This window comes from Secundilactobacillus odoratitofui DSM 19909 = JCM 15043, from assembly GCF_001434895.1.
Lineage (GTDB): Bacteria > Bacillota > Bacilli > Lactobacillales > Lactobacillaceae > Secundilactobacillus > Secundilactobacillus odoratitofui.
The window spans coordinates 101,267-158,937 of sequence record NZ_AZEE01000029.1; the positions used below are offsets into that span (position 1 = coordinate 101,267).

General features: G+C 43.4%; 47 protein-coding genes and 1 pseudogene (1 of these 48 cut by a window edge). 11 read left to right on the top strand and 37 right to left on the bottom strand.

What is annotated here, in order from left to right:
* Positions 1-178 precede the first annotated feature (178 nt).
* The 6 genes from FD04_RS08600 to FD04_RS08625 all read right to left on the bottom strand — a co-directional run bounded on the left by FD04_RS08600 (position 179) and on the right by FD04_RS08625 (position 5,816).
* The gene (locus FD04_RS08600; protein WP_056948305.1) at positions 179-1,123 is read right to left on the bottom strand and encodes an ABC transporter substrate-binding protein; all 945 of its coding nucleotides are present in this window, start codon (positions 1,121-1,123) and stop codon (positions 179-181) included.
* Between the two features lie 24 nt (positions 1,124-1,147).
* Positions 1,148-2,134: a FecCD family ABC transporter permease gene (locus FD04_RS08605; protein ID WP_056948307.1), complete on the bottom strand. Its 987-nt coding sequence runs from the start codon at positions 2,132-2,134 to the stop codon at positions 1,148-1,150.
* Positions 2,131-3,111 carry a FecCD family ABC transporter permease gene (locus FD04_RS08610; RefSeq protein WP_056948309.1) on the bottom strand — a complete coding sequence of 327 codons (981 nt, stop codon included), beginning with the start codon at positions 3,109-3,111 and terminating at the stop codon, positions 2,131-2,133. The genes FD04_RS08605 and FD04_RS08610 overlap by 4 nt, the downstream gene beginning before the upstream one ends.
* The gene (locus FD04_RS08615; protein WP_235805678.1) at positions 3,108-3,905 is read right to left on the bottom strand and encodes an ABC transporter ATP-binding protein; all 798 of its coding nucleotides are present in this window, start codon (positions 3,903-3,905) and stop codon (positions 3,108-3,110) included. The genes FD04_RS08610 and FD04_RS08615 overlap by 4 nt, the downstream gene beginning before the upstream one ends.
* A gap of 285 nt (positions 3,906-4,190) precedes the next feature.
* Positions 4,191-5,534, bottom strand: a complete 1,344-nt coding sequence (locus tag FD04_RS08620; RefSeq protein WP_056948310.1) for a PFL family protein — start codon at positions 5,532-5,534, stop codon at positions 4,191-4,193.
* Between the two features lie 12 nt (positions 5,535-5,546).
* Positions 5,547-5,816, bottom strand: coding sequence for an ACT domain-containing protein (locus FD04_RS08625; protein ID WP_056948313.1), 270 nt, complete (start codon positions 5,814-5,816; stop codon positions 5,547-5,549).
* 244 nt (positions 5,817-6,060) lie between these two features.
* Between FD04_RS08625 and FD04_RS08630 the strand changes: the two genes are divergently transcribed.
* Positions 6,061-6,486 carry a pyridoxamine 5'-phosphate oxidase family protein gene (locus FD04_RS08630; RefSeq protein ID WP_056948316.1) on the top strand — a complete coding sequence of 142 codons (426 nt, stop codon included), beginning with the start codon at positions 6,061-6,063 and terminating at the stop codon, positions 6,484-6,486.
* 502 nt (positions 6,487-6,988) lie between these two features.
* On the opposite strand, the gene FD04_RS08635 is transcribed toward FD04_RS08630, so the two are convergent.
* The 4 genes from FD04_RS08635 to argC all read right to left on the bottom strand — a co-directional run bounded on the left by FD04_RS08635 (position 6,989) and on the right by argC (position 11,393).
* Entirely contained in the window at positions 6,989-8,128 is a 1,140-nt protein-coding gene (locus tag FD04_RS08635) for an acetylornithine transaminase (protein WP_082603189.1), read from the bottom strand.
* Positions 8,128-8,871, bottom strand: coding sequence for an acetylglutamate kinase (gene argB, locus FD04_RS08640; protein WP_054700375.1), 744 nt, complete (start codon positions 8,869-8,871; stop codon positions 8,128-8,130). The genes FD04_RS08635 and argB overlap by 1 nt, the downstream gene beginning before the upstream one ends.
* Positions 8,872-9,137: 266 nt before the next feature.
* A complete protein-coding gene (gene argJ / locus FD04_RS08645; protein ID WP_056948318.1) occupies positions 9,138-10,340 on the bottom strand; it encodes a bifunctional glutamate N-acetyltransferase/amino-acid acetyltransferase ArgJ in 1,203 nt (400 codons plus the stop codon).
* A 15-nt stretch (positions 10,341-10,355) separates the two neighbouring features.
* Complete coding sequence (argC, locus tag FD04_RS08650; RefSeq protein WP_054700373.1) at positions 10,356-11,393, bottom strand: N-acetyl-gamma-glutamyl-phosphate reductase; 1,038 nt, start codon at positions 11,391-11,393, stop codon at positions 10,356-10,358.
* 340 nt (positions 11,394-11,733) lie between these two features.
* On the opposite strand from argC, the gene FD04_RS08655 reads away from it, so the two are divergent.
* Together FD04_RS08655 and FD04_RS08660 are read left to right on the top strand one after the other, a co-directional pair.
* Positions 11,734-12,582 (top strand): helix-turn-helix domain-containing protein, encoded by an 849-nt coding sequence (locus FD04_RS08655; protein ID WP_082603190.1) that lies wholly within the window; start codon positions 11,734-11,736, stop codon positions 12,580-12,582.
* A 169-nt stretch (positions 12,583-12,751) separates the two neighbouring features.
* Positions 12,752-13,408, top strand: coding sequence for a hypothetical protein (locus tag FD04_RS08660; RefSeq protein WP_056948320.1), 657 nt, complete (start codon positions 12,752-12,754; stop codon positions 13,406-13,408).
* 170 nt (positions 13,409-13,578) lie between these two features.
* Here FD04_RS08660 and FD04_RS08665 read toward each other — a convergent pair whose 3' ends face one another.
* The 7 genes from FD04_RS08665 to FD04_RS08695 form a co-directional block, all read right to left on the bottom strand.
* Positions 13,579-14,040, bottom strand: coding sequence for a universal stress protein (locus FD04_RS08665; protein WP_054700370.1), 462 nt, complete (start codon positions 14,038-14,040; stop codon positions 13,579-13,581).
* Positions 14,041-14,167: 127 nt separating this feature from the next.
* The gene (locus FD04_RS08670; RefSeq protein WP_056948322.1) at positions 14,168-14,827 is read right to left on the bottom strand and encodes a hypothetical protein; all 660 of its coding nucleotides are present in this window, start codon (positions 14,825-14,827) and stop codon (positions 14,168-14,170) included.
* Positions 14,828-14,843: 16 nt separating this feature from the next.
* The gene (locus tag FD04_RS08675) at positions 14,844-15,944 is read right to left on the bottom strand and encodes a GH25 family lysozyme (RefSeq protein WP_235805679.1); all 1,101 of its coding nucleotides are present in this window, start codon (positions 15,942-15,944) and stop codon (positions 14,844-14,846) included.
* A gap of 40 nt (positions 15,945-15,984) precedes the next feature.
* Positions 15,985-16,722, bottom strand: a complete 738-nt coding sequence (locus FD04_RS08680; RefSeq protein WP_056948326.1) for a C40 family peptidase — start codon at positions 16,720-16,722, stop codon at positions 15,985-15,987.
* Positions 16,723-17,168: 446 nt separating this feature from the next.
* Positions 17,169-19,436 carry a beta-L-arabinofuranosidase domain-containing protein gene (locus FD04_RS08685; protein ID WP_162255758.1) on the bottom strand — a complete coding sequence of 756 codons (2,268 nt, stop codon included), beginning with the start codon at positions 19,434-19,436 and terminating at the stop codon, positions 17,169-17,171.
* 48 nt (positions 19,437-19,484) lie between these two features.
* The gene (locus tag FD04_RS08690; protein ID WP_338055714.1) at positions 19,485-21,095 is read right to left on the bottom strand and encodes a peptide ABC transporter substrate-binding protein; all 1,611 of its coding nucleotides are present in this window, start codon (positions 21,093-21,095) and stop codon (positions 19,485-19,487) included.
* A 37-nt stretch (positions 21,096-21,132) separates the two neighbouring features.
* Entirely contained in the window at positions 21,133-22,206 is a 1,074-nt protein-coding gene (locus FD04_RS08695; RefSeq protein ID WP_082603191.1) for a M24 family metallopeptidase, read from the bottom strand.
* Positions 22,207-22,415: 209 nt separating this feature from the next.
* On the opposite strand from FD04_RS08695, the gene FD04_RS08700 reads away from it, so the two are divergent.
* Positions 22,416-23,597: an MDR family MFS transporter gene (locus tag FD04_RS08700; protein WP_056948333.1), complete on the top strand. Its 1,182-nt coding sequence runs from the start codon at positions 22,416-22,418 to the stop codon at positions 23,595-23,597.
* Positions 23,598-23,867: 270 nt separating this feature from the next.
* Here the strand turns inward: FD04_RS08700 and FD04_RS08705 are convergent, their stop codons facing one another.
* The 8 genes from FD04_RS08705 to FD04_RS12350 all read right to left on the bottom strand — a co-directional run bounded on the left by FD04_RS08705 (position 23,868) and on the right by FD04_RS12350 (position 34,088).
* On the bottom strand, positions 23,868-24,371 hold the full coding sequence (locus tag FD04_RS08705; RefSeq protein ID WP_054700353.1) for a hypothetical protein: 504 nt from the start codon (positions 24,369-24,371) through the stop codon (positions 23,868-23,870).
* Positions 24,372-24,405: 34 nt separating this feature from the next.
* On the bottom strand, positions 24,406-25,311 hold the full coding sequence (locus FD04_RS08710; protein ID WP_056948335.1) for a hypothetical protein: 906 nt from the start codon (positions 25,309-25,311) through the stop codon (positions 24,406-24,408).
* Positions 25,312-25,358: 47 nt separating this feature from the next.
* Positions 25,359-25,796, bottom strand: a complete 438-nt coding sequence (locus tag FD04_RS08715; protein WP_054700347.1) for a hypothetical protein — start codon at positions 25,794-25,796, stop codon at positions 25,359-25,361.
* A 416-nt stretch (positions 25,797-26,212) separates the two neighbouring features.
* On the bottom strand, positions 26,213-27,631 hold the full coding sequence (arcD, locus tag FD04_RS08720) for an arginine-ornithine antiporter (protein ID WP_056948337.1): 1,419 nt from the start codon (positions 27,629-27,631) through the stop codon (positions 26,213-26,215).
* Between the two features lie 960 nt (positions 27,632-28,591).
* A complete protein-coding gene (locus FD04_RS08730; RefSeq protein WP_054700343.1) occupies positions 28,592-30,244 on the bottom strand; it encodes a peptide ABC transporter substrate-binding protein in 1,653 nt (550 codons plus the stop codon).
* The gene (locus tag FD04_RS08735) at positions 30,234-31,166 is read right to left on the bottom strand and encodes a proline iminopeptidase-family hydrolase (RefSeq protein ID WP_056948339.1); all 933 of its coding nucleotides are present in this window, start codon (positions 31,164-31,166) and stop codon (positions 30,234-30,236) included. Before FD04_RS08735 ends, FD04_RS08730 begins: the two co-directional genes overlap by 11 nt.
* 449 nt (positions 31,167-31,615) lie before the next feature.
* Positions 31,616-32,587 carry an N-acetylmuramoyl-L-alanine amidase gene (locus FD04_RS08740; RefSeq protein WP_056948341.1) on the bottom strand — a complete coding sequence of 324 codons (972 nt, stop codon included), beginning with the start codon at positions 32,585-32,587 and terminating at the stop codon, positions 31,616-31,618.
* Positions 32,580-34,088, bottom strand: coding sequence for a C39 family peptidase (locus FD04_RS12350; RefSeq protein ID WP_202813168.1), 1,509 nt, complete (start codon positions 34,086-34,088; stop codon positions 32,580-32,582). The genes FD04_RS08740 and FD04_RS12350 overlap by 8 nt, the downstream gene beginning before the upstream one ends.
* A 1,384-nt stretch (positions 34,089-35,472) precedes the next feature.
* Between FD04_RS12350 and FD04_RS08750 the strand changes: the two genes are divergently transcribed.
* On the top strand, positions 35,473-36,288 hold the full coding sequence (locus tag FD04_RS08750) for a 2-keto-4-pentenoate hydratase (RefSeq protein WP_054700338.1): 816 nt from the start codon (positions 35,473-35,475) through the stop codon (positions 36,286-36,288).
* Between the two features lie 183 nt (positions 36,289-36,471).
* Here FD04_RS08750 and FD04_RS08755 read toward each other — a convergent pair whose 3' ends face one another.
* Entirely contained in the window at positions 36,472-37,641 is a 1,170-nt protein-coding gene (locus tag FD04_RS08755; RefSeq protein ID WP_056948343.1) for a pyridoxal phosphate-dependent aminotransferase, read from the bottom strand.
* 233 nt (positions 37,642-37,874) lie between these two features.
* On the opposite strand from FD04_RS08755, the gene FD04_RS08760 reads away from it, so the two are divergent.
* Together FD04_RS08760 and FD04_RS08765 are read left to right on the top strand one after the other, a co-directional pair.
* Complete coding sequence (locus tag FD04_RS08760) at positions 37,875-39,314, top strand: amino acid ABC transporter substrate-binding protein/permease (protein WP_056948345.1); 1,440 nt, start codon at positions 37,875-37,877, stop codon at positions 39,312-39,314.
* Positions 39,311-40,048, top strand: a complete 738-nt coding sequence (locus FD04_RS08765; protein ID WP_056948347.1) for an amino acid ABC transporter ATP-binding protein — start codon at positions 39,311-39,313, stop codon at positions 40,046-40,048. Before FD04_RS08760 ends, FD04_RS08765 begins: the two co-directional genes overlap by 4 nt.
* Positions 40,049-40,403: 355 nt before the next feature.
* Here FD04_RS08765 and FD04_RS08770 read toward each other — a convergent pair whose 3' ends face one another.
* A complete protein-coding gene (locus FD04_RS08770) occupies positions 40,404-40,766 on the bottom strand; it encodes an iron-sulfur cluster biosynthesis family protein (protein WP_054700336.1) in 363 nt (120 codons plus the stop codon).
* 179 nt (positions 40,767-40,945) lie between these two features.
* Here FD04_RS08770 and FD04_RS08775 point away from each other — a divergent pair, with 179 nt between their 5' ends.
* Positions 40,946-41,791 carry a prephenate dehydratase gene (locus FD04_RS08775; RefSeq protein WP_056948349.1) on the top strand — a complete coding sequence of 282 codons (846 nt, stop codon included), beginning with the start codon at positions 40,946-40,948 and terminating at the stop codon, positions 41,789-41,791.
* On the opposite strand, the gene FD04_RS08780 is transcribed toward FD04_RS08775, so the two are convergent.
* Positions 41,779-42,771 carry a ketopantoate reductase family protein gene (locus tag FD04_RS08780; protein ID WP_054700335.1) on the bottom strand — a complete coding sequence of 331 codons (993 nt, stop codon included), beginning with the start codon at positions 42,769-42,771 and terminating at the stop codon, positions 41,779-41,781. The two genes, FD04_RS08775 and FD04_RS08780, sit on opposite strands and share 13 nt — an antisense overlap.
* A gap of 383 nt (positions 42,772-43,154) precedes the next feature.
* Positions 43,155-44,099 (bottom strand): magnesium transporter CorA family protein, encoded by a 945-nt coding sequence (locus FD04_RS08785; RefSeq protein ID WP_054700333.1) that lies wholly within the window; start codon positions 44,097-44,099, stop codon positions 43,155-43,157.
* A gap of 490 nt (positions 44,100-44,589) precedes the next feature.
* Here FD04_RS08785 and FD04_RS08790 point away from each other — a divergent pair, with 490 nt between their 5' ends.
* The gene (locus tag FD04_RS08790; RefSeq protein ID WP_054700331.1) at positions 44,590-45,948 is read left to right on the top strand and encodes an amino acid permease; all 1,359 of its coding nucleotides are present in this window, start codon (positions 44,590-44,592) and stop codon (positions 45,946-45,948) included.
* A gap of 255 nt (positions 45,949-46,203) precedes the next feature.
* Here the strand turns inward: FD04_RS08790 and FD04_RS08795 are convergent, their stop codons facing one another.
* Positions 46,204-46,869, bottom strand: a complete 666-nt coding sequence (locus tag FD04_RS08795) for an EAL domain-containing protein (protein WP_054700329.1) — start codon at positions 46,867-46,869, stop codon at positions 46,204-46,206.
* A gap of 135 nt (positions 46,870-47,004) precedes the next feature.
* On the opposite strand from FD04_RS08795, the pseudogene FD04_RS08800 reads away from it, so the two are divergent.
* A pseudogene (locus FD04_RS08800) lies at positions 47,005-48,405 on the top strand (FAD-dependent oxidoreductase).
* 55 nt (positions 48,406-48,460) lie between these two features.
* Here FD04_RS08800 and FD04_RS08805 read toward each other — a convergent pair.
* From FD04_RS08805 to FD04_RS08835, 7 genes are all read right to left on the bottom strand, one after another.
* On the bottom strand, positions 48,461-49,318 hold the full coding sequence (locus FD04_RS08805) for a hypothetical protein (RefSeq protein ID WP_054700327.1): 858 nt from the start codon (positions 49,316-49,318) through the stop codon (positions 48,461-48,463).
* Entirely contained in the window at positions 49,311-51,413 is a 2,103-nt protein-coding gene (locus FD04_RS08810) for a cellulose biosynthesis cyclic di-GMP-binding regulatory protein BcsB (protein ID WP_056948351.1), read from the bottom strand. The genes FD04_RS08805 and FD04_RS08810 overlap by 8 nt, the downstream gene beginning before the upstream one ends.
* A complete protein-coding gene (locus FD04_RS08815) occupies positions 51,358-52,605 on the bottom strand; it encodes a glycosyltransferase family 2 protein (protein WP_056948353.1) in 1,248 nt (415 codons plus the stop codon). The genes FD04_RS08810 and FD04_RS08815 overlap by 56 nt, the downstream gene beginning before the upstream one ends.
* Positions 52,606-54,207 carry a hypothetical protein gene (locus FD04_RS08820; protein ID WP_056948355.1) on the bottom strand — a complete coding sequence of 534 codons (1,602 nt, stop codon included), beginning with the start codon at positions 54,205-54,207 and terminating at the stop codon, positions 52,606-52,608.
* The gene (gene wsfD / locus FD04_RS08825; RefSeq protein ID WP_056948357.1) at positions 54,204-55,601 is read right to left on the bottom strand and encodes a glycan biosynthesis hexose transferase WsfD; all 1,398 of its coding nucleotides are present in this window, start codon (positions 55,599-55,601) and stop codon (positions 54,204-54,206) included. The genes FD04_RS08820 and wsfD overlap by 4 nt, the downstream gene beginning before the upstream one ends.
* A gap of 311 nt (positions 55,602-55,912) precedes the next feature.
* Complete coding sequence (locus FD04_RS08830) at positions 55,913-56,614, bottom strand: VIT1/CCC1 transporter family protein (RefSeq protein ID WP_056948359.1); 702 nt, start codon at positions 56,612-56,614, stop codon at positions 55,913-55,915.
* A gap of 16 nt (positions 56,615-56,630) precedes the next feature.
* Positions 56,631-57,311, bottom strand: a complete 681-nt coding sequence (locus tag FD04_RS08835; RefSeq protein WP_056948361.1) for a VIT1/CCC1 transporter family protein — start codon at positions 57,309-57,311, stop codon at positions 56,631-56,633.
* Positions 57,312-57,353: 42 nt separating this feature from the next.
* Here FD04_RS08835 and FD04_RS08840 point away from each other — a divergent pair, with 42 nt between their 5' ends.
* Positions 57,354-57,671 carry the 5' portion of a hypothetical protein gene (locus FD04_RS08840; protein ID WP_054700312.1) on the top strand. The gene runs 162 nt beyond the window's last position, so the window shows 318 of its 480 coding nt (coding positions 1-318); its start codon is at positions 57,354-57,356; its stop codon lies beyond the right edge, outside the window.

The window sequence follows — 57,671 nt, forward strand, 5'->3', positions numbered from 1 at the left end:
ACCTGCCAATCAGTCTGCTGGCGGCCGAAGGCGGACCTCTCCGCACATCGCCACAGCATGAAAAACACCAAAGTAAAAGTAGAACGATTGCCAGATAACTAGCAATCGTCCTACTTTTATGGGTTATTATCCTTGTGTGAAACTAGCACATACAAGTTAGCTTCAATGCGTAAACCATTTACTTGGCTTTGATCATTGCATCCGTAATCAGCTTCATCTGTTGATAAACGGCTGTCGGGTCAAAGTAATACATCTTATTAAACGGCAGCGATATGACATGCCCCGCTTTTACTGCAGGTAAACTTTTCCAAATTGGGTTAGACTGCAGATCTTTCACCGCCTGATTGCCCTTAGTCGTGGCCGTTGTATTCGTAAAGAACAACCAATCAGCGGCGTATTTATTGAGTGATTCCAAAGAAATTTGTTGGTAACCAACACCATCGCTAATTTTTTGAATCCGATTTGGCAGTTTAAAACCGAGCCCGGTTGTCAACGCCTGACCGCCACGGCCCCAAGTACTCCCATCTACGAACAGTTTGCCATTTTGCATATCATACATACCAACAGTTGTGTTTAACGGGTTAATTCCCGCCGCCTTTAGCCGGCTGGCCTGCTGTTTGGCCTCCCGACTAAATTTTTGATTCCAAGCCTTCGCCTGTTTTTGACGGTTCAAAATTTGGCCAAATTTCGTTGCGGTTTGATTAATATCACCCGTAGTGCCATAGGCGACGTAAACAACGGGTGCGATTTTTTTGAGTGCTTTAACGTCCGATTCATTACTCGTCACAATCAGATCCGGTTTTAATTTTAAGACCGCCTCAGGCTTTAAAGTCAGGCCTAAGTTTTTAATGTGCTGAGTTTGCTGTTTGGTGAGATATGGACTCGCTAAATCCGTTGACGTTGCACCGACCACGTGACCACCCAGTGATAGCACATCTCCCGTGTAAACGTTGGTCACGATACGCGTCGGCTTCGTTGGTACTTTTACTTTACCCGCGCTTGTCGTTACAACGCGTGTCGCTGCTTTGGACTGACTGGGTTGCGATTTTCCACAACCAGCAAGAAAAAGTCCCACCGCCATTGTAATCATCATTAAACTCAATAATTGCTTGTTAAATTTCATATGCCATTTCCTTCCTAAGTAAGGTTAAGCTTCCCGTTGCCAGCTAAATAATTGAATAATAAAGTAAGGCATTGTCACAACGGCAACAATCAAGCCAACTGGCAACGCCACTTTGCCAAAGGCGTTATTGGCCACGACATCCGCTAACATCATCAAACTGGTCCCCAGTAACCAACTGACTGGCAAAAGTAAATTCACGCGCTCGCCAACTAACCGTTTGGCAATGTTAGGCGCCATTAAGCCAACGAAACTCATCGCACCGCCCACTGCTACGGCAACGGTAGCTAACCCAACCGCCACTAGTAGCAACCATTGTTGACCGCGTTTGACATTGACACCAATTCCGCGTGCCATCGTCTCGCCCAATGTCAGTGTGCCCAGTGTTGGGAGCAATGCCATCACCAATAGCAGCAGAAGCAAACTCGCTAATCCATTGATCATTAAATAACCTAAATCCAAGTTCCAAAAACTGCCACTCAGCCAAATCAGAGCCTTATCGAAACTAAATTGGTTCAGTCGCAATTCTAAAATCAAAATTAGCCCGTTCATAATAGCGGTTAAAGCGACACCACCCAACAGCACTTGAATTGGCGACCCATTTCGATTAGCGAGCTTCACTAACCCGCAACTAATCAACGCACCAATCAGCGCTGCAACTGGTAGCAAGTCGTTACTCAAACTGATTGCGGTTAAAATCACCGCCCCCAAACTAGCACCGGCATTTATGCCTAAGATGCTACTATCTGCCAGTGGATTATGGGTGGTCACTTGTAAGATCAGGCCACTGACTGCCAGGGCACCACCCGTGATCAACGCGGCAAGCAAATTAGGCAACCGCAATTGCCAGACAACAAAGTTCGCCGTATAGTCTTGCGAGGTCCCCAGTAGCACGCTAATCACTTGGCCAAACCCTAAGTGAATGTCGCCGATAGACAGTAATAACAGGGTCGAAATCAAAAATAGGAGCGTACAAAGGATCAAAATCATCGTCATTCGGATTTTGCTAGTCATACTTGAATCACCCGCCGATCGAAAACGACCATCATAAACAGCAGACAACCACCAAATAACGCGCTCAATGCCGCCATGGGCAATTCGACACCTGGCACTGTTGCTTTAGCAATCAAATCAGCGGTGGTCATAAACACACTGCCTCCTAACAAAGTTACCCAGACATTTTGCTTGAATGATCCCGGTCTAATGGCCTGAATCAATTGCGGAATACCTAACCCAACGAAGCCAATGTTGCCACCCACCGCGACACTCGCCGCGGTTGCCAACACAATCAACGAAGCTGCAATCGACCACAAGATACCGGTTGAGACACCGAGTCCGCGAGTTGAAGTTGCATCCATCGCTAACAACGTTAGGCCTGATTGAAAGCACGCAGCGGTTACGATTACAATTACGAGTACGATGGCTAGCAACACGACTTGGCCATAAGTACTGCTACTAAAGCCACCGACTAATAAATTTCTGTACTGTTCAGTTGTGTTGGTCATCACGCTAATGGCGTACGAAATGCAACTGATAAATCCCGAGAAAACCGTTCCGCCGAGAATTAACCGTAGTGGCGCAATGCCGTGTCGCGACATAGCAAGACTCATCACAACCAAAAACGCCAATCCAGCACCGACTAACGAAAGCCAAACCGTATTAAAAATTGACATGCCAACCCCAAGGACACCACCAACAATTAATGCTAGATTGGCACCCGCATTGATGCCTAAAATTGAAGGATCGGCAATTGGGTTGTGCGAGACTGTCTGTAACAAAAGGCCACTCATGGCTAACAGTGCCCCAACCATAACGCTGGCCAATAGCCGTGGCACTCGCATCGTCCAGATTACTTTACCCAATAGAGAGTGCATCGGTTGCCACAAGGCCGACAACTCATACCAACGCGAGCCACCTAGTACGTTTAAAGTGGCCACAACGATTAACCCAACAATGAGAATTCCCACTAAATGTCGCTGCCACCAGTTCATGAGATTGCCTCTAGTGGCCGACAATTAAGCAGTTGCGGACAATCGCGCTGCGGATCAATCGTAATTTGCGCATGAACCTGAAAGGCCTGTGCTAACAAGTTGCTGGTCAATACTTGCTTCGGTGTGCCTTCAGCCATGATGCTGCCGTTAACCAAACAGATTAAATGCTGACAATAAGCGGCCGCCTGGTTCAAATCGTGCAAAATAATCACGATCGTTTTATGTAACTTTTGGTTGAGTTCTTGTAATAATGCCAAAATCTCCAGTTGGTTGGTCAAATCTAAATAAGTGGTTGGCTCATCCAACATCATAACCGGACTATCTTGAGCTAACGTCATCGCAATAAAAGCGCGTTGACGTTGACCACCAGAAAGGCTGGCAACTTGGGTTGCGGCAAAATCCGTCAGGTGAACAGCGTCAATCGCTTGGCGCACAATCTTTTGATCCTCGTGTCCTCGATTAAAGCCATGACGGTGAGCATAACGACCATAATTAACTAATTCCGTCACGGTGATACCAGCCGGCGCTAACGGATGCTGGCAAAGGCAGGCAATCTGCTGTGCACGCTGTTTCGCCGTCAGTTTAATAATTGGCTCACCATTCAACTCTACCGTGCCGCTGGTCGCCTTTTCAAAACCATTTAGTAAATTAAATAACGTGGTTTTACCGCTCCCGTTGGGGCCAATCAGACCTGTAATTTGGCCTGATGGGATATTCACGGATTGATTATGAATCACTTCATGTTGCCCATAGCCAGCTGACAGGTGAGTGGCGGTTAAAATATATTTGTTCAAGCGAATTTGGCCTCCTTATTGCGATGCTTTATCACTAATAGTTGTAGTAAAATCGATCGCATATCATTTTTATTCTCGATATTCTATATGAATATGGAATATTTTATTGGTTAAGTAGGTGCGCACTCAGCGCACCTGTTTGTTTTATTTCGTTGATTTTACGTAGCCATATCGGGCTACACAAAGCAGAAGGTTGCACGTAACGGACTCGGACCATAAAGCCAGGTTCGGGCTTTATGGTCCGAGTCCGTTACGCTCCACCTTCTAAACGCTTTGGTTCCGCACCTAATTCTTAAACGAATGAATTGGTGCTGGGATTCTGCCACCCCTCTCCACGAACTGTTTTGGTGAGTTCGTATTGACTGGCATTATTGGGGCCGTTCCGAACAAACCGCCAAAGTCGATCTGTTCCCCGACGCCTTTTCCTGTCGCTGGGATGACCCGGACTGCCGTGGTTTTATTGTTGATTACGCCAATGGCTGCTTCGTCCGCAATCATGCCACTAATCGTTTCTGCGGTTGTGTCACCCGGTACCGCGATCATGTCCAATCCAACTGAGCACACCGCCGTCATCGCTTCCAATTTTTCAATGTTCAAGTTACCTTTGGATACAGCTCGAATCATTTCAGCATCTTCAGAAACCGGGATGAACGCGCCCGATAAGCCACCCACGTGTTCGCAGGCCATGACGCCGCCTTTTTTAACAGCATCGTTTAACAACGCTAATGCCGCAGTGGTTCCCGGTGCACCAACACTCTCCAGGCCAATCTCTTCCAGGATTTCAGCGACCGAATCACCTTCATTTGGCGTTGGTGCCAACGATAAATCGACGATACCAAACGGTACACCAAGGCGTTCCGCCGCAACGTTGCCGACTAATTGACCCATTCGAGTGACCTTAAAGGCAGTTTTCTTAATGGTTTCTGAAACCACGTCGATTGGCTCGCCTTTGACCTGTTCCAACGCCCGTTTGACAACCCCAGGACCGCTAATCCCAACGTTAATGACGCGGTCTGCTTCACCCACGCCATGAAAAGCACCGGCCATAAACGGATTATCTTCAACCGCGTTAGCAAAAACAACCAGGCTCATACAATTGACCGGATCAACTGCAGCGATGTCTTTCACAACCCGGCCCATTTGTGCCACGGCATCCATGTTGATGCCTGACCGGGTAGAACCGACGTTGACGGAGCTACAAACTCGACTGGTGGCGTTTAAGGCCTCGGGAATCGAATCAATCAATGTCCGGTCACCATTTTGATAACCTTTTTGCACCAAGGCGGAAAAACCACCGATTAGGTCCACACCAAGTGCTTCGGCTGCTCGTTCCATGGTTTGGGCGTAAGCAACGTAATTATCATCATGGCTGGCTGCCGCAATCAGAGCAATAGGTGTGACCGCAATTCGCTTATTCACAATTGGAATGCCATACTCTGCTTGAATCTGGTCGGCAACCTTCACAAGGTCCTTGGCACTGGTCGTCAACTTATCGTAAATCTTCGCCCGTGCTTTTTGACCATCACTGTCAATGCAATCAAATAACGAAATGCCCATCGTGATTGTTCTGATATCCAAGCGCTCTTCGGAAATCATTTGGATGGTTTCAAGAATTTGTTTGGTTTCCACTTTGCAGTCCCCCTAAAGTTTCTGAATCGCGTCAAATAAGGCTTGTCGTTGAATCCGAATGTCCAAGTTTAATGACTTACCAAGGTCAGCTAAGGCCGTTTGCGCCGTCGCAAAACTGGTTTGACCATCATCCCATTCACCCATCAGTACCATTGTGAAGCTACCATGCATCAACGTTTGGGTGATATCAATAATGTTAATATTTAAGTTTGCGAGTTGCTTTGATACCGCAGCAACGATGCCAATTTGATCTTGACCGATAACAGTAATAATTGCTTTCATTGAAAAATCATCCTTTCTCGAAACAGACACGGGTGGTTGACTTCATGAACTAGTGGAACGCATCTAACGTTTAAAACATAGCGTTCGTTTCCTTAGGTCCATTATGGCTGAATCATGTGGCTTCGACAATCACTTTATCATTAAATTCACATTTCAATCAGTCAAATTATTTTTGAATTGTTGACAAACGGTTGTCATATTTAAGCGGTATAATAAGTATATTAAATCAAAGGAGTTAACAACTATGTCTACTAAAGAAAATTACAACAACATTTTAAACCAAGCAACCCACATCGCATTAGCAACCGAAACCCTTGATGGTCACACACCTAGTGTTCGGGTCGTTAACTTCCTTTACTTCGAAGATACCCCTAACACAATTTACATTGCTACCGCTCGTGACACAACTAAGGTCCGAGAAATCGAAACTAATAACCACGTTTCGTTTACGACGCTTCCTGTTGATGGGGCTGACGCTGTGCGCGTTACTGGTGCAACGGCAACCCAAGTTAACGAAAAGAAACCAGAATTATTTGTTGCCATGGACAAAAAATACGATAGTTTCAGCTTTTTCGATGAAGCCGCTCGTGCAAATATGAACGCCTATGCTTTAACGTTCCCCGCAGCTGAAGTATTCGCTAAAGGCTTGAACACCATTACATTCGATTAATAGTTAATAATCATATGACCCGTCCCCAACGGGTCATATTCCCCTGACGATTCATTCAGGGCACTGATTTTTTCAAGATGAAAACTTTCAGTGCCTTCATTACATATTAAACAAAAACTAAATTTTGAATTCTTTTCTAACTAAAAGTAAATAATCCATCCATAATTTCACCAAGTTATATCGTTTTTAGTGCTATACTAACTTCACCATCGCCTTAACTCGATCCGATGGCAACTGAATTCCCAGATTCAGAATGGTTTTACATTGTGCATTTCCCCTCAGTTGTGCATCTTTAACTGCCGCCATCGACAGTTGGTAAAACCGACTCTTTTGGTAATTTTCCCCCTAAAATTATCATTAATATTCAAGTGACGTCCACTAACTTAAATGGTGGACGTTTTTTAGAATCAAAAGACGCCTCGCAGAATCCAAAACGCGGAATCTACGGGGCGTCTTCTATCTATTCAGAGGGTAATGACGCTCCCAAAAAATTTGGCATGACCTATTTTGATAAGACTTGATAAATCGTATTTAAACCGCTTGTCAAGTCGTCTTCACTCATCACGAGCGGTGGTAATAACCGCAACGTGTTACCAACTGCCGACAACGTCAACAGTCCTTCATGATGCAACGCCTTGATTACATCGTTTACTGGTAAGTCATCCGCAAGGTGAATACCGATCATTAAGCCCTTACCACTCACTGATTTAACGGTCTTCAACGCATCAAACTTATCGAGTGTCTGCCATACGACAGTTGCCTTAGCTTGAACGTCATCGAGAAAAGCTGGCGTCAATTGTGTTAATACAGCCTCCGCTGCAGACATTGTCAGGGGGTTCCCTGCAAAGGTTGACCCGTGAGAACCTGGTCCAAACGCTGGTGCGAGCGATGCTTTACCGATCATTGCACCGACGGGTAAGCCATTAGCCAACCCTTTTGCAGAAGTCACAATGTCTGGATCTAAACCGAAGCCTTCGTAAGCAAATCGATAGCCGGTCCGGCCAATCCCAGTCTGAACTTCATCGATGATCAGTAATGTATCGGTTGCTTGACACTTGTCTTGAACAGCGTGTAACCAGTCCAAATCGCCAACAATCACGCCGCCTTCACCCTGAATAACTTCTAAAATGACTGCTGCCAAGTCTGGCGTAATGGCGTTGAGTGACGCATCATCGTTATAATCTGCAAACGTGATGTCAGGTACTAACGGCGCGTAACCTTCCTGAATATGAGCATTGCCCGTCATCGACATTGCACCATAAGTACGGCCGTGAAATGAGTGGTTAAATGACAGAATCTTAGTTTTACCAGTTGCTTTACGAGCTAATTTTAAAGCCGTTTCATTTGCTTCAGTACCTGAATTAGCGAAATAAACGAGTTTTTCCTCATCGCCAACCAATAGTGCCGCCACGCTTTCTTGGAGGTGGTTTTCGTAAAGGTTCGAAATATGCCACATTTTAGTCAGTTGCACTGAAACGGCATTTTGAATGGCGGGATTTTGATAGCCAAAGTTGCAAACCCCGATGCCAGACGTAAAGTCGAGGTAATCTTGTCCATGATTATCGGTCACAATGACGCCATTGGCCTTGATTGGTTCAAAGGGGAACCGTGCGTACGTTGGAAATACATGTGTCATCGTCATTACTTAGTTGCCTCCATTTTTAAAGTAGTGCCTGGGTGAGTCAGCTGATCCGTAATTTTCACCGCCTGCACCCCAGCGTGAACGGCCTTAACAGCAGCGGATAACTTTGGCTGCATGCCTGCCGTAATCACATGTTCTTCAATTAAATCGGATACATCTTGCGGAATAAGTGCTGAAATAACGTGACCATTTTTTAATACCCCGGGCACATCCGTAAGTAAGTACAGTTGTGTGGCTTTCAATAACCGAGCGATATCAGCCGCAGCTGTATCGGCGTTAACGTTAAGCCACTCGCCGTTTTTAGTTAGCGCTAACGGTGCTAGTACGCCAATTTGATCCGTCAACATTTTAGATAGAATCAGTTCGTTGACAGTATCGATACCACCGACTGCCCCATAGTGAGCTTGGTCAAGGTAGTGACCCGTCAATAATTGCTGATCAGCGGCGTTAAGGCCAACTGCAGCCAACCCCGCTTCAGCTAATCGCGTTAATAGTGCTGGTTGCGCATCGCCTAACAGCACCATCTTGGTCAAAGCAAGTGTTTGTTCATCCGTTACCCGAATGCCGTTTTGCTTATTAGTTGGTATGTTGAGCTGCTTAGCTAGCTTTGAAATCTGAGGACCACCACCATGAATCAAAAGCACCTTCTTGCCGGCTTGGCGCCATTCGCGTAGCTGGTTAAAAAACTCACTGTTTAACTGTTGAATGGCGTTGCCGCCGATTTTTACGATGACTAGATTCATAGAATTGTCCTTTCTTTTTTGGGGGCTTGTTTTTTGATTCGTTAATTTTACATATCCGTATCGGGCTACACAAAGCAGAAGGTTGCACATAGCGGGCTCGGGGTATAAAACCAAGTTCGGGTTTTTTGATTCGCTAATTTTACATAGCTGTATCGGGCTACACAAAGCAGAAGGTTGCACATAGCGGGCTCGGGTCATAAAGCCAAGTTCGGGCTTTTTGACCCGAGCCCGCTATGCTCCACCTTCTAAACGCTTTGGTTCCGCACCTAAGTTCTATACGTCGCATTAATCTTTACGTACTCATACGTTAAGTCACAGCCCCAGGCTTGGCCGGTTTTATTGCCGGCATTTAAATCGACGTTAATGGTTACCTTGTCCGTTCCCATTGCATTTGAAGCTTGTTCTTCATCGAATGGTAGCGCTATGCTGTCCTTAACCATTTGGATGCCATTGACTTCAATCGTGACGTGGTCAGTATCAACGTGTGCGTTGGTTGCACCAACCGTTGACAAGATTCTGCCCCAGTTTGGGTCCTGGCCGAAAATCGCTGTTTTAACTAGGCTTGACCCCACAATTGCTTTGGCAACCTGTTGCCCCTCTTTTTCGTTAAAGGCGTTTGCCACATTACATTCCACCAACTTGGTTGCACCTTCACCATCAGCCGCGATCTGCTTCGCCAGCTCACCTAAGACGTAGTGCAGACCCGCAGCAAATGTGTCGTAGTCAGCCGATCCAGCCGCCGTTAATTCGGGCGTCCCTGCTTGACCATTTGCCATAACAACGACCATATCGTTGGTAGAAGTGTCGCCATCCACCGTGATCTGGTTAAAAGTTGTATCAACCTCGGCACTCAAAGTTTGTTGCAACAGCTCACCGTCAATTGCAGCATCCGTTGTGACGAAGCCTAACATCGTCGCCATCTTGGGGTGAATCATGCCGGACCCTTTCGCAAAACCGGTAATCGTCACCGTTTTGCCTGCCAGTTCAAGTTGAACACAGGCGTGCTTTGGCTTTTTGTCGGTGGTCATCACGGCTTTAGTGACCGCGTCCCCATGGTGTGGAGTCAACTGGGCCATACCTGCCTCAATTTTCGCCATTGGCAGTGGTGCCCCAATCAGACCAGTGGAAGCCACGCCGACTAAGGCTTTGTCAATATCTAACTTATCGGCTAATAACGCTTGTTCCGTCAGGGCATCTGCCTCACCCTGCTTACCAGTACATGAATTAGCAATTGCACTATTCAGTACCACGGCTTGTAATTGATGGGCGACGTTAATGGTGTTTTTTGTTAACTTCGTCGGTGCTGCCTGAAATTGATTAGTGGTATAGGTGCCAGCAGCGCTCGCCGGGACTTCTGAAACTAAGTACCCAAAATCAAGCTTATCGACCTGACCTAACCCAATTTCAATTCCATCGTTGTAATAACCCTTTGGCCATTGAAAACTGACCGCTTCAAATTGTTGTGTCATTCTCTTTCCTCGATTCTATGCAAAGACTGGCAAGGTTGGTAAACCAGCCGTTTCGTCTAAATTAAATAAGTGATTAAAGTTTTGAATAGCCTGGCCTGCCGCGCCCTTGATTAGATTATCAATCACACTGATTACCATCACCGTTTGGGTCACCGGGTTAAAGACTACACCGATATCACAATTGTTAGTGCCAACGACTTGTTTAAGGGTTGGCGTCTGACCATCAAGCACGTGAATAAATGGATGATTGGCGTAAGTTGTTTCAAAAACGGTCATGAGCGCTTCCTGTGTCACACCAGGTTTGACCTTGGCATAAATACTTGCCATCAAGCCCGTCGTCAGTGGCAACAATGTCGTACTAAATTGAATCGCGTTGACCTTGTCGTTCCATTTCTGAAGTTGCGCCACAATTTCTGGAATGTGCTTGTGGGTGTTTAACCCGTATAGCTGTAAGTTATCATTTACTTCGGTAAAGTGGCTGATTTGAGTTAACTTCTTCCCTGCGCCAGACGTCCCGGACTTAGCGTCCACAATAATTGTGTCCGGATCAATCAGGTCTGCTTGGACCATTGGCGCCAAGCCCAGCAACGTTGCAGTCGCATAACAGCCAGGGTTAGCTACGTAATTCGTTTGTGGCTGGTCAACGTCAGCTAAATTATAGGAAGCTTTAGCGAGATCAGCTACTGGTGCTGCCGGTTTGTGATACCACTTTTCGTACACCGCAGGATCTGGCAATCGAAAATCGCCGGAAAGGTCGATGACTGGAAAATCAGCTTCAACAAATGGAATGGCGAGCTTACTCGTTACGCCAGCCGAAGTCGCAAAGAAAACCGCGTCATTGCCTGCCATGATCTGGTTTGCATCAAACTTCTGAAGCTTAACGTGCTGACCATGAAAGCCAGCGATGAGTTCGTCGAGATAGCGGACGTCACCATTTTTCCCTTCATCTGAATGACCGTATAACTTAATGTCATCAACGGCTGGGTGGTTCGCAAGCAGTGTATATAACACCGTGCCACTATATCCAGTCACACCTACTATCGCAACGTTCATCGGCTTCACCTCACAAGAAATTTATTTGTCGTTTAAGTATGCGTCTTACTATATTCTCATAATTCAAAAAATGCAATGTTTTTCTGTTAAATTATCAAATTTAAGCTGTTTTATGTATATTATTTGCAAATAAAACGATATTATACATTTAAAAATGAATATCTCTTTTATTTGCTTTAATCATTTTTAACCATTACCCAATTAACGTCAAAATCGTTTGAACAACGATTAAGATGATTAAGATTGCCAGATTGTACAAGTCATTTACTAATCGAAAGTGCCTATCCATTATCAATCTGTTATACTTAATTTAAACAACTAAAAATATGGGATGATCAAAATGAATATTGAACGCTTTATCAAAGCCCGTAAAGCGCTCGGATTATCGCAAGCCGAGCTGTGTGACGGGATCTGTACGCAAGCAACACTAAGTAAATTTGAAAATTCTGGTAAGGCACCCGCTATCCGAATCCTCACGCAACTCTGTGCGCGATTGAGTTTAACACTGGATGACGTTTTTCCGGTAAACCCACCCGCACAGTCACAAGCCAGTGAACTGTTGGATCAAGCAGAATTTAAGCTCATCACCAGCGAATATGATAGCGCTTCAACCGACCTCGCTGGCGTTAATTTTAGTGACCTATCAACAAACGGCCAGATGCAGTACTACTTCGTTAAGGGCTACCTGACTGCATTGCTTGAAAAGCCAATTGCTGATGCACTGTACTACTTTAACTTGATTTTAAATGACCTCGATGACACCCACAGCACTATCTTCACGCAGCTCGCGTACACCGGCAGTGGCATTGCTTACAGCCACAACAACGAAAACCAGAAGAGCGAATTCTTTTTCCAGAAGGTGTTTGACGACCTGCACACCCTACCGCTTAACGACAATAAAGCGATCTGGCGAGCTTTGAACATGGTCTTTTACACCGCGCAGTATTTTGCTCACGTGAAGGACTATGAAACTAGTGATTCGTTACTTAAGTACGGTTATGAGATTTGTGCAACGAACCACGTCACCTATTACTCAGCCCGAATCTGTTACCGTCTCGCTCAAAACGCCCTGGCAGAAGGCAAGCCAAAGTCAGATGTCATTGACATGGTCAACGACGCTAAAGCGTTCGCTCGTATGAACAACAACCAACATCTGCTTGAGATGATCAAGGCTGATAATTGGGATTAATTTTCCATGCTAATAAGGTAAGCAAAAAATCGCCTCTCAATATAATTTGAGAGGCGATTTGTGTACGACATGACGCACTATAAACACTGGCAAAATAGGATTTATGGTTCAATTGTTCTGTGTTATATTTTCCAGTGTGTTATATTTTACATAAAAGGAGGAGATTACAATGAAATTAATTAAGCTTGGGTTGTCTGCGTTAACCTTAACGCTCGGCCTTTCGTTGTTCGGCTCACCCGCAATGGCCAGCAGTGGCAATAGCTATGCGGTCTCAACGACTACGGTTAAGTCAGGCAAGGTGACACTTCCTAAAAATACACGGGTTAACTTCATCTACAAAACCAACAAAAATAATAAAACTTACGGCCGTATTGACCTCAATACAATACGATATAAGCTTCGGCATCAAACCTCAGCAAGGTACATTACCGTTCGGATTAACCACAACTTCAAAACGGTTAAGGCAAATGCCGCGGATAAGCTCACCACGTTAGTGAAAGGCACTCCAACCACTTCAGATAGTAAAAACGCTAAGTTACCGGTCCTTCGTTTGACGACTGATGGCTACGTTGAATATTTTAAAACCAGTTCGATGACCCAAAAACCAGTTTCTTCGACTAAGATCACCGCACTCAAAAAAAGTGGCAACCTGTTACACGTCTACGCCAAATCAAATATGTTGAAATTACCTGATCGTCGAATTAGCCACAAAGGCAATTATCAGTACCGGTTAGCGATTCGATACAACCAACAGTTTGATAACTATATGAGTTACTCCGTCGGTCACATGAAAAACGTCTTTTTTGTCATGACGCGGAATGCCTAATCACCAAGTTCATTTAGAATCATTCTACAGTTAAAGTCATGACGTCATCCAATCGTGACTTGTTTTCAATCGACCCATTAACAAAAAAGTACAGTCCCATCAACGGCCGCGTTCAAGGTCAAATGATGGAACTGTACTTTTTTAATTGTCTGGCGAATTGATTGGCCGTACTACTTCACAATAATCGCCGAAACTTCAGCCTCACGGATAATCTCACCCGCAACGTGACCGATTCGTAAGTGCCCGCGACGAGTGTGTGAACCTAGCAATACTAAGTCTGGTTTGAATTCTGGAATAATTTCTTCCAAAATCACTCGTTCTGGCTTACCTTCACCAATCAGCGGCTGGACGTCCTTAACACCAAAGGCGCGTGCTTTGCTGACGTAGGTGTTTAAGTCATGATAGATGTCTTCACGACGCGACTTAATAACGTCTGGTGATAGTGATTGGAAAATGTTCATATCGCCAGTCTCCATGACCGACACAATGCCTAATGGTAAATTGAACGTCCGTGCTAACGTGCAGGCGTAGTTAAACGCCTTTCGTGATGAATCATCATCGTCGTCATCAACGGCCAACAATAGTCGGTGATAGCTCATTTCTTCTGCTTCAAAATCGTCTTCGGTTACCATAGTATCCTCCTAGTAGTTCAAAACATCATATAATTAAATGCATTACCCTGCATTAACTATAACATGTTAATATTAGAACACAAGAGATATTTTAGGTTAACCAAACTTTTTATTTTAAATTTTTAAACTATTTTGTTTTGCTGATAACTGATTTGGCAATTTGGTAGCCGGTTGCCGCCTGCTGTGCCTTCACGTTTGCAACTTGCTTGTTATTCTGCCATGTAATTTGATTAGCCGTTGTGTCCTGAGCACTAGAATAAACCGTTACGGCCCCTTTATCAACGTCTTGCGTCGTAATGTCATTTTGCTTGAGTGATTTATTCACCGTCGATGCCAAGGTCGTTGGGTCAGTGTGTAACGTTTGCGTCGTATCAGTAACCGCCGTCACAGACCAATTGCCCTTCGTCCAACTGACGTAGATGTGCCCCATCACACCCTGTTCCGTTGCCTTGGTGCCGTCACTTAATTTAACGGCTTCACCACGATGATCCTGATTTGAAACCTGCTTGGCCGCTTGTGTTGCACTTGTCTTAGTATTGGTTTGATACGTTGCAGCAGGTGTCGTTTGACCATTTTGCTGATAAGTCACCTTGGCGTTACTGGTCGTACCGCTCACATCCGTTGCCTTAGCCGTTTGTGTTCCTGTTTTAACCGTAGTTGGTGCCGCTAACTCAGTGGTAGTTGGCGTGGCGTCACCATGTACCAAGAGGAGCGGACCCGCAATTAAAACGGTTGCCAATAATCCGGTTGCTAGTAGCCCACCAGTGGCCCAAATTTTTTTCTTCAATGTCGTTACTTCCCTTCTACTTGGTAGCATTTGCGTTAACGTAACCCATCCAGGTGTTACCGTCATATAGCGAGTAGTAAATCGTGCCGTTACCAGCCTGATAGTAATACTTAGCCGTGTACGTCTTTCCTTTCAGGGTCGTACTGGTTGATTTCGCTTTGGCAAACATCAAACTACTCCACAGGTTATAGCCACTTTTGGTCAACGTTACGGATTTGTTATAGGCAACCGCCTTCATGGTCGTCATCGCATTCTTGTTCACATAACCAACCCACTTACCGCTCTTATTATAAAGTGAATAGTAAGTTGACCCGTTGTAGTGGTTATAGTAGTACTTCGCCGTATAATCAGTGCCAAGCTTAGTCGTACCCTTCTTGCTGGTAAAGGCCAGGCTGCCCCAAATTGTGTAGCCTGCTTTAGAAGCCGTCACTGTTTTATTGTAGCTAATGGCACGAGATGATAGGAACCAACTGGTATTTTCGCTATGCTTCTTGCTAGCATCGACATTTTGATTTAACGCTGACGAATACCATGAATCAGTATATTGCCAGAGTACGTGACTGGCCGTTGGTTCGTTTGATTGATAGGCGGCCAACCAAAATCCGTCGTACTTCTTCATTGCAGTGGCCGCATACTCAGTCGCAAAACTCTGGTAAGAATAAAACAGAATGCGTTTATGTGGCACTTTGGACCGCAGTTCACTGTACCAAGCAGCCGTCGCGCTATTGGTTGTCCCGCTAGAAACCGTCTGATCCTCATAGTCATTGACGTAAAACTGTGCTGAAGGTGCCCGTGAATATAGGTCAGCAGCTTCCGTCTTGGCATCCGCGGTGCTGGTATATTGACTAAATGAATAAACACCATACTTCAACCCATACTTTTTACATAACGCCACGTTTGCTGCAAAGTCTTTGTCCTTATAATCACTTCCGTATTGAACCCGTAAAATTACAAACGGCACGGTTTTTTTCAAATTTTGAACTTCAGTTGCCGTCAAAGCACCCTGCCATTCCGAAAGATCCGGAATCGAAGTGCCAACCGCTGCGTGGGCCAGACTTTGAGTAGCACTCACACCACACAGTAATGTCGCTGCAAAAATCAGCCATTTTAGACTCATCCGCTTCACTTGTTTTATCATCATGCTATTTCCTTTCTCACTAAGACAATGTCATTGGTCGTGCGTAACCCACCAGGTGCCACCAAGGCGCTGAAATGGCCTCAGTGATCACACCGTAATTTTGGGCATCAATCATTTTGCCACCGCCAACGACAATCCCCACGTGGGAAATACTTGAAGTACTGCCGCCAAAGAAGGCGAGGTCGCCATCCCTTAGTTTCGAGCTGCTGACGTGTGCGTAAGTGTTGTATTGCGACTGGGCCGTCCGCGGTAACGTCTTATCGGCTGCTTTTTTAAAAACGTAGCTCGTCAGCCCTGAGCAATCAAAGGCGCTTGGCCCATTACCACCGTAACTGTAAGGTTTCCCAAGTTCTTTTTTAGCGTAGCCAAGCACAGTGGTTGCCGTTGCGCCCGCCTTGAGATAGCCATGCCAAATCCAACCGTGGACTGTATTGCCCTTATTTGAAATATAATAGTAGAGATATGTAACGCCGTTAGCTTTCTTCAAATACATTTTCTTCGTCGCTTCCCAAGTCGTTTTGGGATAATTAGCAAGCGAATGCGTCTTTTTACTAAATGTGACGCTACTCCCGCTCACCGTTAGATTATAAGTACCACCCGCAGTTGATTTTCGGACGTACGTTTTTGCCGTCATATTACTCTGACTCACTAAAGTTGCTGATGTCGCCGCCTGTGCGCGAGTACCAAACACAAAAAACAGCGCCAAACTTAAAATGAGCAGTACGCCTATTCTCATTTGTTTTCGATGAACAACCATAATCACACTTCCTCCTTGATTTACAGTCAAGGTTACGCTGACAATATAACGGTGTGGTTACACGTCATTTTCATCAAAGTTAATGTTTGTTTTCACGACATCTAACTGCAATATTTTTGTCATGATGCGTCGTCAAAAATCCCGCTAAATCAATGATTTAGCGGGATTTAATTTAACAATTAAGTTTGGTGTTATGTGGAGATTGTGAATTTAATCGTATAATAAGATTAATAGCATTGTCAGAAAAAGCGTACGCTAATCTCTACCTTATAGCTAATGTTTGAGCGATTATTATACAGTTAGAGTGAATAAGCAATGCCATTTAGACTAATTTATTTGCCAACAACATTCAATCTGTCTATACACAAATAAAAAAACCACAAAACATATTCAAATGTTTTGCGGCTCGTTCAGAATTCCAACACACACAATTATCGATAGCCGATTCACTTCTCCAAGTGAACATAAAGTTGATATTTTTCATGATTAACCTGGCATAGTGGCATAATTGAAAGTCCCTTAAGGGTTGCTGTTTCAGAATTTTCTTTCAAACATTGCCTACTAAATTCAAGAAAATTATTTTGACTCACGCTTACTGGATTATTCAGTTTAGTTATTACTGCCAGACTATACGGTCCAAATTTCATTGAAGCAGAATCAGGCCGATCGATTAATCTTTCAAGCTTTGCTATTGGTGTCCAAAATATCTCTAGTTTAAATTTTTTTATTTCGGTTAAATTAACTTGGATATAACCATCAACCATTTTAACTTGAGAAAGTTTTTTTCCTTCATAGCTTACTCCAGTTATTTTTGCCCACTCTGGAACCCTAATTTTAAGACAATCTTGATTAGGCAAAAAAGCCGTTATCTTTAATCCAGATAATTCTTTTAAATCAGCATCTAAATCAATATATATATGATGATTTGAATCCTCCACTGTGGATGAAATTGGTAAATTGACCCACACTGTCCGGTTATCATAAGCGTATATCGCCTCACCATACTTAAAATGATTTTCTAAACCTGTTCCGTGGCAGCAAGTATTATCAACATCAAATTGTTTCTGCTCCCCATATCCAGTTGGCATAAAGTATGTACTTCCACCACTTGAATCTTGGGCGCTGCTTGCAGCTATGTGATTAAACGTTGCATTTTCGTAGTACGCCATTTTGGCCGCACTCGGATCAAATTCAAACAACTTTTTAGTTAGTTTTAGCATATTATAGGTTGCACACGTCTCGGCAGAATCACTTCCTAGTCGTTGACCAAGTTCATCACGTCCCTGAAATAATTCACTTTTTCCAACACCCCCAAATGAATAAGTATGATGTTGAACTACCGTTTGCCAGAAGAAGTCAGCCATCTTAAAGTAAGGTAATTCATGAGTAACTTTATATATTTCAAGTAGTCCAATTACCTGTGGAATGTGTTGATTTGCGTGCATCCCATCTAGCGCATCAATACTTGCCGCTAGTGGTGTCATTAACCGATCATGATTAAATAATTTAGCTGTTTGGACGTACTTAGTTTGTTGGGTAATTTCAGTTAATTGAGCAAGCGACTCGTTAATCCCGCCAAATTCTCCTGCAATATAAGTTTCCCACATGTGATTACGTTTTTTATAACTTAGCTTTGATAGTCTTTCATTAACCCAATCACCAATTTTGCAAGCTACACTCAAAGCCGGTTGATTATGGCAATAGTGGTAAATATCAATTAACCCACTTAAAATTTTATGAAGTGTATAATAAGGCGCCCAAATATTAGGATAAGTCGCGCCAGCTTCTAATTCATCAAATTGTTTTTCACTATATGCTCCTAAATAGCCTTCATGAAATTTCAACTGTTTAGAAAAATTATTTTGAATTTCAGTCAGACTTGAAATCATATAGGTGGCTTTCTTCAAAATTTTTGAATCATGAGTAGCAGCATAACAAAGGGCTAACGCAGATAAGTAATGTCCTGTAGTGTGTCCTCGCAGTAATGAATCTGGTGCATCCCACCCAATTAGGGGGTGTCCAGAAACAACCGGCAATCCAGCGGCTTGACGAAAATTATAAAGATAATCATCCGGATTACTTTGCTGTAAAAATTTCAGTCGTGCTTGCTGTAAATTATAAAAAATAGTTCCCTCTTTCAAAGAAATATTCTCTAACGGTTCAAACCACAGTTTTCTTTGTGGCAATTTCTCTGTTGAATCTTCCGAAGTAACGTTCACACAAAATTTAAATGGAAAATCAACTTCTCGAAAATTACCTTTAAATTCATATTGACCCTTCTGAAAGGTATGGCCTTTTAAATCGATTTTCGGCCATGAAACTGCTAAGCTAATCAATCGATTTTCATCAGTTTTTACTGGTAACCAAGCTGGCAGATAAAACTGTTTGTTTGCCTTTACTTTGATTGACGTTAAGCATACTGAACTTATTTTAACTGACAGCGGCATTTGCAAAATTGTGATGTTAAATAATTTCGTCAGTAAAAATTGTCCATGTTTAATAATCGCCGTTAACTTCACCGTGCGATTACCTATACCATGCCTTGGTCGATGAACCCTACCGGTAATCTCAATGAATCGATTATCATTCGTTTTCCAACTAATGTTTGAACCATACTTACCCCGTGAGGGTAATTCGAGATTAAAGGTGACTGTTTTTAAGTTTCCAAGATTCAATGATGCAAAATCAAGTTGCACATATTGTTTATCATCCACACCCATCACTCCTAAAAAAGAGCCCATAAATGAGCTCTTACCATAACTTTATTTTAAATAAGCACGTGTATAATCATATTCGCCTACGGAGTGATAAAGAACACCTTTTAGCTTATGGTTAACCAAATGACTTTCCACGTTGTTATACAAAGGCACAATTGGTGCTGTTTCATTCAATCGCTTTTCAGCTGCTCTCAAATTTTTCCAATAGTAACTGGTACTTGAAGCTTTAGTACTTGTTAGATTTTTTGCATATTGGTTAAATTTAGCATCATTATATTTACCGTAATTTTGTGGATTGCCCTTTTCCATAATCGTCAAATAACTAATGGGATCGCCAAAGTCAGCTACCCAGCCAGTTTGGTAACCATCAAAATCACCTGCGCTTTGCTTTTCAACTGCCGCTTTGCTTGGCAAGTTTGAAGCGTTCACTTTAATATTATTTGTACCAAGTTCCTGTTGATATTCACCCTGCAAGAATTGTGCTAATTCTTTGTAGTTGGTAGTATCTGGACCAACAATCGTAATTTTCACAGGACCCTTCAAGCCGCTTTCTTGCATGCCCTGTTTCCACAGCTTTTTAGCCTTAGTAACATTGAAGCTTTCTTTTTGACTTGTTTCAGTACCAAAATCTTTACCAGTCGTTGGATCAGTTGTTAAATTCGTCGAAACCATAGTTGATGATGGTGTTGATCCGTCAGCAACAATCTTTTTAACCAACCGTTCACGATTAACTGCCAAACTCAAGGCCTGACGCATTTTCACATTATTCAAAGGTTGACCTGATGCTGTATTTAGCATCAAATATGCTGAATTTGCTTTTTGTACATGCTTTAAATTTTTATTCTTTTGAACGCCCATTGCCGTTACACCCGTTAAAACAGCGTCATCCAATTTTCCTTCTGAAAACATGTTATGAGCTGTGTTAGGGTCTTTAACAACTTTCATGTTAATTGTTGAAAGTTTGATTGCCTTTTTATCATAGTATCGGCTATTCTTTGATAACTTCCACGATTCTTCCGAACCAGTCCAACCCTTAACCGTAAATGGTCCATCATAATACATCTTCGCTGAGCTCGTCCCGTACGTATTGCCAAATTTTTTAATTGCGTCCTGACTTTGCGGTAAAAATGCTGCCATAGTCATCATCTTATTAAAATATGGCATTGGATGCTCAAGATCTACCCGCAATGTGTATTTATTAACTGCCTTAACACCCAAAGTTTTATACGATTTTTTTCCTGCCGTGATTTGATCTGCGTTCTTAATCCCCGAGAATATGTAGTTGTAACCTGATTTTGCTTTGGGAGATACTGAACGCTTCCACGCATTTTCAAAATCTTTCGCAGTTACGCTGCTCCCATTACTCCACTTTGCGTTTTTCCGGAGATGAAAAGTATATGTTTTGCCACCATTTGTGGGCTTTACAACCTTTGTTGCAATTCCTGGAGCTGGTTCATTTTTTGAATTAGACCGATAAATACCTTCCATAGAGTTAGTTAGCACGGTCCATTGTGTCATCTCAGCGGCATTACTTGTATCAAGTGATGTCAAATCAGCTTGTTGCATTAATGTTATTTGTTGTTTACTACTACTTGTCTTACTATTCCCACAGGCAGCCAACAAAATCATACTGGCACTAACACCAGCAATACTCAACCATTTTTTCCTATTCATATGTCTATTCCCCTTTGTTTTATGACAATATTTGCAACTCCCGTGTTGCAGTCGTTAATCGCTCATTACCATCTGGCGTAACTAATAAATCGTCTTCGATTCGCACACCACCCTTATTTGGTAAATAAACGCCTGGCTCAACAGTCATTACATTTCTAGCCTGCAAAACGTTACTTTCATAACGGGGCCCAAAATTCGGTGTTTCGTGGATATCCAATCCAATACCATGACCACTTCCATGATTATAAAAATCGCCATATCCCTGTGCAGCAATATAATCACGTCCAGCAGCATCAACGGCTTTACCATTGGCACCAGGTTTGATTGCTCTAAACATACGATCCTGGGCTTCATGGACAACATTGTAAACATGTCTAAGCTCCTCGCCAGGGTCACCAATTGAAAAAGTTCGTGTCATATCAGACGTATAGTCGTTAACGTAGAAACCAAAATCTACCGTAATCATTTCATTACGATTAATTTCTTTGTCAGTAGCAAATCCATGTGGTAACGCAGAGCGATAACCACTAGCAACAATCGTGTCAAAACTTGGTTTTTGGGCACCGTGTTGTAACATCCAATTATTAAGCCAATTTGCTACCTGTAATTCTGTCATACCGGGTTCAACATGTTTTAGTAACTCTGGAAAAGCCTGACTCGCCAATTCTGTTGACTGACGCAAACGATGAATTTCCCCATCATCACGATTATGGCGTAACTTTTCAACGACCATTTTTTCAGGTTTTAGTTGCTTCCCAAATAATTGTAACAATTGGTTATACAGCTCAAAACTCACGGTTGTCTCAAAACCCACAGTTTGAGCCTTCTTGCTACTTAGATATTGTTGTGCAACATCATAGTAATCACGAGTTATTGATAATTCTATTTCCTTTGGTAAGGCATCCTCCAATTCTTCACGGTATCGTGCATCCGTTACGAAGCGTTGTCCATCCCTGGAGACTGCCAAACATCCATCACCCTGTAATCCATCAAAGTTTAACAAATACTTCAAGTTGAACTTATCCGTGACAACAAATCCATCAATATGTAAATTATCAAACTGTGCCCTAAGTTTCTCAATTCTGTCGAGCATATCGTCCCTCCCTCATTAAATACAAATTATTTGCTAATCTAATTTTAATTAATTAACGAGATTAATATAACACCGCCTTTTTTAATAATCAAGATATTACCAATAAATTATGTAATCAGATAGATTTATAAATGATCAGATTTGATAAATGAATCATTACCTTTTATAATTGATTACTAATTTAAGCACTTAATTAAGGAGGCGAACCTATGCCCAATCTAAAATTACGCTGGTTAGCATTGAGTACGCTTATCAGTAGTTTAGGAATGAGCTTCATCTGGCCACTCACTAGTGTCTACTTACATAATCAGTTACATATTTCTTTGACTACAATTGGCGTTGTGCTATTAATAAATTCTGTTACCAGCGTACTGGGAAGCTCACTTGGCGGAATTTTGTATGATAGATTTAATCCTTTTTACTTGTTAATTTACAGTGTTTCCGCAACCTTCGTCATTTTATGTGGATTATCCATTTGGCACAGCTGGCCTTTTTTTAGCTTTTGGTTAGGCTTACTGGGCTTTTGTTCTGGTTGGAACATTGCCCTTCTAAACTCAATTAGCACAAGTATCCGTAACATATCAAGTAAGCGAGTATTCAACGTACTATATCTTTTCCAAAACCTAGGCGTTGTCATTGGTAGCTCACTCGTAGGTTATTTTTATTCAATTAGCGTAACACTTCTATTTGCTGTTGCAGCTGTGTTGTTTTTAGGACTCATCGTCGTCATTTTAGTTAATTTTCAGGGCATTAACTCATCAAGATCAATTGATCACCAAGCGCATTTACATAAAAAGGTTGTTAAATTACCAATTAATAATCAAATCTTTCTCAGCATTCTGTTCATTGCGCTTTTAATCATCTGGGTTATGTACCAACAATGGACGTCTAACGTTTCCGTTTATATGACTGAGCTCGGTTTCCCGCTTTCGAAGTATAGTATTCTTTGGACAATTAATGCAGGTGGCATTGTACTCATTCAATTGATATTAAGTTATTTAAATCAGTACAACTTCACCAGTCAAGAACAAATTATTTTCGGAATTTCTTCACTAACTATCTCTTTCGTGGTCTTGATATTCGCAAACCAATACATTGGCTTTGTTATAGCCATGCTCCTACTGACTCTTGGTGAAGCAACTGCTTTTCCAGCAATTCCGGCACTAGTCAATCGACTCAGTAGCCGCAACGCTAAAGGAAAGTATCAGGGAGCTGTTAATGCCTGGGCATCTGCAGGAAGAGCACTTGGTCCACTTATTGGTGGCATCATCATTGAAACAACTTCATATATCTGGTTGTTTAAAATTGCCGTTATTTTATATATTGTTGTTTTTATACTAGTTCTATCCTGTCTAAAAATACTAAATGGGAAACTTACTTATTTTGACTAAAATTCTCTTGAATTGTAAAGGATACAACTCTAAAAGGCACAACAACAATCTATTGACTGTTGTTGTGCCTTTTTAAAAGTGTTTAAGAAACTTTCATTTTCTACAACGAAATCTGCCTCATCACCATCAAAACAATCGTGATTGCGGCACCACTACAAATCAGTATCCTTGCTGAAAGCTCTAACTTATTGAAGTATTTCCCCTTATCCCGCTTTAAAGTTGCGGCGTAAATAGTCATACCTCCATTGATTCTCTCAACTAGAAATAACGTTATCTCTTAAAATCGTAGCCTAAAACATTTTCGCTGTAATGAAGATTTCCTTTACTGTTAAGGCTGGCGTAGGCAACGGCACCGTTATCGCTGTTTTTCTTATAGCCCTTAGTTGGTGTAAAGCCGTATAAACCCTTTAACTTAGTTTTGTAGACCCTGTTATACTTGTTGTTTTCAATCAAATGCTTGTATGGATGCTTTTTCGTACCACCCCAGTGGTGGAAGTAGCTTCCTTTACCCGATTTGGTTAGTTTAACAATATATGTGTCCATCACACCGACCTTACCGTGCACCTGCTTAGCAGAATAATAGTACTGTTGTTTCCAGGTTCGTGCCATCTTTTTAAGGGTTGTCGTTTTAGACGTGAGTGGTACGTATTCACCTTCCGATAAATTCTCCCACTTACTGGTTTTGGCGTTAGCATTCTGCTGCGTTAAGTTATCGAATGTTGCGAGTGCGGCAACAGCAACAACTGCAGTTAATAATGTTTTAAATTTAGTCATTTTTATCCTCGATTTCACTCAAATTCAATCAACTTTACCAATCCATCTTGTACGATAAATTACTCCGATTAAATTCGTTAATTAACTCGTACAGATACGTTGAAAAATCGTCGGCATCAACGAAACCAGAATCATTTTCGTGTGCTTCATAATAGTCTTGGTATTCCTTTTGCGACATCTTTGACTGTTTCAATATCTGTCGATAGGCTGCATCAATTCTCTTGGGGCTAACGAGTTCTTGCACAATTCGTGGTCGGAAATATTGATAAACTTTCACTAAGAACTTGTTGTTTTCTACAGGCCAATAGTCGGCGTCCTCAGTCTCAATCAGATCAGATTCTGAAACCGCATCACTCATGACAAGTTGAACTGGCGTAAAATCTTCTGCTGCCATTTTTTTCATATTTGCTCCAGTTAGTGGCAGCCACAGTTGCGTCCAACTATAGCCACTATAAGCGTATCCCGTGACAACTTTTTTCAACTCTGCTCGCGCACGCTGACGATCATTACTGGTCCGCAAATTGTCAATCGCCTTATCCATGAAAGCAATGTCCTTTTTCCGCTGTGTATCACTCATTTTGTGATACAAATTCTTATGCCACGTCCAACCCGCTAATGGCGCATCAGATATTTCGTCAATTTGTGGAATGTACGACCCCACACCGTAGTAAATTGCGTGCTTACCGCTGGGCGTAATCACATGGGCCTTGTACTTTGTCCCAAAAATAGTTGTTTTATGACGATACTTTGAGGTCACCTTTTTCTTAAAATCTGAACGCCAGATGGTGCCCTTTACCCTGTAACGCTTCGGATTCGACACCCGCGTTATTTTGGTGATCTTATATTTACCCTTTGCAGATGCCTGATCACGCATGCTCCCTAACGCAAACACCATGGCTATGACTGCAAGTAAAATCGAAAAAACTTTTATTCGTTTCATGATGAACTCCCCTATACCCAATCAACAACAATCAACATTAATTTAACTTACCTAACTGCTTTACCGTGATACTTTGGAAAATGATAGAACCGCGTCATCGTCCAGTGGCTACTGTTCATGTTTACTGACACTTTCTTAGAACTAAGTTGTTTCACCTTCATATACGTCAATCCGTATTCCTGCCACATGAAGCCCTTCATACGTAATTGATAGGTCTTCCCCGAACGCTTGTAATAAACACTCGAGCCACCAGTGCTATCTGACTGACTTGGCGTTAAATAAACAGTATGTTTAGTACCATGAAGGTAGTAAAATTGCGGTAGTTTTTGATACCCGTACTTGATCTTGGTGCGATAGTATTTTCCCCTTAAGATACTTGGCGTCCCTTTGTGCCATGTGCTGGCAGTGGCAGTCAAACTTGTCCCCGTAACACCAACCAACGTGGCCACAATCCCAGTTAACAACCACTTATACTTGATATACATTGTGTTTCCCCCTCTATGAAATTCAAGCTAACCTATTGATGCAGTTTGAGTAACCTCATAATGAACGGTCAAGATCATCCAAAAAAGCTTGCTCAGTCAATTAACTTATACCAGTATAATAGCACAAAACAAGATTAAATTAATGAATAGATAAAATTTTTGTAGAAATACTAGTCAGTTTATGACTAATACTTCAAACGCTATCCCCAGTGACTTTGAAAGCAAGTCAAGTTCTTCAATCAATTCATTTGTGTCACGAAAATATGATATTAATTTTCATTTCCACAAAAATTTTGAAAGAATTAATTTACCGTATTGCTCGTTTTTGTGGTGGAACTCAGAGATACAAAAAAGCACGACAATTTTTGAAAATTTGTCGTGCTTAATCAATGATTGAAATTAGTAGATTCAACGTCCTACAACGAAATCTGCCCCATCACCATCAAAGCAATCGTGATTGCGGCACCACTACAAATCAGTACCGTCGCCGAAAGCTCTAATTTATTGAGGTATTGCCCCTTATCCCGCTTTAAAGTTGCAGCGTAGAGGATAATGCCTGGTACGTAAACAATCAAACAAATCAGTAAGTACTGCAGGCCAGCCAAGGTAATCCCGACAAGCTGGAAAGTCAGCGCCGCCACACCGATCCACAATTGCAACCAGTTACCTTGGGTTGCGCGGTGTTGCCATGAATACTTAATTTGGTAGGCCGCTACGATAATGTAACACACCACGATCGATGCAGTACACAGACTGTAGGCGAATTCATAAGCTTTTTCAGCAAAAATCAGCATAATCATGAACGCCTGAACCATACATGCGGTCGTCATCAGCGCTAACGTTGGTACGCCGTGTTTATTCTTTTTACCAAACCGCTTTGGCAGTAAACCTTGTTGTGCCATCTCACCGAGTGTTTCAGCTGGTAGCATCGTCCAAGACAACCATGCACCAAGAATTGAGATAAACAGCCCAATGCTGATAAAGGCGCCGCCCCAACTGCCAACCATTTGTTCAAAGATGTAAACCATGGCCGGTTGTTTGAGCTGAATGAGTTCAGCGCGGGTCATGTAACCATAAGGTAAAATCGAGGCTAGCACGTAGATCAGTAACAAACAACTCACACCAATTAACGTTGCCCGACCGGCGATTCGCTGGCTTTTTGCTCTGGCAGAAAGGACGGTTGCACCTTCAATCCCGACGAAGACCCACATCATGATCATCATACAGCTCTTAATCTGAGACGCGACACTACCAAAGGTTACAGGGCCGGTTAGATTACCCCAAAATTGAGCGGTAAAAATATGACCCTTAAATAATATAATGGCGACAACAATGAAGGTAAAGATTGGAATCAATTTACAAACCGTGATGACCGTATTCATCACAGCCGCCGTTTCAATCCCGTGATTGACCAGCAACGTTAACGACCAAGCAATGAGGCTGGCAACAAAAATGGAGATTGGACTGTTACCCTTTTCAAATATTGGGAAGAAGTAACCTAAGGTACTCATGCAAACAGTGGCAAACGCTACGTTGCCAAGCCAAGCGGACATCCAATAACCCCACCCACTGATGAAGCCAACGAACGAGCCGAATCCAGCTTTACCATATGAAAAAATACCTTCTAAATCTGATCGTTTTGTTAATAAATTATTCAAACAAGCAGCTAACATTAAAATCCCGAATCCAACAATGATCCAAGACACAATGGCAGCACCTGGTGAGGCCGCGGCAGCAAGATCACTACTCAACGCAAAAATCCCGGAGCCAATTGCTGTCGTTACAACCAGGGCAGTAAGAGAAACACCGTTGATTTTGTGAGCCTGAGATGCCATAATTTTTCCCTCGTTTCATGGAATAGATTGGTTTTGTATAAAATATACATCTACTCCTTTTTGTATATTTTAAGTGTACCTAAGTTAGGTTAACAAAATATGGGGAAAATGTGAAAGTTTTTCAACAGTTTTTAATTCATATTTATGAAAGCTTTTGAAAACTGGTTTTTTGGCTAAAAACCAGTTTTATTTTTGTATATTATCAGAAATACACTGTATATTTCACAAGTGAAATCGGTTACAAAAATATTTTGAAATTCTTCTGATTTCTGTATTTATACATCTTTACTTTAAGGATAATTTACTACTGCCACTACCACTACGTGCTAGCGGGCTTTTGCCGCTGCTGTGGGACCAGCTTCAGCCACGCGAAGCACGTGTCTTACGCTTCGTTTCTGAGCCCCACCAAACCCGTAGGTCTCAGAAACGTCCAGTTCCACTAAACGCTGAAGCGTTAAGTGGAACTTGTCACTGCAGCGGCAAAAGCCCGCTAGCTCTCCGTTCTCGTTACATTTGAGAAATTATCACCATTAAAAACGAAAACAAAATATAAATCGCTCATTTTCTCTCGTCTTCACACAAGTCCCAAATTAACCATACAAATAGATAACTTTAAACATCCCACCAAGATATACTTTCGACAGCAATTGACGTCATAATTGTAATTAACCTCCAACTCAGCCGTAGTGCCACCAGGTATTTTTCGACTGGTGGCAGTGACAAGTGGCAGTTGGCGCTTTAGCGCTTACTGCTCACTGGACGGTTATGAGACTGGTTTTTAGGCTCATAACCGAGGCGGAAGACGCGCAGCGGCTGCAGCCGGTCCCACAGCCACCGGTCGAAAAATACCTGGTGGCCGAAGGCGACATCGAGCACAACCCGTATCCATCAAAAAAAGTTGTTCCTAATGAACTAGGAACAACTTTTCGACGTATTTCTTAAGAGAACTGTTTCAATATGCTACTTTTCAAGGTAAGCACGGGTATAATCGTTTTCACCAACTGGATGATACTCGATGCCCTTCAGCTTTGGATTAACCAGGTGACTTTCAACCATTGAATACAGTGGTACAACTGGCATCGTTTCGTTTAACCGCTTTTGAGCCGTCCGCATGTCCTTCCAGTACGAGCTCTCGTTAGCAGCGTTTGACGTCGTTGCATCCGTCATCGCAGCGTTAAACTGACTATCAGCGTAATGACCGTAGTTTTGTGGATTATTCTTAGTCAAGATTGACAAGAAGTTCTCTGGATCCCCAAAGTCTGCTAACCAGAAGGTTTGATCAAAATCAAAGGTCCCAGCAGCTTCCTTACCTGACCAGCTCTTAGTTGGCAAGTTTTGCGTTGATACTTTCACATTAGACAACTTTTGTTGCAACGTTCCTTGCAAATACTGAGCAACATTCTTATACATGGTGTCATCAGCGCCCACTAATTCTAGTGTGACGTTACCCTTAACCTTAGCTTCCTTTAACCCTTCCTTCCAAAGCTGTTTAGCCTTGGTAACATTGTAAGTTTCGCTAGGTTTCATTTCAGTCGCAAAGTCCTTACCCGTTGTTGGATCAGTTGCTAGGCCTTGCGCCACGTAAGTATAAGCTGGTGTTGACCCATCAGCCAACACATCCTTGGTCAAATGATTACGGTCAATGGCCAACGAAACGGCTTGGCGTAACTTAACGTTATTGAGTGTTTTACCCGACTTGGTGTTCAACCGTAGATAGTAAGTGCCGGCTTTTTGAACGTGTTGCAGGTTCTTATCTTTTTGCAAGCCTTGCGCCGTGACACCAGTAATCGTGGCATCATCCAATTGACCCTTACTGAACAAGTTGTGCGCCGTGTTGGCATCCTTAACGACCTGCATGTCGATTTCTTTCAAGTGGATTGCCTTTTGATCATAGTAATGACTGTTCCGCAACAGCTTCCAGCTATCATTGGTCCCAGTCCAACCGGTGACCTTGAATGGCCCATCAAAGACTGTCTTATCTGAACTAGTACCATACTTGCTGCCATACTTTTGAACCACTTTTGAATCTTGTGGGAAGAAGGCGGGCAAGATCATCATTTTACTAAAGTAAGGCATTGGGTGTTCCAAATTAACTTGGAGCGTATGTGCATCAACTGCTTTGGCACCAAGCTTAGTTGGCGATAACTTACCGTCGCTGATTTTATCAGCGTTTTTGATACCTGAGAATATGTAGTTGTAACCTGATTTTGATTTAGCTGAAACGGAGCGTTGCCATGATTTTACGAAATCGTTCGCTGTGACGGCATCGCCATTACTCCACTTGGCATTATGTCGGAGATGGAAAGTATAAGTTTTTCCGTTATTAGTGGGTTTAACCACTGATTCGGCAATCCCAGCAGAAACCTTGTTATTACTGTCTTGCCGGTATAAGCCTTCCATACTGTTTTCCAAGACGTTCCACATCGTTAAGTCAGCGAAGTTAGAATTATCGAGGGACAACAACTCTGAATTTTGCATTAATGAGATCTTCGTCGTACTCCCTGAGGTACTGCTCGAACTACTGCTAGCATTACCCGACGCCTTCGATCCACACGCCGCTAACAACACTGATAATCCAACTGCTAAACCACCTAAAAGAACTTTATTTTTCATCTGCTGCTACCCCCTGTTTTGACTGATTAAACGTGCCAGCTTCCACATCATCCAAGAATTCACCAAGCGTATGGAAAAATGCCTTGGGATTATCAGTACTGTGGCAGTGGCCGCCATCAGGTGTATAAACCAAACGTGAGTTACTCATCTCGCGGTGCATCCGTTCTGCCGTATCAAGTGGCATCGTATCGTGATCGCCAAAAGTTAGTAAGGTCGGCGTTTTAATCTTATGTGTATCAGCTCGCCGATCCCACTCGGTTAACTTACCAACCATCACAAACTCATTATCACCTTGGAAATAGTTATAAACGGGTGTCGCCATCGTCTCAACGTTATGGCTGAAGCCATTTTCAGGATGTCTCATGGCAAAATGGTTATTCAAAACGTCGACTAATTCACGGTACTTCGGATCATCGAAGCGCTCATCCGCTTCAACCTCTTTCATGTAAGCAACGTCGCGTTTTGACAACGTTTCGTCCCGTTCACGATTAATGTTTTCTATGTATTCGTCCAGGTTATCAATCATGCTCATAACCACGAGACCCTTTAAGTGTTCCGGATAGCGTAAGGCGTATTCTTGTGCTAACAAACCGCCCCATGAATGACCCAATAAGTAAAAGTGATCCAATCCTAACTGTTGTCGAACCTCTTCTAGTTCAGACAGATAATAATCAATCGTTAAATACTGACGATTTTCCGGTTTCGTGTAATCCGGCTGGTCTGAATAAAACGAGCCAAGCTGATCGTACATGGATACTCGCACGTGGTGGTCAGCTAAGTGTTCCGCAAAGTTTTCAAACTCTTCGTGTGTGCCACCAGGTCCACCATGGACACACAACAGATTCACATCACCTTCACCAACCGTTCTGGTAAATAAATGAAATCCATTTTTTAACGTAACGATTCGACTTCCTTGATGCATTCCCAATCACCTCAAACAAATTATTTGCTGAAGTTAACTAAACAAAGACGCCCTACAAAGATCAATCTGATCTTCATAGGGCGTCTCCGCGGTACCACCTATTCTCGTCCGGTGTTTACACACTGGACCTCTTCATCTACGGCCAATTGGCGATAGATTGGCGCTTTAATGGGCGCCTCCCAGTTTGGACTCAGTTCTAACTTGGCCCTCACCGCTCGAAGAGGATAGTCACAGTCTCACGCATACTACCCTTTCACCAACCGGTAGCTCGCTGCTTACGTTTTAACTGCAATGATTCTTGTCATCGCGTTTGTTTAATTAACGTTCATTGTTTCAACGTGTCCTAATTTAGTCACTTTGCAGAATTTTGTCAACTACGAAATATTTTTTACAGGCGTCAATTCGACAGCTAATCACCGTCATAGCAAGGTTAAAAACAAATTAAAAATTTATTTTTTTGCCACTTTTATAAAACCAATTCGGTGGTTAAACCAAATCTGTTTAAATGGCTGCCCATTTTCACACACCTTTAACCGCCCAGCTTGATCTGTCGCATCAATACCGGTTAACTGATCCACAACGGTATAAGCCTGACCCGACGCCATTTCGCCAACCGATTGAGCGTTTCGACCGGTACTACCATACACAGGTTCATCTGATTGTGCTCGATGAACCGATACTGCGTATTGACTAGCCACTTGACCATTGGTGTTTAAGAACCAAGCAAGTTGACCGTCATACCAAATCGCCACCCAATCACCCTGAGTCGCTGCACAAACGTAACTTTGACCATAACTGATCGTCCGAGTCCAACTTGGTTCATTTTCCGTTGTGAATAATTCACCCGATTGACTGGGCGCCTTATATAACGTTGCATTCTGACAAGTAATCACCAACGGTTGATCAACTTGAACCGGTTGTTCAGTATACGCCGTTTGCCCCAGTGCCTTAAAAAGTCGTGGCCAATCAAAATAGCGGCCAGGATCTTGGTGCATCTGGATTGCTTGATCAGCACTTGGCGTCGGAACCGAATCGTGGCCAAGGATGTGTGCTCGGTCTAGTGGAATGTGATATTGGACTGCATAGGTTTTGATCTGTGCAACTAAAGCGTTTAGCATCACCGGCGTAAAACTGACTGCGCTGTCGACATAGGCCTCCTGTTCAATTCCAAGAGAACGGCAGTTGATGTCCCAATTACCGGCATGCCATGCTACGTTTTGTGACGCCACCATTTCAGTCACTAAGCCATCGGTCTGGCGAATCACCACGTGGGCACTCACTTCATTGGGCGCCAAAAACCGCGCAACGGTGTCATCATAAGACAGTTGCGTGGCATGGATGATAATATAGCGAATCCCTAAATCTGACGGTCGGTTAGCAACCGTGTAGTTACTTGCCAGGGCTGCAATCTGGTTACGCATTTTGAGTACCTAGTGAAATCGTCCCTACAAGAGTTGGTGCTGCCAACCGGATCACGTAGACGGTCACCGTGCTGGCTTCCGGGTGCGCCTGTTTAAGAGCGTTAACATCTAGCAAAATTCGACCCTCGTCGTCCGTTTTTGCATACGCAAAGTGCTGTTGGGCAGTCGTTTCGGTCTGGCCACCGTCATCAAGAGTATACGCAACCGTCGTCGTACTTGCGTCGTACGAGTCCTTTTTGACAATCATTTCTGGTGTGATGGCAATAACCTGTTCGTTCAGATTAATTTGAAAGGCGTCATGCGCTTCATTAGCGATCAGTTTTACGTTCACTCGATTAGGTTGCATCAATCGCTCATAACCGGCGTAGTTTTCACCAATCATGTAGGCAACTCGTGAGTGCCAAGCCTCGCTAAATTGATCGAGCTTGTATAATCGCTTGGCATCCTCATCACTATCGGCATAAGAATCATTAACGGCAACATAATCGACGCCATCTAACTTGGTAAAGCCGGTGACGAGTAGTAAATGACCAGCAGTGTCGCCAGTCGCGTTTTCAACGTATGGATAATCAGCCTGATCTTGATGATTGCTATATTGGACGCTGACCCCAACTGGTAAGCCGAGTGCAATCTGCTTACGAAGTCCGTCCAGGTCAGTATAGGCCGTATAGGCTTTGTAGCCCAGGCTCCCCGCCATGGCAGTACTAAACGACCAATTACCAAAGCCTCCGTAGGCAACATCCAGATTACGCAAAGCAGCTTCTTCAGGTAAAATATCCGCATTTTGACGGTTAACCGCCATTGAAATTGTTGTTGGACTGCAAATACCAGGTGCCAACTTTGGATCACGAATCTCTTGCGAATAAGCGGGCGCTGGAATAACCCGGTCAACTTGAACATCATGGTGATCAACCATCAAATCACGTTGTAGTGGTTTAACACTGGCTGCAACCAATTTTAAAACTGGTGTTTGTTGACTATCATTCGAGTATAAATGAACTCTCAATTGTGCTTGCGAAGCCGAACCTGCCTTTACAGTCAGTGTATCTGTATCGACACTGGCCCGTGGATCATCATTATCATCAACGACGCTAGAGCTTGGTGCATTGGTTGACCAACGACCCCAGCTATGCCACTCCGACCAGTAGCCATCAACACCAACCCGGGCTTCGACTTCAACTGCAGTCCCTGCTGGCGTTAGTGCATTCCAAGAAGCAACTAAGTTTTTAAATAACGGCAAGTCAAATGGTGGTGTCGTCAGCGTCCCTTCACTGACATAATCCTCTTGTTGCTGTGCCAGCACCAGAGCTGACGGATCAGCAGCCGCAACGGTTAAATGATCAGTGAATTCGCCTAAATCGACTGCCGAAAAGTCATCAAATAACTTTGTATTCGCCTTAACAGCCGGTGCAAGTGCCCGGGTATCACGCTTGAAATAGAGGGCAGCTAACCCGGCAGCCAACCCAATTGTTGTTCCCAACAGAAATTTTGATAGTTTCACAGGCTTATCCTCACTTTGATCTAGTTAGCAAATTTATTTGTACAAAGTATAACATAATGTGTCGTTTGTTGCGTGAACTGGCTTGGTTGTGCGCATTCTTTAGAATTACTTATGGTAAATCGTGACATTAAATGGCATTTTTCGCCCACTACCACTACGGCCTAGCGACCGGTTGACGTTGCTACGGGACCGGCTGCAACCACTTCGTGTTTTCCGCCTTGGCTCTAAGCCTCAAGGACCGAGTCTTAGAACCGTCCAGTCTGACTAAGTGCGAAACGCACTAAGTCAGACTTATCGCTGCTACGTCAACCGGTCACTAGGCCTTCGTTCCCGTTACAAAGTAAATCATTTAACTTTTTGTTTTCTGAATACTAGGACACATTCATTCACATCCACCGCTCTGAAAAACAATGACAACGGACATGTCTCACCATTTGGCGGCCTTCAATGCGCTTTGTTAACCGTAGTGTCACCAGTGGTCTTTTCAGTTAATGGCAGTGATTAGTCGCAGTTGACGCTTTAGCGTTTACTGCGACTGGACGGCTTTTGAGACTCATTGCTTTTTGATGAGGCTCAAAACCGAGGCGTAAAACGCGTAGCGGTTGAAGCCGGTCCCACAGCCACTAACTGAAAAGGCCACTGGTGACCGGAGGTGACAGTCAAAAGAATCCCTACTACTTGTTCTTGAGCATTGTACAACTCAAGTAAAATATTTTCTCACCTTTTTCACATTTAAGTGTTGACAAGCCATAATTCAGGGTGTAGATTGATACCAATCATTAAATTTAGATGAAAGGCGTTGACGAGAAACATCAATCCCGTTTCGGATCAAGAGAGTTGCCGTTTGGTGTGAGGCAATGACGAGCGAGTGCGATGATCATCTCTGAGCTGTGTGCCGAACCGGCTAAGCCGAAGTAGAACACATTGGGTGCACCCATTATCGTGCCAAGCGTATCGCATTTTTGCCGTACGTGAGAGGTTATTTCAGTAATGAAATTTCGAATTAAGGTGGTACCACGTGAAAGCGTCCTTACTTGCAACGAGTTTGCAGTAAGGACGCTTTTTCGTTTCTAAATTTAACTAACGAACATTAAAGGTGGTGAGGACAATTGGAAGTTGGCATTAAGAGCACAGACGATAGCGACATTCAGATTTCACATATTGTATTAACACATAGCGTCAATGAAGCGCAATTTCTCATTGAACTCGCCAAATTAGGGTGAGTCACACATAACACACATAGTAACAACGATTTCTCAACACATATTGTACCAACAAGTTAGTCATACCATATTTCACACATATGCAACAACACATAATGTTTTACACACATAGCACTATTGATTGACATCACATAACAAACATAATTTTGGAGGTCTCGCCCATGAGTGAACAAGTATTAAGCAAACAAACCTTATCAGAAAAAGAAGCTAAGTTAGCAAAGGATCTATTTAACGCCTACACCACCCACAAGCCACTAACCGAAGCTGATTACGATGGCTTCGTTGACACAGAAGAAGCCGCTTACCGCGTTCAACGTCAACTCACTGAAGACAAGAACGAGGCAGTTGGTGGCTACAAAGTGTCACTAACCAGTAAGCAAACCCAAGATATGTTCGACTCAGACTCACCATTATACGGTGCGCAGTTAAAGAGTCACTTCGTTAAATCACCACATACGGTTGAAGCAAGCGAAGTCATGGAACCCCTCGCTGAAGTTGAAATGATGTTTACCGCTAAGGAAGATCTTTCAGCTAATGATTCACTTGAAGATCTCTTCCACAAAACGACGGTTGCGCCCGCAGTTGAAGTACCGGACTCACGTTTCAGTGACTGGTTCCCAAGCCTATCGAAGTATATGGTCATGTCTGACGCAGCTGTTGGCGGCTACGTAGTTTACGGTGAAGAAGCAGACACCGACAAGTTATTTGAAACCACTGATGATTTAGCTCATGTCACTTGTGAACTATTCCATGACGGTAAAAAGCTCAAAGATGGTGCCTCTTCAGAGGTGCTCGGTAACCCACTCAATTCACTACAATGGTTGGTTAAAAAGCTTGAAGATCAAGGCATGCCACTAAAGGCTGGCCAACGGGTTTCAAGCGGCACTTTCCTACTACCTGAATCACTCACTAAGGGTGATTGGAAAGCTACCTTTGACAAAGGGATGGGCGCCGTTTATCTCCACGTTAATCGTTAATTGATGGTAACAAATTTTTAAAAACCTTCTATATTATAGTTTCACACACACCATTCCAAGTCTGGACCGTTCCCGCGGTCCACAAACACAACTAAGGCGTTGCAGCTTTCCAATCCCGGAAGTTGCAACGCCTTTTTATGTGATATGCTGACGGCCTTTCATTAAATAATTGTTTACGTCCCTTTAAAACAGGTTAAGTTTACCGATTCGTTCGCAAGCTTCAGTAAAGCGTGGTTCGTCAATTAACAAACCGACCCGGACGTAACCTTCACCGCTAGCACCGAACCCCGTACCAGGTGCGACCGCCACGGCAGCCTTATCCAATAAAAGATCCGCAAAGCTTTCACTCGTATATCCCTTTGGTACCGGCATCCAAGCATAAAAGGCCCCGCCAGATGGATAAGGTTCCCAGCCAATTTTGCGTGCAGCTGCATAGAATTGATCACGTTGCTTCTGGTATAGGGCAACGAGCGCCTTGACGCTTGATTGATCACTATTTAAGGCTGCAACGGCTGCATCCTGAATGGCTGGGAAAACAGATACAAACAAGTGATCTTGAATCAGATTGAGGGCTTCAATCATGTCGGCGTTACCGACCGCAAAGCCGATCCGCCACCCAGCCATGTTATATGACTTCGATAACGTGTACATCTCGATACCGACTTCTTTGGCGCCGGGTGTCTGTAAGAAACTAGCTGGTCGCTGACCGTCGAAACCAATCGCACCATACGCAAAATCTTGGACGACCCCAATTTGATGCTGCTTAGCAAAAGCCACCGTCTGCTTGTAAAAATCAGGTGTCGCAATCGCACCGGTAGGGTTATTCGGGTAATTGAGATACATTAATTTGGCTTGGTCAACCGTTGCTGGATCCAGTTTTTGGTAATCTGGTAGGTAATGATTGTCAGCAGATAAGTGCATTAATGCTAATTTAACCTGCGCTAATGCCACCCCTGAAAGATAATCGGGGTAACCGGGGTCAGGTAACAGCATGGTGTCACCTGGGTTTAAAAGTGCAAATGGTAACTCAACCAAACCAATCTTGGAGCCACCCAAAATAGCGACTTCCTTTTCAGGGTCAAGCTCAACGCCATATTCACGTTGGTAAAAATCAGCAGCCGCTTGCTTTAAATTAGGCATGCCCCGAAATTGAGAGTACTTATGGCTTGCCGGATCTGCGGTCGCTTCTTGCATGGCTTTGACAATAAAATCTGGTGTCGGTTGGTCAGGATTCCCCTGTCCTAAATTGATAACGTCCGCCCCTGACGCAACTTTGGCGTTGACCTTTGCAACTAAACTGGCAAAGAACTGTTTCGGTAATTGCTGTAAAACCTTAGATTCTTCAAACTTCAAATCGTTTCCTCCTTCAACATGGTGGTGTGAGTAAAAGTTGCCTAGGCAACCTCACAATCTATGTAATTTAAAAGTCTCATTAAGATTAAATTAAATCACACTTTGAAAATCAATTCAAATCGGACTTAGTTATCATCAGATTCCAACATTGTGCTATACATGCGGCAGCATTTCTGCTATGATATTGCCATAATACATGTTAGCTTTTATAACATGATCTCAGGAGGCTCAGTATGAAACGCAGCTTTGCATCGGTTGTGAGCGGTTTAGCGGTTCTGATCACCCTCTTAGTAACATTAGGGTTCAGCACTACACCGGCGAAGGCAACCACAACTTACCAAATTGGAACGGACGTCACCTTCCCACCATTTGAATTTGCCAACAAGCAGAACAAGTATGTTGGGATTGATATGGACTTGATGCGTGCCATTGCTAAAGATCAAGGATTCAAGGTTAACATTAAACCAGTCGGCTTCAACGCTGCTGTTCAAGCTGTCCAGTCTGGCCAACTCGACGGTGTCATTGCCGGGATGTCGATCACAAAGGAACGTGAAGCCACTTTTGATTTTTCAAAGCCTTACTTCACATCCGGTGTGGTCATGGCCGTTCAGCCAAAGGGTTCGGTCACTAAACTCAGTCAGCTTCGTGGTAAAAAGGTCGCCGTCAAGACCGGTACTTCTGGTGCGGACTATGCTAAAAGCATTCAAAAAAAATACGGGTTTAAAATCGTTACCTTCGATGACTCTAATAATATGTACGAAGACGTCATGACTGGTAACTCGGCCGCCTGTTTTGAAGATTCCCCCGTTATGCAATATGGGATCAAGCAAGGGACCAAACTTAAAATCGTGACAAAACCAGCCGAGAGCGGTTCATATGGCTTTGCTGTTCAAAAGGGTAAGAACCAAAAGCTCCTCAAGCTGTTTAACAAGGGGCTTGCTGATTTGAAGGCAAATGGGACCTACGATAAAATCACTCAAAAGTATTTGGGCACAACGAAGAGTTCCGATTCTGCTTCTGATCGAAGTATCATTGGCCTGTTAAAGCAAAACAAGAGTGCTCTAATCAGCGGGTTTGAAGAAACCCTTTGGCTCACCATCGTAGCGATTTTCTTTGCCACCCTATTCGGCGTACTCGTTGGTTTGATGGGCGTTGTACCAAGTAAATTCATGAACGGTGTATCAACAACTTTGATTTACGTTTTCCGTGGTTTACCATTACTAGTGTTAGCCCTCTTTATTTATACTGGGATCCCAAGCTTAACGGGACAAAAAATTCCTGCTTTCGTTGCCGGGATTATCACGCTGATGTTTAATGAAGGGGCCTACATTGCCGCCTTTGTTAAGGGCGGTATCAACGCTGTCGATAGTGGTCAAATGGAAGCAGCACGTAGTCTGGGGCTCCCGTTTGGCAAGGCCATGCGCCGTATCATCCTGCCACAAGGCATTCGAATTATGATTCCATCATTTATCAACCAATTCATTATTACCCTAAAAGATACGTCAATTCTTTCCATTATTGGTATCTTAGAGTTAACACAAACCGGTAAAATTATCATTGCCAGAAACTTGGAGGGCTTCAAGGTGTGGTCCATCATCGCGGTCATCTACCTCGTCATCATCACTCTCTTAACATGGTTATCTAACTGGGTTCAAAGGAGAACACGACTATGAGTACAAAAGTAAAAGTAACGGATTTAATTAAAACTTACGGCGACAATGAAGTACTCAAGGGCATCAACCTATCCGTCGAAAACAATGAAGTGGTCGTTGTCATTGGTCCTTCGGGTTCTGGTAAAAGTACCTTTCTGCGCACCCTTAATAAATTAGAGGAACCCACATCAGGCTCAATTATTATCGATGACATGGACATTGCTGATTCAAAGACCGATATCAATAAAGTGCGCGAAAACATCGGCATGGTATTTCAACACTTCAACTTATTTAATAACCTCTCCGTTGGCGAAAACATCATGTTAGCACCGGTTGAGTTGAAAAAAGAAAACAAGGCAGAAGCTGCTGAACAAGCCAAAAAGTTACTGGCAACGGTTGGCCTGGAATCAAAGTTTGATGCCACTGTGCAGTCCCTCTCAGGTGGTCAACAACAACGGGTAGCGATTGCCCGCGCCCTCGCGATGAATCCTGACGTCATGTTATTTGACGAACCAACTTCGGCCCTTGACCCTGAAATGGTGGGCGACGTGCTCGAAGTCATGAAGAACCTTGCCCAACAAGGGATGACCATGATCGTGGTCACCCACGAAATGGGCTTCGCCAAGGAAGTTGCCGACCGCGTTGTGTTCGTGGATGATGGCAATATTCAAGAACAAGGGACGCCGGATGAAATCTTTAATCATCCGCAAAATCCACGTTTACAGGATTTTTTGAACAAAGTTTTGAACGTTTAATGGTTTATGAACCGACCTTCAGTACATGGAGGCCGGTTTTTTCAATTATTGAGAAGTACATTGCCACTGCCACTACGTCTAGCAGTATTTGGCCGTTGCTGTGGGACCGGCTTCAGCCACATCCAAAAAACGATGTGTCTTCCACCTCGTCGCTGAGCCTCAAAAACCGGGTCTCAGCGGCTTCCAGTGCCACGGCCAAATACTGCTAGACTCCGTTCTCGTTCCAACAAACATTCGCAAAAAACATTACAAACCATCTATGATCAGTTCGATTAATCAAACAAATTTCAAACAAAAAACAGGCCAATTATCAAAATTAGCCTGTCTAAGGAAAATATTCACTACATCATCAAATTTAGTTTGCTAATACAACGTTATCCAAAATTTCGACGTTTGTGTCTACCACACCAGTATCCGTCACCAAGCTAATCAAGCCGAACTTGTTGGCTTCTAATCGTGGATGTTCATCCACAAAATTGGCAGCGTAGCCCTTAATCAACACGTCACCTAAAGGACTCGTTAGTTTATCATCGTAAACTGGATCAACAGCTTGTGACTCATCCACGATCAATAAACGAAAGCTAACGTCTAAGGAGCAAACGCCCACTTTGGAGTAAGCCCCCACACCGTCGTCAAAGTCTAAAATTAATTGTGAATGTTCGCCCAGTCGTTTTGATAAGCGTGCTTGGACGTCTGAACTCATGGTTAATTCAGTCATTATGCCACCTCCGTTTTAATTTACTATCATAGTTTAACACTGATTGTGCACAATTAGTTAATGATATGCCTGAGTAAATTCAAGACAGTGCCACATCCCGACACAGCTGATCATCATCTTATTAGGCCAATGAACTGGTATAATAAAACCAAACTAACCATAAAGGAAGTTACGATAATATGAAGTTTTCCGTTCTCGGTCCGGCCGGCACTTTTGCCGACGCGGCCGCTAAAGCTTACCTTAAACAACATCCCATCACCGATATTGAGCTCGATTACCACGCCACCTTTGACCAAGTCTATCAGGCAGTTGAACCAGATGGTATTGGCTTGTTACCGCTAGAGAATCAACTGGACGGGTTCGTGTTGGCAACGTTGCAGCGCCTGCAAGTGGCAGACGTCACCGAAATTGGCGAAGTGACCGTCCCCGTTAACTTTGGCTTGGCCGGTCGAGTGACCCAATTAACTGATATTAAACGCATATTTGCGCAGTTTAAAACCGAGGGGCAGTGCCAAAAACTATTAAGTCAGTTGCCCAACGCTCAAATCATCACCACCTCTAGCAATATGATTTCTGTCGAAAAATTACAATCCGGTGAACCAGGCGATGCTGCCATCATCCCGCAATCACAAATGGCGGTTCAAGAGTTCCCATTCAAATTAGATAATGTTGCCGACCAAGATGATAACGCCACGCGCTTCATCATTTTCAAAAAAAAGCCGGCGCCACTGGTTCTACCAGTTACGTCGACTGTCGGTGCGACACAACGCACCTATAAGTATCCACTTTTCATCACACCACCAACGGAGGAACCGGGTGTGCTCTATCAGATCCTTTCCTACTTAGCTCAGTCAAAACTCAATTTAGTGACCATCATGTCATTGCCAACTCGTCAGCAAATTGGCATCTATGCGTTCTACATTGAAATTTCAATTACGGCTGACCAACAAGCCAGCCTGTTCGATACCCTAAACGAGATGAATCAACACTATCAGATTCATCCGCTCGGTTTTTACGCCGTTTGAGTCGCCTTCTTTTCAGCTGCCTCACGTTCACGACGCTGATTTTCGTGGTGATATTCGGACAAGTGAACTAAGTTGGTTAAGAAGAGGTGGGTTTTGGCTTCGTAGTGGTATTGACGACCTAAATCTGCAATATAACCATTTATGTAATCAACTTCGGTTGGGCGATCATGAATCATATCTTGATACATGGATGGGTAGTGCAGTGGCATATCGATTCGCGTATTGATATCGAGCGCAGTCATTTCCTCATCCCGGGTTGAAACCAGTGTAATGCCTGCACGCTCACAAATATCATAGGCTTCATCAATTAATTGTCGGCCTAAATCATAGGCTTTTTCAAAGTTACCAAATTCGCCCATTTGAATTTCAAACAACGTGCACAACGTGTTAATAACAGAGTTAAAAATAACTTTGGTCATTAAAGTTCCCTTGAAGTTCGTTGTCAGGGTTGGATTCATCTGTGCTTTTTGCAGTTCGTCAAATAACCGGTGGGTCATCTCATCTGGCTTTTCAGTCAAGTTGGCCATGTTCATCTTACCGGCGCCACGCTTGCCCATGAAATCAACGTCGCCAGGGCCGTTCAAAACAGTAGCAATCAAGGCTGTTCCGGCGATAATTTTATCATCGGCAAAGTACTGCTGTAATTTTTCGATGTGCCCCATCCCATTCATACAAGTGAAGGCATATTGCTTGTCATTAAAGAAATGCTCACACCGTTCGAGGAACCCAGCCAATTGCATTTGCTTCGTAAAGAAAATTAAGATGTCTGGATCCCCATGATAGGTTTCAGGTGTTTCCAACTTAATTGGTGTGAGATGTCGATCTTGATGGTCGCGTGAAACATAGACGCCACCTTGCTCGCGAATCTTGTCAATGTGTGGCTGCCACGTGTCGATGAACGTCACATCGTTGCCTGCCTCTTGAAGTAAAATACCGTAACGTAAACCCATTGCACCTGCACCGATCATTGCAAATTCCATTAAAATCACACTCCAATTTTTTTGTATTTGATAAGAAAAAGCGCCCTTGTTCAAGCTCATCACTTGAACAAGGGCGCTTTGTGCGCTGTACCACCTTAATTTGTCACGTTCTCACAAACGTCACCTTTTCGCGTACGGCTACCATCGTAACGATACGCTAGTCCAGTAAGGCGGACTCACCGCGAACACTTCCAAACGTCGCATTCGCTGCTCAAAGGTTACTTTCGCCGTTAACTAGCTGATTCCTTCACACTTACCGGAACTCACTGACAGTTCGTTAACGTTTACTCTCCTCATCATCGCATTTATTTTCTCATCAATAATTAATGTGGCTTTAATATATACCCGAATCTGAACTTCGTCAAGCACCTTTCAAAACTTTTTTAAATATCATGATGCCACTTTAAATACCACATCAATATCGCGATTGGCACTATTGAGATGAAGATGGAGAAAAGCCAGCCCCAGGATTCTTTAACCAGAGGTAACGGCATATTCATCCCCCAGAACCCAGATACAATTGGCGGGACGGCTAACGCCAGGGACCAAACCGTTAAAAGACGCATCGTATTATTGATGCTATTATCCAAGATGTTACTGTAACTGCCAACGACCTGTTCCACAATTTCAGCCGCAATATTAGCCATCTCACGACTCTGTTCGACTTCAACTCGTAAGTCCTTTAGGTGTTGCATTTCAGCCGCTGATAGTTTCAGCGGATCGTCCTCCGCATCCGACATTACCTGCAGTTGTCGAATCGCAATCACGTTATTATTAGCAGCCGTCTTGAGGTAAACCAGCCGTTTATCAAGGTTAGATAACTGACTAATTTGTTTGTTACTTGGTCGTTTGTGGAAAGTTTCCAACCCTTCCCTAGCCTTATTCATCTCATCAATTCGATCTAAATAATCCTCATTTAATTTAAATAATAGGTTAAAAGCCACTGTAAACAGACTCTCGTTTGGTTCGGAATAACGCTGCTTAAGGTCTCCAATCACGTTTCTGATATCCGTTATGATATAGGCATTATGCGGATGCGTCACCGTAATTAACAAATTGTTCTTGAAAATAAGACAAAACGGCACAGTTTCTAAATATTCCGCACTATCCTCACCTTGTTCACCATGATTAACTGACCGAAACACTAATAAACCACAGTCGGTCTGCGCATCATAATCGAAGCGCGCCCGTTCCCGAATATCTTTCATATACATAAGGTACTTTTTGGAGATCTGATAATCATCACGCAATCGTTCCAAGTCTCGATGATCTGGATCATCGACCGCCACCCAAGTTAAGTCTTGCCAGAGTTGATGTTGTTCAAGCATCGTCCGCACGCCTCCCTACCCAAAGATCGTTACCCTCATTTTACACTAACTGAATGTTGTCATCACAACGAAATGCGTTGTTTAAACAACCATTCAATCGAAAAGTGACTGTTTTTCCAGGCCAACGACACCGTTCAAAGCGTTTTCTCCCTGCATTTTTATTTGCGTTAAGGCCTAAATTCGTGTAACATTATTCTCATACAAAACTAATAAATACTGATGAGAGCGGGAAATTAACCGACTAGCTCCCAAACATAAGCCCCGCAAACCGGACAATCAAGGTTTGAATTGTCCATATGCGGGGCTTATGTGGTCATTTACAGCGTTATGTAGCGGTCTGATCCACTATTATAATAATGTTATAATCATTGTCAGTGCTAGCCTTTCCCAATCTAATCTTGATATCTCACGCTCAGCACGATTCACATCTGCTGTTGTTTAGGCAACATTCGGGGGAAACATCATATTTATGTGAAAGGGATTAGAAATTATGAAACGAAAATTAAGTGCACGTCAGATGCAAATGATTGCGCTCGGTGGAACAATTGGTGTTGGACTCTTCATGGGGGCCACATCCACCATTAAGTGGACGGGACCATCCGTCCTCATCGCCTACGCAATCGCTGGCGTTTTCTTGTATCTAATCATGCGAGCTTTAGGGGAAATGCTCTATGTCGATCCGGATACGGGTTCTTTCTCAAAATTCGCAACTGAATACATTCACCCCTTAGCTGGGTATTTGACCGCATGGAGCAACATTTTCCAATTTGTGGTCGTTGGGATGAGTGAAATGATTGCCATTGGCGGTTATTTCGAATTTTGGTGGCCCGGACTACCAGCTTGGATACCAGGAATTGTTGCAATCACCTTCCTTTGCTTAGCCAACTTGATTTCAGTCAAGATGTTTGGTGAACTGGAGTTTTGGTTTGCCTTAATTAAGGTGGTCACCATCATCTTAATGATTATTGTTGGTCTTGGCCTCATTGTCTTCGGACTTGGCAACGGCTTCCACCCAATTGGCATTTCAAACATCTGGCGTCATGGCTTCTTTACTGGTGGTTTTAAAGGGTTCATCTTCGCGTTATCAATTGTGTTGGCATCCTATCAAGGCATCGAGTTGATTGGGGTCACTGCCGGTGAAGCTGAAAACCCACAACAAACGTTAGTTAAAGCAATTCGTTCAACTGTCTTTAGAATCCTGATTTTCTACATTGGTGCGATTTTCGTGATCCTCAGTATTTACCCATGGAACGAACTGAACAACGTTGGTTCACCATTCGTTGAAACTTTTGCTAAGATTGGAATTACCGCAGCCGCATCCATCATTAACTTCGTCGTGATCACCGCAGCCCTTTCTGGAGCCAACTCCGGAATTTACAGTGCTAGCCGGATGTCATTCACCTTAGCTAACAACGGCCAATTACCAAAGCGTTTCTTGAAGTTGAACCGTCATGGTGTGCCATTCTACTCAGTGGTTGCCATTTCACTTGGTATTTTTCTTGGAGTCGTTTTAGACTTCATCATGCCAATCTTCTTCAAAGATGCTGATAACGTCTTCGTGATGGTTTACAGTTCGAGTGTGCTACCTGGTATGATTCCTTGGTTCGTGATTTTAATCAGTCAGTTGGAATTCCGTAAGCAACACCGCGACCAAATGGCTAAGCATCCGTTCAAAATGCCGTTATCGCCTTGGTCAAATTACCTGACGTTATTCTTCTTACTCTTAACGTTGGTTTTCATGTTCTTCAATCCCGAAACCCGGATTTCGATTATCGTTGGGGTCGTTTTCCTCGCCATTATGACAATTCTGTACTTTGTTAAGTTCCATGGCAAAGTTAAGGTTGATTAACAAAATAGGCTTGTAACTTCGAATCAAACCCAATTATGGTTGATACCGAAGTTGAGAAAGATTGTCGTTTTCCAATCCGGAAAGCGACAATCTTTTTATATTCCAGCACGCTCTTCGTCATTACCTATAAATTTCAGAACCTGTGATTGCCTGCCATGCTTAATCACATTGACTCATATTTGCAAAATTAAAAAGCCTTTACACAAAGATTGCGAACAATCAATATGTGAAGGCTTGAACATTATTCTTATTTTGCTATTCCAATTTCACGAGATGAGGTTTACCATAAAAATAACCCTGACGATATGAGATATCAAGTTTATTGAGTAACTCATCTTCCTCAGCCGTTTCAGTTCCCTCTACGACCATCCGAATTCGATACCGAGAAGCCACTTCTTTCCAAAATTGCAATTGATCGACAATTTCACCTTCGCGGGTTTCGCGGCGAAAGTTTTGCATCGCGAACTTTATCTCATCCGCGTATGGTAGCAGTGGTTTAATGTTATTATAGGTATTGAACCCACTGCCCACATCATCCAAACTGATTTGTACCCCTTTTTCGGCGTACTGTTTAGCTTGGGCCACCAATGCTTCTTCCGGGACGAGTTGGTCGCTTTCTTCCTCAGTGACTTCTATAATAAGTTTTACTGGGTAAAGTTCATGTTGGGCTTGAATGAGGGCTTCAGCCATGTGATCGTCAATGAATTGGCTGCGATTAAGGTTAAACGAGATTGAACCAACTTTTAATCCTAATCGGTTGGCAGTCTGTTTAAGTAAGTTCACCTGTTCATCGACCGAAATCGCCGCGAAGTTCTGCGGTAGCTTCCAGTGCTGATCATCGTATTTGCGAATCAACATCTCATAGCCGACCAGTGAATTGGTAAATTTATTCAATTGTGGCTGGATAAAATACCGGTACACGGTGAAGCCCCCCTTTTTTCTCGCCACACTCCAAATGGTTCACTCTGATTATAGCATTTATAAAATAGTTTTTTGAACGTTTCACTTAATTTCCGTCGTTATTCCCGAAAATTCACGAAATAAGGAGTTTTAAAAATGAAAGTTATTATCGTTGGCTGTACCCACGCTGGTACAATTGCAGCAACAGAAATTATGAAAAACCATCCCGAAACCGAACTAACCATCTACGAACGCAAAGATAACTTCTCGTTTTTATCTTGCGGTATCTCTCTTTATCTTGAAGGCAAGGTTCAACGACTCGAGGACATGTTTTATTCCTCACCTCAAGAACTACGCGAAATGGGCGCTGAAGTTCGTGATAATCATGATGTTCTCAAAATTGATGCCATTCATCACCAGATTCAAGTTGCCAATATGACGAATGGTGACATCTTCACTGATACTTACGACAAGCTAATTATGACTACTGGTTCTTCAGTGCTCGTACCACCATTATTTGGTATCGATAACTCACGCGTGCTGTTGTGCAAGAATTATCAACAAGCCCAAGCTATCTACAGTGCCGCCAAAGAATACCACAACATTGCAATTATTGGTGCTGGGTATGCAGGTGTTGAATTCGCTGAGGCTCTATCTGAAACTGGTCACCACGTCTCCATGTTCCAAAGCCGTAAGCAGGTATTAAATAACTACGTTGACGATAACATGTCTGAGTGGGCTGTCAACTTATTGAGAGACCACAACGTTGATATTCACCTTGAGCATGAAGTAACCGCCTTTACAGGTGATTAAGATGGTCAAATCACGATTGAAACCAATCAAGGTGATTTCAAGACTGACGTTGCCATTGTCAGCACTGGGTTTACACCGAATACGTCCTTGTTAGCTGGTCAAGTCGACATTGAAAAACACGGTTCATTCCTCACCAACCGTTACTTACAAACGTCTGATTCAGATATCTACGCCGCTGGTGACTGCTGTATGGTCCGTTTCAATCCAACCGGACAGCCAGCCTACACGCCTCTTGCAAGTAGTGCCATTCGTCAAGGTATGTTAGTTGCTCACAACATCTTCGGGCACACACACCCTTACATTGGTACCCAGGCCAGCTCAGCCCTTGAACTCTATGGCAACACACTGGCTACCACTGGTTTAACGCTTCAACACGCACTTAATTCTGGACTCAACGCTGCAAGTGTTACCTATGAAGGTACTTGGCGACCAGAATACATGCCATCCACTGATGCGCTCACCATCGTCCTCGTCTATGACCGTGATGATCGCCGTGTCTTGGGCGCCCAATTACTCAGCAAGCACGAGATCACCCAATCAGCAAACGCCATTTCGGTTGCTATTCAAAACAACAACACCATTGACGACCTTGCATTCGTTGACATGCTCTTCCAGCCAAACTTTGACTTCCCGTTCAACTATTTAAACATGGTTGCTCAACTGGCGGTTGATCAAGAACGCACTGAAGGCCGCGATGAACCGCGCTTTACTGCGATGGGTTACATTAACCCGAATAACCATTAATTTAACGATTTCTATAAAAGCCGTGATGTAGCCTGCATCACAGCTTTTTTGTTGGTCAAACATCATACTCAGTTTCTCGAATACCAGACTGAAGCAAATCATGCGGTGAATGCATTAACGTTGCATCCCAGTCAATCACGCCAGCAATGAGAGATACATCGAGGGATTGCATGCTTTCATTTTGTTGTAATTGTGCGTTAACGGCCGCTTTAATCTTCAAAACCAACTGTTGTGCACGATTCTTATCCGCGTGCAGTAACATCCCCCAAGTTGGATGGTGTGCGTCAAGAAAGTACGTTAAGTCGTTATCCTGTGCGACGGCGGTTAAGCTAGTGGTAATGACCCTAATTAACGTTTGTTGTTGTTGGCTGCTCATTAATCGCTTCAACTCTGGATAATACCGAATCCTAAGCACAATCATTGCAACTGGTAAATCATACTGTCGATGATTGGCCACGTATACGCGCGCGTCAGTCATAAATGCCACAATTGTCCGCAAGTGGGTCTGACTATCAAAGGTTCCCCGTTCCGTTAATTGCGCACGCAGAAACCGATTATACGCGCGAAGTCGCTGCTGTCGGTTGACCATCATCGCAACCGCAATCGATAACAACCCTGGTAAAATCAGCCAGAGCATCATTTTAGTGGGCACAACCTGGTGTAATTTAAAGTTAAAGTAAGCCGTCACGGCAATCTGTAGAAAAATAAAGGCCAAGTTACTCAATAATCCCGCCATAATACCGTTAAAATAAGTGATCAAAACGACTACAACCGTAACGGCAGTGTACGCAATACTCCAGGTAAAAGCGGGTGTAACACTTACTAGTATCACCATTAGACTAAGAAGTGTTAGAAAAGCTACAAAGCTAACGTCTGCTTGTAGACCTGTTTGATTATGATCCTGATTATTCATCCGTTTGGTCCCCCTTTGTCCAAAAACCATTTTGTTGCGTGAGCCGAATCGCCACAATCCCGAATATCAATAAAATCACCGTGGCAACACCGACAAACAGCCAGAAGGTCCGATAATGATGGGCTGCAGCCTTAAAACTAGTGGGGTAAATTACAGCTCGTTTTTTAAATCGATAACTAAAGTGCTGGTTATCCTCATCTACAACGATTGCATCCGTTTGTGGGTACTGCGCCACGTTTATTTGCCGATTAAGTTGAGTCGAGGCTCGATATACATCATCGCGATGTGGTCCGGTCACAACTAATAACCCTCGTCGTGAATTATAAGGTGATCGCAATAGCTGAGCGGTCCCGATATGTTTAGCGTATTCTGATTCTAAACTGAGTTTTTCATTGCCATTAAAAGCCGTTGCTTGATGATTGAACTGAAAGTATAAGTTTGAATTCAATTGTCGAATGAATGGCGTTGCTTGTGGTGTACCAAAGGCAATCACATTAGAATGAGCCAAGTTATTTCGGGATGGCGTTTGCTGATATATCGTTAATTGACCGGTATTTTGCTTGGCGTAAGTCCCGATGAGACTCATTAAATTGGTGAGTGTTGCAAAGTCCGTATCGGTCATCCGTTGTGGCCGAATTAAGGCCATATTTTTTACCGCCCGGTCGGCCATAAATAACGTTGGGTAATTATTAAACAACAGGGTGTTGCCTGGACGGTCTGGAATTTTTGCGTATGATTGCCTTAAGACTGTCGCCCATGGCGTCTGTCGGGATTTTGCCGTTACCTTGCCAGGCATCACCAAATCAAAAATGACTTGAACTGTAAACGTACTTGGTAATGCCATCTTGGCTGGTAATTTAATTTGAATGTGATCACCATCGGCATGACTTGCGTGCAATCGCCGGCTACCGATAGTTTGGTCATTCACTTTGATTGTGACCATCGACTGTTTAAAGTTCAGGTTTTGCGCATACCTCAAATCCAGGTTGATTGTTGCATCAATCGCGTTAGTTTGACTATTGGGCATCTGCACAAAATAAGTGACCACGTGACGGCCCGTGCCAGTGACCTGATTATCCATCATCGTTAATGGTTGTCGGTTCTGAAAATGTTGTACGGAAGTCGTCGTCCGAGTCCCTTTGGTAATCAGCTTAACCGGTGATTTCGTTTGCTGCATCAATTCTTGATTGGCAATGTACTTGGCCGCTTGGTTCAATAATTCAGTTGAAGATGCCGTTACTAATAAGAACTGCCGTCCTTTTTGCTTAACGCACTTAATGACTGCATGGTGCCGGAGTTGGTTCGCAGACACCTGCCGTTGCAAACTGGCCGGTAAATGATCTGCCCTGGCCACCATGACTTGATAATCATGCAAGTCAACCGACTTCTTCAAAGGAAGCATCGGCACTATTTGATCTTCAGAAGTGACAAAACGGGATAATCCCATCAAAACCCGTGTACTGGCGGCCAGCTCAGCATCAGACGCATCCGGTGGCGTCAAAACTGCCGATTTATGATGCGCCAAGGTATCCGCACCAGTTAAGTGGGCGTAATAGGACCTAATCTGAAAATCTGGCTCGCTGATGCGATAATCAAAGTTTACGTTACTGGAACGATCTAATGTCAGCCAATTAGCCGGTGTTTGGGACGCCACAGCAATTTTCTTACCAGCTTGATTTAGCAGCTGACCGCTGACTTTTAAATTATTTTGAGACTGAATCAAACGTTTAGGGATGATAATTTGTCGGGTTTGCATCCCCGTCGTTTTCTTCGGTCGAAACGAATCGAACGTGATGCCATTCACAGCTACAGTAATATCAGAGGTTTGTCGGTTGGTCAGTTGTGACACTTGAAAATTCAAGTTAAGAGTTGCTTGATCAACCTGCCAGTAACCCATTTTGACAAAGTACATATTTGCCTGCACAGCTTGTCCAGATAAGGTCGTCGTGTTGTTTTGAAATGACTGAACGTATTGTTTGGCACTGGCCGGCAACGTCGTAACCGCAAGCATCACCAGCAGACTCATGATGACTAAGACACTATCGATAACGCTTTGTTTTATACCAAGTTGCTTGTTGATGAAAAATTTGTTCACGGCTATACCCCACCATTCCATAAATTGCGACAAGCAACCACATCTGACTATACGCGAGGTACATCAAGCAGATGAGGCCTAAATTCTGAAGGGTCATTTCACCCTTTTCAGTTGTGATCGTGATAAACGTACTCAAAATGAATAACAAAATAGCTAATCCCCAGACCACGTTACTAAACCCTTGAAGGGTGACGTGGACTATCCCGGCAACTGATAGCACAAAAATTACGTCTGAAAAAACCAGTGCGGTCATTAGGAAAAAATAAGTGGCCATAAAATAAATCAAATCAAACCAGATTCGGTATGCACTTGGCTTTAGAAGCAGCCTAACGTTTTTTGCAATAACGTAAATATTACCTTTCACCCAACGCGTCCGCTGATGAAACCAGACTTCAAATGTTTGGGGCTCTTGTTCCCAAGTGACGGCGTGTGGTTCAAAACCAATTCGATAGCCGTTTTGATATACCCGAAAACTAATTTCAGTATCTTCAGCCAGCGCTTTAACATCCCAACCACCAATCTGTTCAAGTAAGTCACGGCGAATCACGTAATTAGTGCCCGGAATGGTGCACAGGTGAAAGAGCTGCTGTCGACCAGCCTGTGCCATCCACTGAAACGCCAGCGTCTCGATGTTGATAAACTTGGTGAGCCAACTGGCCGCCTTATTTCGCGTCCTAAATTTCCCGATGACGGCGCCTAACTTAGCATCGTGGCAGAGGGCTGCCACCAGACTGCGTAAGGCTGCGGCCTCAGGTGTATTATCGGCATCGTAGACCGAAATCAAGGTCCCCTTAGCTTGTTTTAACCCGATATTAAGCGCATTCGATTTACCAATACCGCCGTTTTGCGGCGTTGTGTTGATCACTGATAAGCGACCATTAGTTGTCCTTGTTTGCAAAGCAGCTAACAACGCAGCTGACTGGTCGCTTGAATTATCATTGATAATAATCACTTCATACCGGTCCTGCGGATAATCCATTGCCAATAACGCCATGACGGTTTTTTCAAGCACCACTGCTTCGTTATGTGCGGGTACTAAAATTGAAACAAACGGTACCCGTTGTGGCAAAGTCACCACCGGCTCTCGCTGCCACTTTAAGTAATATACGTAGCCGGCAATCGTTAAGATTAAGTTCACAATTAAGATGCCCCAAATTGCGATGATTGCTAAAAATAACGTCCAATTTAACATCTAATCCCTCATTTTTTGCTTTCTAAACAACCGGCGTTGAATTCGCCAGCCATACCAAAGTAGCCCTGTCAGACTGAGACCAATAATGGTGAACAACCACATCAGGGCCTTTGTTTGCCAGACAATAACTCGATTCAACCCTACCGTTGATTCTTTTTGGTGAGAGGCAACAACGTGTCGCTGAGGTTTGGTACCCAAGTCATGGACCACCACCCCGTTTATCCAGTACCGGCCAGCCTCATAACGATAATGCGTTGCACCGACATGAAGGATGGCTGCCGACGAATTGGCCGGATCAAGCCAAGATACATTCAGCTGCCGTAATCGCTGAAGCGCTGATTTAACGGCCACTTCACTGGTTGGCATCCGCAGTAGTAGCACTGTAGGTTCACGAAATAATAATCGCCGTGGTTGAGATACTGTTTCAATTGTTCGCAACGGCAGACCAACGCTACCAGAAGTAAAAACTCGGCTGTGCGTCATTTTTGATGACTGCCATGGCGCCTTAGCGTTCACCATAATATCGGAATTTGGCAGTAGCAGCGCGTGATTTCCTCTGCTCAAAACAGCTTGCTGTCGACTCAGCGACTGATTCCAAAAACCAGCGGCACTGACACCAATTGGTAACACGTGTTTTTCACGTAATTGATGTAACTGTCGCCGAAAAAGTGCTGTCAATTCAGCCTGCGTAAGTCGCTGGACACCAGTCTCAAGCGGTGGTCTGAAATAAACCACACCACCATGTAGTTGTGCATACTGCAACTCGCGCGTAAAGCGGTAAAAGGCGGCCAATTCCGTGTTGTGATCAAGACTACGGACACTTAACGCAAATGGGGTTCGGGTGCGCACAAGTCCCTTAATCAAGTGATGCAACTGCGCGACGTTCGTGTAAGGCGTAATATCCGTAATCGCCAGCAACGGTTTTTGACTCGGTACGTCACTACTAAACAATTGCGCCATCAAACCCACGGTCGCCATCACTGCCACACCATCTGGTACAACTATCGGTAAAAAACCTTGATTGTGTCGAATAATGCCAAAGGGTAAATTGCGCTGTCGGGTTGTCTGTGGCATGAGTGTTCCGAATTGAGTCCCACTTGAAGGCGATTTTTCAATAATCGGCAGACTCTTTTGGGCCGTTAACCACTGTTTTTGCTGACTGAATTGCAACTGAAATTGCTGATGTGGCTGAGACTGAACCTTGCCTAGCGCGCGTTCCTCATCTTGAGTCAGTAATGCACCAATATGTAGCTTTGGTCCGGTAAAGTGGCGCCGGTCGTTGATAAAAGCCCGTTGCTTGATTCTTGCGTTTGGCCAGTTAATTAATGTGACGATTCCTTGGTAGTGTCCGTTGTTAATCATTCCAGACTGATAATCGCTCAATCTTATTGTCGTAACCGATAAGTTCAACCCAGTTAACTCCCGCTGAACTAAATCAAGTGTCCGATCACCATGCTGTGCAATATTTTGTGAATCATAGACTAGTAAAATATTAGCAGGGTGGTTCGCTGTGGCTTGGGCGTTCGCCACTGTGGTCATACTACCAACCCCGATACTCAAAATGAGGCCAAGCAATACTCGCCACAAAACAATCAGCTTCATCTATCCCACCTCCACCATAAACGATGATTCATTAAATCAGCGGCTAAAACCAAACCACCAAGGCTTAAACTTAAAACGACCATGAGTAGATGTGAGGCCAGATCAACCATGCCATACAAAAATAAACTCATTACTGGAACCAAAATAACGGCTGTCATGAGCCCGATTACGAGCCAACCGCGACCCATTGGGTGATGATGACGGCGCCTTAACCAAATATCGATTAGATAAACGCTAATCACAATGCCCGCCATTAAGCAGTCAAAGGTGTACTTGCGTGGAAAAAAGGTGGCCAGACTTTGACTGAAAAGCATGAAACTCGTTGTAAGAGACTGGCGATGAGCTGTTGAACCACTAGCAACGGTTGCCACTTGTTGTCGCTTAATCAAGGTTAGGTTAGTGGCAGAAGCATCTAGTAACGTCTCGAATTGTTGTTGGTCACGAGCGTACGCCATCACCAACCATGGCAGGTCATACTGGTTCATAACGCGATGTTGAATCAACGTATCTGTCGGTAAACTGGCCGCGAAAGCATTCGGAAAGTAGGCTTGACCTCGCAATAGTGAAAATTGAGGCTCGATGTTAGCCGTTTTGACTGCTCGTTCTGGTCTTTGATTTAGCAAAATTCCCTGTGATAACGCCTGAAATTTATTTGCCGCTTGATTTTGACGGGTCAGGTTATTTGCTGAAAAGCCACCCACCATCAACAAGCCAATGATCACCACGACAGTCATTGATTGAGATGAGCGTGTTAAGAACGTCACGCCCATTAGAATTAAGCTTAACGTGAGTAAACTGGTACTTTCTTGTGTTAATAATAAGAGCGCCGCCAGCAAAGTAAAAAAGACCATTCGCCATTTATTACCAGTTTTATATCGCAAATAATATAAACAAAAGCCAACTACAGCAATCATCAAAATATACGCCAGGGCTTCCGGATAAAATGAATTAAAGTACAGCGTAAAGGCTGTATCAGCGAGTACGATCACGACTAATCCAGCTAAACAATAATCTCTCAGTCGTCGTCGCTGACCCAACAGTCCCCGGCAAAAAAGGAAGATACTGCCGACATACAGCACTAAATAAACGGCACCTAAAAATTCAAGGTTAAAATATCGCTGACTATAAAACACACGGTTAAACCAAATTGCGAGTTGAATGGCCAAATCTTGACTCGTTAAATGTGACAGGTAAAGCGGATTATGATACTTCATGATTCCCAGTTGAGACGTTACCCCACCATGATTTGATGGCTTCAACCAGTACAGACCGTTAGTCGCCAATAACCAATCAAAACTACCGTTATTGCCATAACCATGAACCGGCGTGCTAAAAACTAGCCATCCCGTAATTATGGCACAGCCCAACGTAGCAACAACCGCTGGACTGATCATTTTTAGTCTTTTTAAGCGCCTCAAGGAAACCCCTCCACGAATTAATTGTTTTAAGAAACAGATTTATCTTACCTGACACACGTAAGCTGAAACAATAGGAGTAAGCTTACATTCTTCGTAGAATAAACTGTCGCATTAATGGCAATTTCATGATGCTAGAATTAGTTCGTATTAGACGCGCCATATCAGCATTTCTAGTTAAACAATTTTAAATAACTGGTTAATTTATAATTTTATTTAAATGCAAAAAAATAACTGTTAGATTTTTGAGTTAAAATCTAACAGTTATTTTAAATTCATCATTGTGCCAATTACAGCATCAGCCCAACACCATAGTGAATAATCATGGTAATAATCCCCACAATAACATTCCGAATAATTGCTGTCTTAACTAGGCCATTACCCAACTTGGCACTTAAAAAACCAGTAATGGCAACCGATAAACAAACCGCTAGAATAGTGGCCTGCCATTGAAAACCAACCGGTGCCAATGTCATGGCTGCCAATGGGAAGACCCCGCCTGCTGCAGCTGAAAATAATGATGAAAAAGCAGCGTTCCACGGATTCATGTAGTGGTTAAGGGTTAAGTCATATTTGACACTCACCACCGTTTCCAATGGCTTTTTAGCCATCAATTCATTGGCAATCTTAGTCGCCGTAGCTTCCGTCACACCACGATCTGTGTAGTGATTAATGACAGCTTGAACTTCATCTTCATAATTGGTCTTTAATAGCCGTTCTTCAGTTCTAACAACGGCTTTTTCAGTATCCTTTTGGGTACTAACCGATGCGTACTCACCAGATGCCATCGAAAAGGCACACGCTAACAAATCGGCCAGTCCAGCAATAAAAATTGTAAATTGATTAGTCGTTGCGACGGCCACACTAAACAGCACGCCGACAACAGTTAAGATACCATCGTTTGAGCCCAACACACCTGCACGTAAGGTATTCAACTTTTCTTCCATCGTTTGGGTGGGCTTCTTAGTTGGTTTTGTTGCGATTTCACTCATAAATAAGTCCTCCCTTTTAACCACCAATTAGGCTGCCGATAACGTAAGTCACGATCATCGTTAAAATGCCTGAGACAACGTTTCTCACAACACCGTTAAGTTTATTGGCATTACCTAACGCAGCAGCTGAAAAACCAGTTGCACTCAACGCAATCACCACAGCGATGAAAGTACCGAGTACTCGAATCGAATTAGGTAACATGGTAATTGCAACTAGTGGTAAAATAGAACCAATTGGAAATGAAATCATTGATGAAACCGCGGCAGCATACGGACTAGTATATTCACCAACATCGAAGCCATAGCGTTCGCGTACGGTTGTCACTAGCGAATCCTGCGCCATCATCTCACTGGTCGCCTGACTTGCTAGTTCTTCATCGATACCATCATCAATGTATTTTTGTTTCACGAAATTAAATTCGTTATCGTACTCATCTTTGAGTGCCGTTTTTTGGGTCATGATTGCTCGCCGCTGCGCATCCTTTTGCGTGTTAACCGAAACGTATTCACCCATCGCCATCGAAACCGTACCGGCCAGCATTCCTGAAATACCCGAAATAAAAATAGCAAAGTTATTTGTTGTCGCACCGGCAACCCCAATAACGATACCGGCAACTGAAAGGATACCATCGTTGGCACCCATTACGGCAGCACGCATAATATTGATGCGTTGTGCTAACGTTTGCTTTTTCTTCATAGCGTTTATCCCCTCTCTAATTTAGAATGATTCTTATCTACAATGATTATTGTAGGCTATTTGTCTGGAAAAGTAAAACAAATTTCTCAATTTCTTTCGGTAGTCAACAACTCAATTGGAGGCGACATTATTATAGAAGCAATTGTCTCAAAATATCGTACACTCTACGAAGCAACCCGCACAAAAATTCTTGCTAAGCGCCTTACCAACAGCGAAGTAACAACTTTTAAAACTCAACTTGATCAGCTGTCAACGCAAAACAGTGAAATTGACCAACTGACCCATAATTTAGTTCAGGCTTATCAAGATCTGATTAACGCCAACCTCACTTATTCATCGCATCAGCTGTTTTTTGTCCTA

Excerpts from the sequence above, each read along its gene's own strand:
- FD04_RS08660 (WP_056948320.1), top strand. The coding sequence starts at position 12,752 with ATGAAATTAATTAAGCTTGGGTTGTCTGCGTTAACCTTAACGCTCGGC.
- FD04_RS08675 (WP_235805679.1), bottom strand. The coding sequence starts at position 15,944 with ATGAGTCTAAAATGGCTGATTTTTGCAGCGACATTACTGTGTGGTGTG.
- FD04_RS08835 (WP_056948361.1), bottom strand. The coding sequence starts at position 57,311 with ATGAAGAAAAAGCAAACGTTAGCACAACGCATCAATATTATGCGTGCT.
- FD04_RS08740 (WP_056948341.1), bottom strand. The coding sequence starts at position 32,587 with ATGCGTAACCAGATTGCAGCCCTGGCAAGTAACTACACGGTTGCTAAC.
- FD04_RS08805 (WP_054700327.1), bottom strand. The coding sequence starts at position 49,318 with ATGAATAATCAGGATCATAATCAAACAGGTCTACAAGCAGACGTTAGC.
- FD04_RS08630 (WP_056948316.1), top strand. The coding sequence starts at position 6,061 with ATGTCTACTAAAGAAAATTACAACAACATTTTAAACCAAGCAACCCAC.
- FD04_RS08785 (WP_054700333.1), bottom strand. The coding sequence starts at position 44,099 with ATGCTTGAACAACATCAACTCTGGCAAGACTTAACTTGGGTGGCGGTC.
- argJ (WP_056948318.1), bottom strand. The coding sequence starts at position 10,340 with ATGACACAACAATTTGAAGCGGTCAGTTTTCAATGGCCAAAGGGTTAT.
- FD04_RS08700 (WP_056948333.1), top strand. The coding sequence starts at position 22,416 with ATGCCCAATCTAAAATTACGCTGGTTAGCATTGAGTACGCTTATCAGT.
- FD04_RS08625 (WP_056948313.1), bottom strand. The coding sequence starts at position 5,816 with ATGAAAGCAATTATTACTGTTATCGGTCAAGATCAAATTGGCATCGTT.
- FD04_RS08655 (WP_082603190.1), top strand. The coding sequence starts at position 11,734 with ATGAATATTGAACGCTTTATCAAAGCCCGTAAAGCGCTCGGATTATCG.
- FD04_RS08750 (WP_054700338.1), top strand. The coding sequence starts at position 35,473 with ATGAGTGAACAAGTATTAAGCAAACAAACCTTATCAGAAAAAGAAGCT.
- FD04_RS08790 (WP_054700331.1), top strand. The coding sequence starts at position 44,590 with ATGAAACGAAAATTAAGTGCACGTCAGATGCAAATGATTGCGCTCGGT.
- FD04_RS08715 (WP_054700347.1), bottom strand. The coding sequence starts at position 25,796 with ATGTATATCAAGTATAAGTGGTTGTTAACTGGGATTGTGGCCACGTTG.
- FD04_RS08705 (WP_054700353.1), bottom strand. The coding sequence starts at position 24,371 with ATGACTAAATTTAAAACATTATTAACTGCAGTTGTTGCTGTTGCCGCA.
- argB (WP_054700375.1), bottom strand. The coding sequence starts at position 8,871 with ATGAATCTAGTCATCGTAAAAATCGGCGGCAACGCCATTCAACAGTTA.
- FD04_RS08735 (WP_056948339.1), bottom strand. The coding sequence starts at position 31,166 with ATGCATCAAGGAAGTCGAATCGTTACGTTAAAAAATGGATTTCATTTA.
- FD04_RS08780 (WP_054700335.1), bottom strand. The coding sequence starts at position 42,771 with ATGGAATTTGCAATGATCGGTGCAGGTGCAATGGGTTTACGTTACGGT.
- FD04_RS08680 (WP_056948326.1), bottom strand. The coding sequence starts at position 16,722 with ATGGTTGTTCATCGAAAACAAATGAGAATAGGCGTACTGCTCATTTTA.
- wsfD (WP_056948357.1), bottom strand. The coding sequence starts at position 55,601 with ATGATCAGTCCAGCGGTTGTTGCTACGTTGGGCTGTGCCATAATTACG.
- FD04_RS08830 (WP_056948359.1), bottom strand. The coding sequence starts at position 56,614 with ATGAGTGAAATCGCAACAAAACCAACTAAGAAGCCCACCCAAACGATG.
- FD04_RS08730 (WP_054700343.1), bottom strand. The coding sequence starts at position 30,244 with ATGAAAAATAAAGTTCTTTTAGGTGGTTTAGCAGTTGGATTATCAGTG.
- FD04_RS08775 (WP_056948349.1), top strand. The coding sequence starts at position 40,946 with ATGAAGTTTTCCGTTCTCGGTCCGGCCGGCACTTTTGCCGACGCGGCC.
- FD04_RS08600 (WP_056948305.1), bottom strand. The coding sequence starts at position 1,123 with ATGAAATTTAACAAGCAATTATTGAGTTTAATGATGATTACAATGGCG.
- FD04_RS08820 (WP_056948355.1), bottom strand. The coding sequence starts at position 54,207 with ATGAAGCTGATTGTTTTGTGGCGAGTATTGCTTGGCCTCATTTTGAGT.
- FD04_RS08635 (WP_082603189.1), bottom strand. The coding sequence starts at position 8,128 with ATGACGATGACACATGTATTTCCAACGTACGCACGGTTCCCCTTTGAA.
- FD04_RS08695 (WP_082603191.1), bottom strand. The coding sequence starts at position 22,206 with ATGCTCGACAGAATTGAGAAACTTAGGGCACAGTTTGATAATTTACAT.
- FD04_RS08665 (WP_054700370.1), bottom strand. The coding sequence starts at position 14,040 with ATGGTAACCGAAGACGATTTTGAAGCAGAAGAAATGAGCTATCACCGA.
- FD04_RS08710 (WP_056948335.1), bottom strand. The coding sequence starts at position 25,311 with ATGAAACGAATAAAAGTTTTTTCGATTTTACTTGCAGTCATAGCCATG.
- FD04_RS08815 (WP_056948353.1), bottom strand. The coding sequence starts at position 52,605 with ATGTTAAATTGGACGTTATTTTTAGCAATCATCGCAATTTGGGGCATC.
- FD04_RS08760 (WP_056948345.1), top strand. The coding sequence starts at position 37,875 with ATGAAACGCAGCTTTGCATCGGTTGTGAGCGGTTTAGCGGTTCTGATC.
- FD04_RS08605 (WP_056948307.1), bottom strand. The coding sequence starts at position 2,134 with ATGACTAGCAAAATCCGAATGACGATGATTTTGATCCTTTGTACGCTC.
- FD04_RS08770 (WP_054700336.1), bottom strand. The coding sequence starts at position 40,766 with ATGACTGAATTAACCATGAGTTCAGACGTCCAAGCACGCTTATCAAAA.
- argC (WP_054700373.1), bottom strand. The coding sequence starts at position 11,393 with ATGAACGTTGCGATAGTAGGTGTGACTGGATATAGTGGCACGGTGTTA.
- FD04_RS08610 (WP_056948309.1), bottom strand. The coding sequence starts at position 3,111 with ATGAACTGGTGGCAGCGACATTTAGTGGGAATTCTCATTGTTGGGTTA.
- FD04_RS08765 (WP_056948347.1), top strand. The coding sequence starts at position 39,311 with ATGAGTACAAAAGTAAAAGTAACGGATTTAATTAAAACTTACGGCGAC.
- arcD (WP_056948337.1), bottom strand. The coding sequence starts at position 27,631 with ATGGCATCTCAGGCTCACAAAATCAACGGTGTTTCTCTTACTGCCCTG.